The following is a 56,820-nucleotide window of genomic DNA, read 5'->3' on the forward strand; positions in this document are numbered from 1 at the left end:
AGGGCGGCATGGCGGAGCCATGGCAACCGACGACAACGCGGCGAGGCGCGGTGCCAGGCGCCGGGAGCCCGGCATGATCGACGAGACGCCCCCTAGGGCCGCGGCACGTTGCGCAGGTTGGAGCGGGCCATCTGGAGCATGCGGCCGACACCGCCGTCGAGCACGATCTTGGAGGCGGAGAGCGCGAATCCGGTCACCATCTCGGCCTTGATCTTCGGTGGGATGGAGAGCGCGTTGGGGTCGGTGACGACGTCGACCAGAGCCGGCCCTTTGTGCCGGAAGGCGTCCTTGAGAGCGCCGGCGAGCTGCTTGGGCTTCTCGACCCGGACGCCGTAGGCGCCGCAGGCACGGGCGACGGCGGCGAAGTCGGGGTTGCTGTTGGTGGTGCCGTAGGAGGGCAGTCCGGCGACCAGCATCTCCAGTTCCACCATGCCCAGCGAGGAGTTGTCGAAGAGCACGACCTTCACCGGCAGGTCGTACTGGACGAGCGTGAGGAAGTCGCCCATCAGCATGGAGAATCCGCCGTCGCCGGACATCGACACCACCTGGCGGCGGCGGTCGGTGAACTGGGCGCCGATCGCCATCGGCAGGGCGTTCGCCATCGAGCCGTGCGAGAAGGAACCGATGACGCGGCGGCGGCCGTTGGGTGAGATGTAGCGGGCCGCCCAGACGTTGCACATACCGGTGTCGACGGTGAAGACCGCGTCGTCGGCGGCGACCTCGTCGAGGACGGCGGCCACGTACTCGGGGTGGATCGGGACGTGTTTGTCGACCTTGCGGGTGTACGCCTTGACGACGCCCTCCAGCGCGTCCGCGTGCTTCTTGAGCATCTTGTCGAGGAAGCGGCGATCGGTCTTCGTCCTCACGCGCGGGATGACACAGCGCAGCGTCTCCCTCACATCGCCCCACACGGCGAGGTCCAGCCGGGACCGGCGGCCGAGGTGCTCGGGGCGTACGTCGACCTGGGCGATGGCGACGTCGTCCGGCAGGAAGGCGTTGTACGGGAAGTCGGTGCCGAGCAGGAGCAGCAGGTCGCACTCGTGGGTGGCCTCGTAGGCGGCGCCGTAGCCGAGCAGCCCGCTCATCCCGACGTCGAACGGATTGTCGTACTGGATGTGTTCCTTGCCGCGCAGGGCGTGTCCCACCGGGGACTTGATCTTCTCCGCGAACTCCATCACCTCGGCGTGCGCGCCCGCGGTGCCGCTGCCGCAGAACAGGGTGACCTTGTCGGCCGCGTCGATCAGCCGGACCAGCCGGTCGATCTCCTCGTCGCCGGGGCGGACCGTCGGCCGGGCGGTGACCAGGGCGGTCCCGGCGGTCTGGGTGGGGGCCGGTTCGGCGGCGATGTCTCCGGGCAGCGAGACGACGCTGACGCCGGAGCGGCCGACCGCGTTCTGGATGGCGGTGTGCAGCAGCCGGGGCATCTGCCGCGGGCTGGAGATCAGCTCGCAGTAGTGGCTGCACTCCTGGAACAGCCGGTCCGGGTGGGTCTCCTGGAAGTAGCCGAGGCCGATCTCGCTGGACGGGATCTGCGAGGCGAGGGCGAGGACCGGGGCCATGGAGCGGTGGGCGTCGTACAGGCCGTTGATCAGATGCAGGTTGCCGGGGCCGCAGGAGCCCGCGCAGGCCGTCAGCTTCCCGGTGATCTGTGCCTCGGCCCCGGCGGCGAAGGCGGCGGTCTCCTCGTGCCGGACGTGGATCCAGTCGATGGCGGAGTTGCGGCGGACGGCGTCGACGACGGGGTTGAGGCTGTCCCCCACGACGCCGTACATCCGTTTCACTCCGGCACGGGCGAGGATGTCGACGAACTGCTCGGCGACGTTCTGCTTGGCCATGGACCCTGCGCCCCTTCGCTCGACGGCACCGCTGGTGCGGCTGGTGCGGCTCCTTGGTCCATGAATCCACAAGGTGCGCGGTTACGCCTCCCAAACGGCCGCCGCCGTACGGTCGTCGGCGTACCCCTTCACCCGTACCTGGACGTCGGCGAGGAACGCGGCCAGGCCCGGTGGTTCCGGGTGTGACCACCGCTCGGTCAGATGGGCCGGGAACTCCGGTTCGCCGCGCAGTGGCTCGGCCAGACCGGCGGTGCACATCAGCAGGACGTCACCCGGTCGGGCGATGGAGGCCCGGAAGCGGAAGGGTTCGCGGGGCGGCTCGGGCGGCGGCTCGTAGGGGCTCGGCGGTGTGGGGATGCCCAGGTCCATGGTGAGCCGGTCGCCCTCCGGCGTCTCGGCGGGCGGTGAGCCGAAGCCGACGACGGGCTCGCCGGTGGCGTCGGTGACCTTCGGTTCGATGTCGTGCCAGGCGCCGTCGCGCAGCCGCAGCAGCCCGCCCGTGCCGACGCCGAAGAAGATCCGCGTACGGCAGGCGGGGTCGGCGGGGAGGAGGAGACAGCGCAGGGTGGCCGCGTACTCCTCGGGTCGCAGGCCCTGTTCGGCGGCGCCCGCGCGGAGTCCGCCGAGGCTGCGGTCGGTGAGGCGGTGCAGGCCGGACTTCAGATCGCCGCGGCGGCCGGCGCGGATGTCCTCGACCAGCCGCGGATGGCTGCGGCCCACGGCCCTGCCGATCCACCGGCACAGCTCGGCGGCGGCCAGATGCGCGCCCGGCGTGGCCCGTGCGCCGGTGGCCATCGCCACCAGCACCAGCGCCTGCTCGCCGCTGCCGAACCGGGCGGTGAGCAACGAGTCCCGGCGCGGCTCACCCCGGTACCGCGCGGAGTCGCCACGCAACGACACCGCGCGCAGGGTGCAGGTGCCGTAGCGGGCGCCGTCGAGAACGGTGTCCGGGACGAGCTCGCCGAGCGCCTCCGGATCCGCGACGGGCAGGGCGGTCGGCTCCGGATCGTAGGTCGGCGGACCGGACCCGACATGGACGAGCGAGGGCGCCGGCACGGCCCCGCCCCACCGGCCGGACCCCGCCTCCCCGGGCGCCCCCTCCGGCACCAGCGGCACACCACGCCCCGTGACCGACACGGTGGGCCCGTGGGGCGCGCCGGGAAGCGGCGGGGTGGCGGGCTGCGGCTGGGGTCCGGAGGGAGGTTCGGCGGGGATCGGCGGTGGGCCGGGCGGAGGGGGCACGGGGCCCGGCGGCGCGCCGATCGGAGCGGGTACGGGGCCCGACCGCGGGTCGGCCGGAGCCACGCCGGGAAGCGGCGGCGGGCCGGGCGGAGGGGCCGCGGCGCCTGGCGTCCCCGGGTCGGGACGGGCCGCGGCGAACTCCGGCGGGAGCGAACTGGGCGGAGGCGCGGCGGGCGGCACGTCCGGGGGGCCAGGGGGTGCCGCGACGGGCGGCACGTCCGGGGGGCCAGGGGGTACCGCGACGGGCGGCACGTCCGGAGGTCCGACCGGCCCCGCGCCCGGCGATGCGTCGGCGGATCCGGTCGGCGCCGGCGCAGGTGGCCGGGCGGGAGGTTCCGGCGGCCTCGCGCCGGGCGGCACTTCACCCACAGTCCGCTCCCTCGGGTCGGCTGGACGGACCGGCGATCCCGGCGACGGCGGGACGGCGGGCTCCGGGGGCGGGGACACGGGCGGGGGCGCGGCGGCTGCCTGTGGTCCGGGCACCGGGGGCTCCGAAGGGCCGGTGCGGGGAGCCGTGCCGGTGCCGGGAGCCTGCCCGTTCGGGGCTGTCGGCGTCCCGGCCTCCGTAACCGGCCGGCCCGTAGCCAACCGGTCCGTGCCCGACCGGTCCGTGCCCGGCCGGTCCGTGCCCGGTGGTGGTGTCGCCCGGCGTTCCGGCTCGGGGGATGTAGACGGGGGCCGGGGCTCTTGGTCTCGCGGCTCTCGTGGGGTGAAGCCGCTCCGGGGGGCCGGTACACGAGGTGGCGGTGAGGGCGGCCCGTCGGTGACCGCTCCGGACGCGGAGGCGAACCGGTCGTCCACCGAGTCGGGCGTGAGCGTGGGCCCCGTGTCCTCGGTGGAGTCGTCGTACAACTGCCCCCACCAGTCGTCGGAGTGACCGGTGGGCCTTCCCCCCTGCTGACTCATGCCCTTCATTGTCCACCGCGCGGGCCGGAGGAAAACGGGGCATCGGGAAAATCCCGTACGCGATCACACCTCGAACAGCGGTACGAGCACGGGGAGATGGTGGTCGCCGGACGACTCCACCCCCCGCGGGAGAGCCGCCCGGCGACAGCATGTGACCCGGGCCCGTCGGCGCCGGTGACCCCACCTTGGCAGAGGCTGTGGGCGTACGGCGATGATGTCCGGCGGCGGGTTTGCGCCGTGGCCGCTTTCCGCCACACGCGGACACCGCGGGACCGATCGTCGGGGAGGGGCAGGCCGGTGCTGGCAGCGATAGGGCTGGACGAGACGCACGAGTCGGCGTACCGCGCGCTGGTCGCGGTGGGCGCCGCCGACGTGCCCGACCTGGCGCGGCGGCTGACGCTCGGCGAGCAGGAGACCGAGCGGGCGCTGCGCCGGCTGGAGCGGCACGGCCTCGCCGCCCAGTCCTCGGCCCGCCCCGGCCGCTGGGTGGCCGCCCCGCCGGGGGTCGCGCTCGGCGCGCTGCTCACCCAGCAGCGGCACGAGCTGGAGAAGGCGGAGCTGGCGGCGGCGCTGCTGGCGGAGGAGTACCGGGCGGCGGCCTCCGAACCGGCCGTGCACGACCTGGTCGAGGTGGTGATCGGCGCGGCCGCGGTCACCCAGCGGTTCCTCCAGTTGCAGCTGGGGGCGAGCGAGGAGGTGTGCGCGCTGGTCACCGGCGACCCGGTGGCGGTGACCGGCATGGACAACGACGCGGAGGAGCAGGCGTCCGCCCGCGGGGTGCGCTACCGCGTGGTGGTCGAGCGGGCCGTGCTCGACCAGCCGCACGGCATCACCGAGCTGACCGCCGCACTGGGCCGGGACGAGCAGGTGCGGGTGGTGGACCAGGTGCCGACGAAGCTGGTCGTCGCCGACGGCTCGCTGGCGCTGGTGCCGCTCACCCATCCCACCGCCGAACCGGCCGCGCTCGTGGTGCACGCCAGCGGGCTGCTGGAGCTGCTGTCCGGCCTGTTCGAGGCGGTGTGGCGGGACGCGCTGCCGCTGCGGCTCGGTGCGTCCGGGGTGTCCGAGCAGGGCGCGGACGGCCCCGACGGCACGGATCTGGAGATCATTTCGCTGCTGCTGGCCGGGCTGACGGACGCGAGCGTCGCCAAGCAGCTGGACCTGGGCCTGCGGACCGTGCAGCGGCGGGTGAAGCGGCTGATGGAGCTGACGAAGGTGACCACCCGGCTCCAGCTGGGCTGGCACGCCTACGAGCGGGGCTGGGTGGCGCGCGAGCGGCCGTGACCTTGTGGGACTGCGCGTCGGCGCGTGCTCCGGCACCCTGGGCTCATGGGAGTGTGGGAGCTCCTGCTCGTCGGCCTGGTCATGCTGCTCGGGCTGTGCGGAGTGCTGCTGCCCGGAGTGCCGGGATCGTGGCTGGTGTGGGCCGCGGTGATGTGGTGGGCGTTTCAGGATCCGCAGCCGGTCGCCTGGTGGGTGCTGGTGGGCGCCACGGTCACACTGCTTCTCTCCCAGATGGTGCGCTGGGCGCTGCCGCCGCGTCGGCTCCAGGCGAGCGGGGCCACGCCCCGGATGGCGGCGTACGCCGGAACGGGCGCGCTGCTCGGGTTCTTCCTGTTGCCGGTGCTGGGCGCGATCCCCGGTTTCATGGGCGGCGTCTATCTGTGCGAGCGGCTGCGTCTGGGCCGGGCGGGCGAGGCGCGGGCGGCGTTGCGCACGGCGATGCGGTCGGGCGGGTGGAGCGTGCTGGCGGAGCTGTTCGCCTGCCTGCTGATCATGGGCGCGTGGCTGGGCGCGGTGTTCTGGGGCTGACCGACTGACCCGTCCGACCCGGCCGACGACCCATCCGCCCGGCCGACGACCCGGCCGACGACCCGTCCGACCTGGTACGCGGCTGGGTCCGTCCGGCCCGTCACGCCGCTGGGTCCGTCCGGCCCGTCACGCCGCTGGGTCCGTCCGGCCCGGCGGCGCCGCCCCCGACGTGTCCCGTACTCCTTGCGGCCTAGGGGGTGCCTCGTCGATCAGGCCGGATCAGCGAGCGGCGTCCGGTGCCGTGCATCGCAAGGCGGAGGAGGGCGGCATGGCGGAGCCATGGCAACCGACGACAACGCGGCGAGGCGCGGTGCCAGACGCCGGGAGCCCGGCATGATCGGCGAGACGCCCCCTAAAGCGCGAAGCCGATGTGCCGGGCACGGTGGCGTGCTTGGCTGATCGGCATGACCGAATTCAGCGAGGCGGAGCGGGCGTATCTGAAGGAACAGCGGCTGGGGCGGCTGGCCACCGTCGACGCCCGGGGCCAGCCGCAGGCGAACCCCGTCGGCTACTTCCCGCAGGACGACGGCACGATCCTGATCGGCGGCTATGCGATGGGCCGCACGAAGAAGTGGCGCAACCTCGGGGTCAACCCGCGCCTGTCCCTGGTCGTGGACGACATCGTGAGCGTCCGGCCGTGGAAGGTGCGCGGCATCGAGATCCGCGGCGAGGCCGAGCTGCTCACCGGCCCGCACGACCTCGGCCCCCACTTCAGCGAGGAGCTGATCCGCATCCACCCGCGCTGGATCCACAGCTGGGGGCTGGAGGACGCCTAGCGCACGGCCCCGGCCTCGACGAGCGCCCCTTCCAGGGTGAGCAGCCGGACCTTGCGGTCGAGTCCGCCCGCGTACCCGGTGAGTGAGCCGTCCGCGCCGATCACCCGGTGGCAGGGGCGGACGATGAGCAGCGGGTTGGCGCCGATCGCGCCGCCGACGGCTCGTACGGCCGCGCGGGACGCGCCGATCCGCGCGGCGATCTCGCCGTAGGTCGTCACCACCCCGTAGGGGACGCCATGGAGGGCCGCCCAGACCCGCTCGCGGAACTCGGTGCCGTGCGACCGCAGCGGCAGGTCGAACTCCTCGAGGTCACCGGCGAAGTACGCGGCGAGCTGCGCGGCCGCCTCCCGGAACGGCGCGGGATCCCGCCGCCAGTCCTCCTGGACCGTGCGGCCGCCCTTCTGCTCCGGCACGGAGAGCGAGGTCAGCGCACCACTCGGGTCGGCGGTCAGCAGAAGCCGGCCGACGGGGCTGTCGAGGTGCGTCCAGTACGTGCTCACGTGCTACTCCCACTCCCCTGCTGCGCGCAGGTGTTGTACGGCGTACGAGCGCCAGGGGCGCCAGGTGTCGGGGGTGTCCGCGCCGGGCGGGGCGACGTCCGGGTCGCCGAGGGCGCGGGTGCGGATGACGGCGACGGTCGCGGCGTCCAGGCCGGGCAGCGCGCGCAGCCCGGCCTGCGCGTCGTCGCGGTCCACGCCGGGGTCGAGGCGTACGGCGCCGTCGGCGAGGGCGGCGGCGAGCGCGCCCAGCGGGCCGCCGGGTTCGGCCTCCGCGAGGACGGCCGGTTCGGGAAAGAGGTGGGTGAGGGTGCCGCAGGGCGCGTCGAGCGCCTTGCCGTACCGGCGGACCAGGTCCTCGGCCGCCGGGCCCACGAGGGCGCGCACCGCCAGTTCCTCCGGGTCGGCGGCACCCGGCGACCGCAGTCCCGGGCGGGCCGCGACCAGCGGACCCAGCCGGTCGTCGGCGCCGAGCCGCTCGTCGACGGCGTACGGGTCGGCGTCGAGGTCGAACAGCCGGCGCAGCCGCTGCACGGCGGTGGTCAGATCGCGGGGGTCGGTGAGGTGCAGCCGGGCGTCGAGCCAGCCGCCGGGGTGGGCGACGCCGGTGCCCGGCCGCCCGCTGTCCTGCCGCTCCTCGACGGCCACGATCCCCGTCCCGTACGGCAGCCGGAGCGTACGGCGGTAGACGCGGTCGCCGGCCGGTCCGGTCACCTCCTCGACGCCCGCCACGGCCTCCCGCTGGAGGAGGTCGAAGACGGGACCGGCCTGGTAGGGGCCGCGGTGGGCGAGGCGGAGCGGGATGCCGGCGGCGGGGGTGCCCTGGGTGCGGGCGGTACGGCCGCCGGGGCGGGGCGCGGCGGCGCGCAGGGCGCTCGGCGTCATGGCGTACACCGCGCGGATCGTGTCGTTGAACTGCCGCACGCTGGCGAAGCCGGACGCGAACGCGATCTGCGTGACCGGCAGGCCGGTGGTCTGGAGCAGCACGCGCGCGGTGTGCGCCCGCTGCGCCCGGGCCAGCGCGACCGGGCCGGCGCCGACCTCGGCGGTGAGCTGCCGCTGGACCTGCCGGGGGCTGTATCCGAGCCGCGCGGCGAGTCCGGCGACGCCCTCCCGGTCGACCACGCCGTCGCCGATCAGCCGCATGGCCCGCCCTACGACGTCGGCCCGGGCGTTCCAGTCCGCCGAGCCCGGCACGGCGTCCGGCCGGCACCGCCGGCAGGCCCGGAACCCGGAGCCCTGTGCGGCGGCGGCCGTCGCGAAGAACCGTACGTTGCGCCGCTTGGGCGTCACCGCCGGGCAGCTCGGCCGGCAGTAGATACCGGTGGTCTCGACGGCGAAGAAGAACGCCCCGTCGAACCGGGCGTCCCGGCTGCGCACGGCCTCGTACCTGCTGTCGTCGTCCCTCACACAGTCCAGTCTCCGCCACGCCGCACAGCCCGGCTGGCGGAAATCAGACACGAAACCCGAACCGGCCCACGCCCGTACCCGAACCCGGCCCGTCCCCGGCTCCCGGCTCCCGGCTCCCGGCTCCCGGCTCCCGGCTCCCGGCTCCCGGCTCCCGGCTCCCGGCTCCCGGCTCCCGGCTCCCGGCTCCCGGCGTCCGAACCGCCGGCCGTCGAACGAGTCACCCGGCCACCCGGCCACCCGGCCACCGGCCGAACGGTCGAGTCGACCCATCGCCGGACGGCCGGCCGCCGACCCGAGCCCGTGGCCCGGCGCCGGTACCGGCACCAGCACCGGTTCCGGCGCCCGAATAACCAGCCGCCGAACGCGTCACCGACCACACGACCGGGCCGATGGGCTGAACGGTCGAGTCAGCCCGGCGCCGGACAGCCGGCACTGACCGTCCTCCAGGTCACCAGGCAGGCGACCAGGCCACCGGCCGAGCGCCGCGCCGACCCACCAACCGGGCCGACCACCGCCAGGACGGCCGCTTCACCGGCCGGACGGCCGGACGGCGAGGCCACCGGCCGGCCACCGACCAGGCAGCCACGCCAGCCACGCCGGCCACCGGGCAACCCGGCCCGCACCGAACACCCGAGCGCCCACCGGGCACCCGGACATCCCGGCCCCCGGACGGCCGACAGCCCGGCCCCGCACACTCAGCGAGTGGCGGGGCCGGGGTGCCCGAGTGGGCGGTGGCGGCTAGCGCCAGCCCTTTCGCTTCGCCTCCATCGCCGCGCGGCCCTCCGCGCCCTTGCGCTTCCAGTCCTTGCGGATCTCCGCTCGGAGCCGCGCGTCGGTCTTGGCGACGATCCACTGGTTCTCGCGCTTGAGCTTGCGGTAGCTCTCCAGGCGCCGGACCGGCAGTTCACCGGAGTCGACGGCGGCGAGCACCGCGCAGCCGGGTTCGGCCTCGTGGGCGCAGTCGTGGAACCGGCACCGCGCGCCCAGTTCCTCGATCTCGGTGAACACCTGTCCGACGCCGGCCTCGGCGTCGTAGAGGCCGACGCCGCGCAGGCCGGGGGTGTCGATCAGTACGCCGCCGGCCGGCAGGGCGAGGAGGTTGCGGGTGGTGGTGGTGTGCCGGCCCTTGCCGTCGACGTCCCGGGCGGCCTGCACGGTCATGACGTCCTCGCCCTTGAGCGCGTTGGCGAGGGTGGACTTGCCCGCGCCGGACTGGCCGAGCAGGACGGACGTGCCGTTGCCGAGGACGGCGGTGAGCACGTCGAGCCCGTCCCTGTCGAGCGCGCTGACGGTGAGCACGGGCACGCCGGGCGCGGTGGTCTCCACGTCCTGGACGAGGTGTCCGAGCGTGGCCGGGTCGGGGACGAGGTCCGCCTTGGTGAGCACGACCACCGGCTGCGCCCCGGACTCCCAGGCGAGCGCCAGGAAGCGTTCGATACGGCCGAGGTCCAGCTCGACGGCGAGCGACACCGCGACGATCGCGTGGTCGACGTTGGCCGCGAGGATCTGCCCCTCGGACCGCTTGGAGGAGGTGGACCGTACGAACGCGGTCCGGCGCGGCAGGTAGGCGCGGACGTAGCGCGGGTTGCCGCCCTCGGGGTCGACGGCGACCCAGTCGCCGGTGCACACGACCCGCATCGGGTCGTGCGGGGTGACGAACGCGGTGTCCGCGCGGATCACGCCGTCGGCGGTGACCACGTCGCACTGGCCGCGGTCGACCCGTACGACCCGGCCGGGCTGCAGCCCTTCGGAGGCGTACGGGGTGAAGTCGTCCGCCCAGGCGTCGTCCCAGCCGTAGGGAGCGAGGGCGGAGGAAAGCGAGGTGGAGGTCAAGGGAGAGGCCCTTCGAAGGGCGGTCCCGGCACGGAAGGAAGAAGTGGTGTGAGGTCAGCCGGTGACCGCGGAGGTGGACTTGATGAACTGCTGGATGCGGGCAACGCCCATCGCAATGACAGCCATCGGTCGACACCTCCTCGTCACACACTCGAATCCGTGGGCGGTGGCAGTTCGGCCACCGCGGAACGCCGCAACTGTAGCCCGGCCCCCGGGGCCACGGTCAACGCTTTTTTCACCAGGCGTTTCGTGAGGGCGTACGGCCGTCAGTTCCGGTGGCAGGGACGGCCGTCGAGGGTGAAGTCGTACGCCGGTGCGTTGCGGCCCTGCCAGGAGGCGAGGAAGCCGAAGGCCAGGGTGCCGTCGGCGGGGACGCGCCGGTTGTAGTCGGCGGCGCGGGCGGTGACGCGGGAGCCGTCCTGGGTGTGGCCCGCGTCCCACATCTGGGTGACGCGCTGGCCGTCGGGGAAGGTCCAGCCGACGGTCCAGCCGTCCAGCGCGCGGTCGGTGTGGACGGTGACGGTGGCCTGGAAGCCGTCGGGCCACTGGCCGGCCAGGGCGTAGTCGACGCGGCAGGACGGGGACCCGGCGGCGGGGTCCGGTGTGCCGCCGGGGGGTGCGCCTGCGGTGGCGGTGCCCTGGGGTTCGGGGGCCGGGTCGGGTGTGGGGCTCACCGCGCGGTCGCCGCGGTCGGGCCGGTCCGACGCCGTGTGGCCGGTCGCGCCGCGGGGCGCGGTCGGGGTGGTGGCGCCCGTCGCCGGGTCCGTGGGGCGGGCGGCGGTCGCGGCCGGGGTGGACGGGTTCGGGTCGGCGACCGGTACCGGCCGGCGGTCGGAGGAGTCGCCGGAGGCGGCGGTGCGGTCGCCGGTGCCGTCGAGGGGCATCAGGGTGACGGCGAGCGCCAGCGCCGAGACCAGCACGGCGGTGACGAGCAGCCCGCCCCGCACCACGCCCGCCCTGGACGCGCCGTCCTCGCGCGGGTCGTGCTCCGGGTCGTGGGCCGCGAGGTCGGGGCGGCCTGCGGCAAGCCGGGCCTCCGCGGCGCGGCGGCGGCGCTCCAGGTAGGCGAGGCCGCCCCAGCCGAGCACCCCGCCGGCGAGCGCGGCGGGCAGACCGCCGCGGTGCAGCCGCAGGCAGGCGGCGGCCTCGGCGCAGCCGACGCAGCGGGCGAGATGCGCTGACAGGTCCTCGGGGGTCTCGGTGACCGGGGTGCGGGTGACCGCGTCGAGGAGGCGGGCGTAGCTGCGGCAGGGCGCGTCCAGCGGGCTGTCGAGGTGGTCGCGCAGACAGCGGTCGCGGAACAGGCGGCGTACTTCGGTGAGTTCGGCGGCGGCGTCGGCCGGGTCGAGGCCGAGCCGGCGGGCCGCGGCGGGCAGGGGCAGCGCCTCGGCCTCGACCAGCCAGAGCAGCGCCGCGTCGGGTTCCTGCATGTCGCGCAGGGCGCGCAGGGCGAGGGGGCGGCGGGCCGCGGGGCCGGTGTGGCGGCCGGCCTGGTCGGAGGTGAGCCACAGCCGCAGCTCGGGGTCGAGGAGGTGCCCTTCGCCCGCGGTCTCCCAGGCGGCGGCCGTGGTGCGGACGGCGGTCAGCAGCAGCGGGATGCGGGGCAGCCGGGCGGGGCGGCGGCCGGTGGTGCGCGCGGCGGCGGACTCGGCGGCGCGGGCCTCGCGGACCCCTCGGTCGAAGGCCTCCCGGGCCAGCCGGGTCGCCGCCGCGGAGCCGGAGGTGCACAGGTCGGCGTAGGAGAGGACGGGGTCCCAGCACTCGGTGAACAGCGCCGCCTCGGTGGCGTCCTGAGGGGTCGGCAGGTCGGGCATGAGTCTCCTGCGGGCGCGTGCGAGGTCAACTCGCCACAGGAGAGGGGGGAGTTGTGGGGAACCTCGGGGGCGGGGACGACCCTTTCACGGCTCCCCCACAACTGACAAGCGCCCTTCTCAGACGGTGGTCGCGGCGGCGGCCTTCTCCTCGGCGGGCAGGCTGTCCATGAAGGAGCTGACGGAGAAGACGGCGCGGCCGGGGCCGGGCGGGCCGTAGCCGGGCGGGGAGGTCAGGCCGAACTCCTCCATGGTGGCGCGGTAGGCCTCCAGCAGCCGGATGTGGTACTCCAGCGGCGCGCCCTGCGGGTTGGCCTTGCCGAGCGGGGTCGTCGGCTCGGGGCACCAGGTGGTGAAGCGCGGGGTGATGCCCTGCGACATGAAGAAGCGCAGGCCCTCGGTGGTGGAGGCGATGGCCTCGTCGACGGTGGTGAAGCCGAAGGGCTCGGCCATCTCCACGCCGGCCACGAAGTTCGGGATGACGTTGCGGGCGCCGAAGATCTCCGCCGAGTCGAGGATGCGCTTGTGCCACTCGTCGCGGCCGACGTAGCGCTCCTTGCCGGGGCAGTACATCTTGAACAGGTACTCGTCCCACACCTCGTAGTTGGGGTGGTAGATCTGCACGCCGTAGTCCTTGAAGCGCTGGACGTCGGCCTTGGGCAGCGCCTGGGCGACGACCTTGCCGATCCAGCGGCCGGGGAAGCGCTCCTCGATGGCCTTGGCGTAGTGGCCGTAGAAGTCGGCCTCGTCGCGGCCGGAGACGGTCTTGGTGATGGCGCCGCCGGTGAGGGTGTAGGCGGTGGAGGCCTTCTGGGTGTCGTACCGGTCGATGATCTCCAGGGCTTCGAGGACCTCTTCGACGTCCTTCACGCCGGTGTAGGGGCGGCCGGCGGCCTTGTGCTGGCGCCAGTTGTGGTTGATGTCGCAGTACTGGCACTCCTCCTTGGCGCCGAAGTACTGGCAGACCCGGAAGACGGTGAGGTAGATCAGGTAGCCCCACTGGATGGTCGGGGCCACCTCCATCACGGACTTCCCGTTGGAGAGCTTGTGCCGGTAGTACTCGGGCATCGGCGGGACGCCGACGTCGGCGATCCGCTTGCCGTCGAGGTAGAGGCCGAGCACGCCTTCCTCGTCGGCGGCGACCCGGTACGGCGAGGCGGGGTTCACCCGCACCGAGACGACCGTGCGGCGCAGGTCGTACGGGCCGCCGGTGAGGATGATCTCCTCCGGCGGGCGGCGCAGTGCGGCCTCGCCCAGCTCGGGGAGGGTGCCGTGGTCGAAGGAGAAGATGAAGTACGACTTCGGCTTGACCTCGCCGCCCTCGTTGTCGCTGAGCGCGGACGGGTCGAAGGCCACACCTCCGCGCAGCAGGTCCTCCTTGAAGACCGCTTCCCGCGGCACGTGCGGGAAGCGCTCCATCAGATCCTCGACGAGCCCGGTGCGGCTGCCCATCCTGTGTCTCCTCCCTGCGCCGTTTCCTTGTGCGGCGTTCGACTCCTCACGGTATGCCCCATGCATGCGCGGGTGTGCAGCCGGGTCCTCCGCGACCTTGACGTTTCTGACAGTTTTCGTCAGAGTCGTCAGAATGAGCAAGCGGGACGAGATCGTGTCGGCGGCCGTCGACGTGTTCGGCCGGCACGGTTTCCGGCAGACGACGATGGACCTGGTGGCCCAGGCAGCGGGGGTCTCGCGCCCGGCGCTCTACCAGTACTTCCGCAACAAGCAGGATGTGTTCGCGGCGGTCGCCGAGCAGGTCACCGACCAGCTCGTGCGGTCCGCGCGGCGGGCCCGCGACGCCGAGGGGACGCTCGCGGACCGGGTGTACGGGGTGCTGGCGGTGCGGCTGGACGCGGCGGCCGGGCTCGCGGAGGCCCGCTACCGGGAGGAGCTGGTCGCCCAGGCGCAGGCGATGGGCCTGAGTCCGGCGGACGACCAGTTGGTCTACCTCCTGGCCCAGCTGCTCGCCGACACCCCCGAGCCGCTGGAGACGGCCTCCACCCTGCTCGCCGCGGCGGCGGGCATCGGCCGCTCGGAGGGCGGCCCCGACACCCTGCGCCGCCGCCTGCGCCGCTTGGTCGACCTGGTGGTGGCGGGGCTGAGGGCGGGGTGATCCTGCGGGGTGGGCTTGCGGGGCGCGGGCACGTGGGGTGCGGGTCTGGGGGCGCGGGTCTACGGGGCGCGGGGTGGCTCGGGGCAGGGGGCCGGCCGGGGGCGAGTGGTCGGCTGGGTGTACGGGGCGGCGAGGCAGTAGGCCGGCCGGAGCAGCAAGACGGCCGGGGGTACCGGACCGACCGGGTCACCGCACGCACCGGGACGCCGGGCCGAACCGGGACGACGGACCGACCGGGTCACCGGACCGGCCGTCACAGTCGTGCAGCAAGCGTTTCCTATCGGACCGTTACACTGCCTCGTTCCGTGACACCGGGGAGGGCCGCCGCATGACCGACACCGCTGCCGTGACCAACTGGGCGGGCAACATCACGTACGCCGCCAAGGAACTCCACCGCCCGCGCTCGCTCGACGCGCTGCGCGCGCTGGTCGCGGACAGTACGCGGGTGCGGGTGCTCGGCAGCGGGCACTCGTTCAACGAGATCGCCGAGCCGGGCCCCGACGGGGTGCTGCTGTCGCTGGCCGATCTGCCGCCCACGATCGAGGTCGACACCGCGGCCCGTACGGTACGGGTCTCCGGCGGCGTCCGGTACGCGGAGCTGGCGCGGGTGGTGCACCGGCACGGACTGGCGCTGCCCAACATGGCCTCGCTGCCGCACATCTCGGTGGCCGGTTCGGTGGCGACCGGCACGCACGGCTCCGGCGTCGGGAACGGGCCGCTGTCCACCGCGGTGCGCGAGGTGGAGCTGGTCGTCGCCGACGGGACGAGCATGCGGATACGCCGCGGCGAGGAGCGGTTCGGCGGCGCGGTGACCGCGCTGGGAGCGCTCGGCGTGGTCACCGCGCTGACTCTCGATCTGGAGCCGGCGTTCGAGGTGGAGCAGCGGGTGTTCACCGAGCTGCCGCTCACCGGGCTGGACCTCGACGCGTTCGAGGCGGTGATGGGGGCGGCGTACAGCGTCAGCCTGTTCACCGACTGGCGTGCGCCGGGTTTTCGGCAGGTGTGGGTCAAGCGGCGCGCCGACCAGCCGCTCGCCGCGTTCTCCTGGGCCGCGCCCGCGACCGAGGCGATGCATCCGGTGCCGGGGATGCCGGCCGTGAACTGCACGGAGCAGTTCGGGGTGCCGGGGCCGTGGCACGAGCGGCTGCCGCACTTCCGGGCGCAGTTCACGCCGAGCAGCGGCGAGGAGTTGCAGTCGGAGTATCTGCTGCCGCGGTCGTCGGCGGTCGATGCGCTGTATGCGATCGACGGGATCCGGGATGCCGTCGCCCCCGTACTGCAGACCTGTGAGATCCGTACCGTCGCCGCCGACGAGCAGTGGCTGAGCCCCTCCTACGGCCAGGACTCGGTGGCCCTGCACTTCACCTGGATCGCGGACACCGCGGCCGTCCTCCCGGCGGTCGGGCAGGTGGAGCGGGCGCTGGACGGGTTCGGGGCCCGGCCGCACTGGGGCAAGGTCTTCACCGTGCCGCCGGAGGTGGTGCGGGAGCGGTATCCGCGGCTGGGCGACTTCCGTAGGCTCGCCGGGCAGCTGGACGCGGAGGGCAAGTTCGCCAACGCCTTCGTGCGGAACGTTCTCGGCGACTGACGGCGGCGCACTCGCCCAGCACTTCCTCCACCCCCTTTCCGAACCCCTTGTCGAAAGTCCCCCGCTCGCCATAGCCTGGCCGCGCGCCGGTGCCCCGTGCCCGGCCGCAGCAGCCGAAAGGACGGGGGCACACCCGGTGAAGCGCACATCACGTGACATCCGCACCGCGAACCGCTACGAGGTGCTGCGCCAGATCATCGCCGAATCCCCCACCTCCCGGCAGGAGTTGGCGTCCGCCACCGGGCTGAGCCTCGCCACGGTCGCCACCCTCGTCGGTGAACTGCTCGACCTCGGCATGATCACCGAGGTCGGGTTCGAGGACTCGGCGGGCGGCCGCCCCCGGGGCCTGGTCGCCGTCAACGCGTCGGGGGGCGCGTTGATCGGCGTGGACATCGCGGAGACGTACGTCCATGTGGAGCTGTTCGACCTGGCGCTGAACGTGCTGGCCCGCGCCGAGGAGGACATGCGCCCCGGCGAGAGCCGCCCCGAGCAGGTGGTCGGCCATGTCGCCGCGGCCGTGGGCTCGGTGGTCGCGCAGGCCGGGGTGGAGGGCGCCCGGGTGCTGGGCGTCGGGGTGAGCGTGCCGGGGCAGGTGGACCGCGGCACCGGTGTCGCGGAGTACGCGCCCAACTGGGACTGGCACGACGTACCGCTGCTCGATCTGCTCAGCGAGCACATCGCCTACCCCCTCCATCTGGACAATCCGCTGCGCGCCTGCGCGGTCGCCGAGCTGTGGTTCGGGGCGGCGCGTGGGCGCGGGGACACCGTGGTGGTCAATCTCGGCACCGGTGTGGGCGCCGGTCTGGTACTGGGCGGTGGCCTGCACCGGGGTGTCAGCAACAGTGCCGGCGAGTGGGGGCACACCACGCTCGTGCTGGACGGGCGGCTGTGCCACTGCGGCAACCACGGCTGCGTGGAGACGTATGTCGGCGCGCCCGGCATCATGCTGAACCTGCGGGAGCTGAGCCCCGGCAGCACCTTGCTGCACCCGGAGGACCAGACCGCCACCATCGACGCGCTGGCGCGGGGCGTCGCCGCGGACGACCCGGTGGCCGTGAAGGTGGTCCGGGACACCGCCCGCTATCTCGGCGCCGGTATCGCCGACCTGGTGAACCTGCTCAACCCCGAAGTGGTCGTGCTCAGCAGCTGGGTCGCGGCCACGCTCGGTGAGCCGCTGCTCGCCGAGGTGCGCGAGGCCGTCGCCCGGCACGCGCTGCGGCGACCGCTGGCCGCCACCGAGATCGTCCTCTCCCCCATCCCCACCGACCCGGTCTGCCTGGGCGCGGCGACGTTCGCGCTGGAGGGCGCGCTGCAATCGGCCGGGCAGCGGGCAGTCGCCCGGCGCGCGACCCCTGCGCGGAGCCGTATCGCACCGCCCGCGTGACCGCGTAAGGGGCCCGCGCCACCCGTCGGCGGACCGCTTCCCGGGACCCTGTACCAGGGGCCAGGGACCAGGGACCAGGGACCGTCGCGGCCCCCGGCCGCCCGTCGGCGTGCGTTTCCAGCGGGCCGGCGGACCACCACGCCACCGCTCCCCAAGGCCCGGCCGACACTCCCCCGCCCACGGCGCCGCACCGCCACTCCCGCCCCCCGAGCACCGCTCCGCCGGGCCCCGCCGCCACCCCCACCCGTCCGGAATCCCGAACCCCGCGCAACGCTTCGAACAGGCTTCGTCCAACCCCTTGCCGAAGCCTTAGCCGAAGGTTAACGTCCGGCACCGCAAGGCCGTTTGAGACATCCGAGCCGCAGCCGCACTCAGAGACAAGGACGTCACCATGCCGGCATTCAGCAACACCCCCCGGGACCGCCGATCCGTACTGCGGGCCGCCATGGGCCTCGCCGCCGCCGGCGGGCTGGCCGCGTGCGGCGGCAACACCGGCCGCGGCGGCGGCTCGGGGTCGGGGACGAACCTGACGCAGTACTTCCACGCGTACGGCGAGGCCGGCACCGAACAGGCGATCAAGCGCTACGCGAAGGCCTACGGCAAGGCGAACGTCAGCACGCAGTGGATCACCGGGTCGAACTTCGAGAGCAAGCTGTTCTCCGCGCTGCTCACCGACAACGCACCGGACGTCTTCGAGTTCCACCCGCAGATCCAGCTGGTGCGCAGCGGCCAGGTGGCCGACCTGACCGATCTCGTGAACCCGGTCAAGGACGACTTCAACCAGGCCGACATCGCCTCGCACACCATCGACGGGAAGATATGGGGCGTCCGCATGATCGACGACCCGCAGTTCTTCTACTACCGCAAGTCGATGCTGGAGGACGCGGGCGTCGAGCCGCCGGCCACCCTGGACGAGCTGGTCGAGGCGGCCGCGAAACTGACCACCGACAAGGTCAAGGGCGTCTTCCTCGGCAACTCCGTCGTTCCGGTGATGAACCCGCTGATCTGGTCCGCCGGCGCCGACACGCTCGACGACAAGAACCAGATCGCCTACCACACGGACGCGGTCGCGGCCGGTCTCGGCAAGCTGCGCACCATGTTCGCGGACGGCCATCTGCTGCTGGACGCGCCCGCCGACTGGTGGGACCCGTCGGCGCTCACCCAGGGGCTGGTCGCGATGCAGTGGTGCGGCATGTGGGCGATGCCGGTGATCCAGAAGGCGCTCGGCGACGACGTCGGCATCATCCCGTTCCCGTCCTCGGCCGACGGCGGCAAGCCGGCCGTGGTCAACGGCGGCTGGTCGATGTTCGTCAACGCCAAGTCGGCCCACGTCGACGCGGCGAAGGAGTACGTGAAGTGGCTGTGGATCGACCAGAAGGAGCACCAGGAGGACTGGGCGCTGTCCTACGGCTTCCACATCCCGCCGCGCACCTCGCTCGCCGAGTCCGCCGACAAGCTGAAGTCCGGTCTGGCCGCGGAGGGCGTGCGGCTGTTCAACGAGTTCGGGCACTTCGACAACCCGGCCTGGACGCAAGCCATGATCGTCGCCCTGGAGGGCGTCGTCGCCGACTCCGTGCGCAAGGGCGGCAGCCCGGAGGCCGCTCTCGACAAGGCCGACAAGACCGTGAACCGCGAGCTGAAGAAGCTCTTCGGATAGGCCGGCGGGCGGACCACGACATGTCGACCACCACCACGCCCGGAACGACCGGGAGCCCCGCCACCGCCGAGGCGCCCGCGCTGCCGACACGGCGCGGGGTCCGCGGCCGGACCCTCGCCTTCTGGCTGTTCACCGGCCCGTTCCTGATCGGGCTGGCGATCTTCGTCTACATCCCGATCGGCTGGAGCGCCTACCTCTCCTTCTTCGAGGCCCGCTACACCGTCACACCGAGCACGTTCGTCGGCTTCGACAACTACACGTACATGCTGACGAACGAGAAGTTCACCGACTCCCTCGTCACCTTCACCGTCTTCGCCGCCATCGTCGTACCCATCACCTGGGCGCTCTCGCTGGGCCTGGCGCTGCTGGTGCACCGGATCCGCTTCTGCCAGGCGTTCTTCCGCTCGGTGTTCTTCCTGCCGACGGCCGTCAGCTTCGTCGCCGCCTCGCTGATCTGGAAGATGTCCATCTTCAGCGGCGTCCGCTTCGGGCTGATGAACACCGTGCTCGGCTGGTTCGGCGTCGACGACATCGCCTGGCTGGCCAACCCCGATCCGCCGTGGTACTGGCTGGTCATCCTGACCGTGCGGCTGTGGCTCCAGGCGGGCTTCTACATGATCCTTTTCCTGGCGGCGCTCCAGAACATCCCACGGGAGCTGTACGAGGCGGCCGCGATCGACGGCGCCAGGCCGGGCTGGCAGACCTTCCGGTTCGTCACCCTGCCGCAACTGCGCGCCACCTCGACGGCCGTGATCCTGCTGCTGCTGGTCGCCGCCTACCAGGCCTTCGACGAGTTCTTCAATCTGCTCAGCAAGACCACCTGGGGCCGGCCCCCGCTGGTGGAGCTGTACTACACCGCCCTCGGCGAGAACCAGGACTACGGCGCCGGCAGCGCGGGCGCGATGGTCCTCACCCTGCTGATCTGCGTCGTCACCCTGCTCCAGGGCCGGATCATGGGCTTCGGACGCGGGGAGGAGTCGAAGTGACCAAGCGCTCCCGCTCGGCCGGTTCCGCCGGCCTGTACGCGGCGACCGGCCTCGCCGCCTTCCTCTTCCTGGTCCCCTTCTATCTGATCGTCCGCAACGCGCTGTCCACGGACGCGGAGATCACCGGCGAGAACTGGAAGTTCTTCCCGACCGACATCCAGTGGGGCAACCTCGGCGAGCTGTTCGACGATCCGACGGTGCCGTTCGCGCAGTCGCTGTGGAACTCGACGGTCGTCGGCGTACTGCATACGGTCGGCACCCTGCTGGTCTGCTCGCTCGCCGGCTACGGCCTGGCCCGCATCCCGTACCGCCACGCCGACAGGATCTTCTACGCGGTGCTGGTGACGCTCATGGTGCCGACCGCCGTCACCTTCGTGCCCAGCTTCGTGCTGGTGTCGTCCCTCGGCTGGGTGTCGAGCCTGCGCGGTCTGGTCGTGCCGGGCCTCTTCAGCGGTTTCACCTGCTTCCTGTTCCGGCAGTACTTCCTGGGGTTCCCCAGGGAGTTGGAGGAGGCGGCGCGCGTGGACGGGCTCGGCTACTGGGGCGCGTACTGGCGGATCGTCGTACCGAACTCGCTGAACTTCTTCGCGGCCATCGCGACCATCACCTTCATCAGCGGCTGGAACGCCTTCCTGTGGCCGCTGGTCATCGGCCAGGACCAGGAGGCGTGGACGGTCCAGGTCGCGCTCTCCTCGTACATGACCAATCAGACCGTCAACTTCCATCTGATCTTCATGGCCACCGCCATTTCCATCCTGCCCCTGGTGTTCGTGTTCCTGTTCCTCCAGCGCTGGCTGGTCCAGGGCGTCGCGCAGACCGGCATCAAGGGCTGAGCTAGGAGACCGATGTCTTTCCGCACCTCCCCCTCCCCCGTCGCCTACGTCGAGGACGTCTCCCCCGGTCGCGGCAGCCTCCCGCCACGCGCCCGGTACACGACCGGCGACGCGAAGTCGCTTTCGCTGAACGGCCGTTGGCGGTTCCGGTTGTCCGCGACGGCGGACGCCGAGGACGAGGCGTTCGCCGAGCCCGGGTACGACGCCGGGGGCTGGGCGGAGGTCACGGTCCCGGGCCACTGGGTCCTGGAGGGCCACGGCGCACCGATCTACACCAACCACCTCTACCCCTTCCCGGTCGACCCTCCGCACGTCCCGACCGAGAATCCCACCGGCGACCATCTGCGCCTCTTCGACCTGCCGGCCGACTGGCCCGCCGACGGCGACGCGGTGCTGCGCTTCGACGGCGTGGAGTCCTGCGCCCGCGTCTGGCTGAACGGCACGGAACTGGGCGAGTTCAAGGGCTCGCGGCTGCCGCACGAGTTCGCGGTCGGCCGTCTGCTGAAGACGGTCGACAATGTACTGGCGGTCCGTGTCCACCAGTGGTCGGCCGGCTCCTACCTGGAGGACCAGGACCAGTGGTGGCTGCCGGGCATCTTCCGGGACGTCACCCTGCTGCACCGCCCGGCGGGCGCGGCCGGCGACTTCTTCGTGCACGCCTCCTACGACCACCTGAGCGGCGAGGGCACCCTGCGCGTCGACTCCGAGATCCCCGGCCGCATCACCGTCCCGGAGCTGGGCGTCGACATCGCGGCCGGCGAGCCGGTGACGGTCGCCGTCGAGCCGTGGACGGCGGAGACGCCCCGGCTGTACGACGGGGTGCTGGCCACGGCGGGCGAGCGGGTGCCGCTGCGGATCGGCTTCCGGAGCGTCGCGGTCGAGGACGGCCTGATCAAGGTCAACGGCGTCCCGCTGCTCCTCAAGGGCGTCAACCGCCACGAGTGGCATCCCGAGCGGGGACGCGCGCTCGACCCGGAGACCATGCGCGAGGACGTGCTGCTGATGAAGCGGCACAACATCAACGCCGTGCGCACCGCGCACTACCCGCCGCACCCCGCCTTCCTCGACCTGTGCGACGAGTACGGGCTGTGGGTGATCGACGAGTGCGACCTGGAGACGCACGGTTTCGTCGAGCAGTCCTGGCGGGACAACCCGGTCGACGACGACCGCTGGACCCCGGCCCTGCTGGACCGCGCGGCCCGCATGGTGGAGCGGGACAAGAACCACCCGTCGGTGATCGTCTGGTCGCTCGGCAACGAGGCCGGCACCGGACGCGGGCTCACCGCCATGGCGGAGTGGATCCGCGGCCGGGACGGCTCACGGCTGCTGCACTACGAGGGCGACCCCGACTGCCGTGACACCGACGTGTACTCGCGCATGTACGCCTTCCACGACGAGGTCGAGAGGATCGGCCGCGGCCTGGACGGCGGCCCGCTCAAGCGCCGCGCGCTGCCGTTCATCCTGTGCGAGTACGCGCACGCCATGGGCAACGGCCCCGGTGGACTCGCCGAGTACCAGCGGCTGTTCGAGTCGTACGACCGGCTCCAGGGCGGTTTCGTCTGGGAGTGGATCGACCACGGGCTGAGGCACCCGCGGCTCGGCTACGCCTACGGCGGTGACTTCGGCGAGGAGCTGCACGACGGCAACTTCGTCTGCGACGGACTGCTCTTCCCCGACCGGACGCCGTCGCCGGGCCTGGTCGAGTACAAGAAGGTGATCGAGCCGGTCCGCATCGAGGGCGACGGCGCGGACGGCACCGTACGGGTGACCAACCGGTACGACTTCAGGGACCTGTCCGGGCTCGCCTTCACCTGGTCGTTCCAGGTCGACGGAGAGACGGTCGGGTCGGGCCCGCTGTCCGTGCCGTCGCTCGCGCCGGGCGAGTCGGCGGAGGTGAAGCTGCCCGAGCCGCCCGTGGACCGGCCGGGCGGTGCGGAGACGCGGTGGACCGTACGGGCGCAGCTCGCCGGGGACACCGCGTGGGCGCCGAGGGATCACGTGGTGGCGTGGGGCCAGGTCCCGGTGTCGCCGCGCCCGGTGCCGCGATTCGTCGCCTCCGAGGCGCCGGTCCACGAGGAGGGGCTGATCACGCTGGGCCCGGCCGTCTTCGACGCCCGCACCGGCGCGCCGCGCACGATCGGCGGGGTCCAGGTGAGCGGCCTGCGGCTGGACGTGTGGCGGGCGCCCACCGACAACGACAACGGGGCGTCCTGGCAGCCGGACCCGCGCTACGGCCGGCTGTGGCGGGGGCTCGGCCTGCACCGGATGCGGCACCGTCTCGACGGGGTGGAGGCGTCCGGCGCGGCGCTGACGGTGCGTACCCGGGTGGCGCCCGCCGCCTACGACCTCGGCCTGGCCACGGTGTACCGCTGGACGTCCGACGGCAGCCGGCTGAAGCTCACCGTCTCGGTGACCCCCGAGGGCGACTGGTCCGTCCCGCTGCCCCGGCTCGGCATCCGGTTCGCGCTGGCCGCCGCCGACGAGGTCACCTGGTTCGGCGGCGGTCCCGGTGAGGGCTACCCGGACACCAAGGCGGCGTCGATGGTCGGCCGTTGGCAGTCCACGGTCGACGGTATGCAGACGCCGTACGTCCGTCCGCAGGAGAACGGCGCCCGACCCGATGTCCGCTGGGCGGAGCTGGGCGGGCTGCGCGTCGAGGGCGACCCGGTGTTCTCGCTCGGCGCCCGGCGCTGGACGACCGAACAGCTGGACGCCGCCGAGCACCTGACCGACCTCGTCGCCGGCGACAGCGTGTGGGTGAACCTCGACCACGGCCACATGGGGATCGGCTCGCAGTCCTGCGGCCCGGGTCCCCTGCCCCGGTACCACCTGCGGGCCGAGCCGGCGGAGTTCTCGTTCGTGTTCTCGGCCGCATCGCAGGCCTGAGACCGGCTCTTCCTCGCCCCCGCCCTTCCGCCCCAACGCCCCCTTCCGCCCTGATGCTCCTCCGTCCCGGACACCGCCGGGGCGGAGGAGCCCGCGGGAACTCAGTGGTCGGCGCAGCAGGGGGTGGGCTCCGGCACCTCGAACGGGACGAGCCGGCCGCCGGCCGCCGGCATGGCGGTCAGCACCAGCTCGCCGTCCCGCCAGTGCGGCCGTACGTGGTCGCGGGTCATCAGCGGCGTGTCCGGTGCCGGGTCTCCCGCCGCGCCGAGCACCGTCACCCGGTCGACGGCGCTGCGGGACAGCAGCTCCGCGACCGTCAGCGTGCCGGTGAGGCGCGCGACGCCCGGATAGAGCACGGCGCGGCCCACCGCGTCGGGCACGCCGTCCGTCACCCGGTGGCCCCGCGCGGCCAGCAGGTCCCGGCAGCCCGCCTCGGACGTGGTGAAGGAGAGGGCCACGCGCGGCCGGCCGTCCCGCAGCAGATGGGTGCAGCCGAACGTGTCCTCGGGCAGGGCGAGTTCGGCGGCCAGTGCCAGCAGCAGACGGTCGGCCGCGCGCAGGTCCTTCAGGCCCGCGTCCACGGTGAGGACGTACGGCGTGGTCACGACGGCAGGACCCAGATCGGGTTGGAGTAGAACCACAGGTCGCGCCACGGGTCGGCGTCGCCGACGACGTCGAGGGCCGGGCCCGCCGGGTCGACGGCCGCGCCCATCGCGCCCACGGCGGAGCGGTTGCCGTCGGTGCCGCGCAGGCGGACGTAGACCGGGCGGTCGACCTGGCCGAGGTCGTAGGAGAGCCGGACGGTGCCGGTCGACTTGTCGACCTCGTACGACTTCACGACCTTGGCGGTCGGTGCGGTGAAGGTGTCCTTGTCCTTCACCTCCCCGGTCACGTCACCCTGGATGACGTCGACCCGGGCCAGCGAGGGCGTGAAGCCCGCCCAGTTGGGGCCGCCGGCCAGGGCCACGTCGACGGTCAGCGTGACGCGCGTGCCCTTCTTGACGTGCAGGGCGCCGCCGAGCGTGGCCCAGCGCCCGCCGCCCGCGACCCGGGCGTCGAGGCCGCTGATCAGCTGACCGTGGTCGACCCAGATGCGGCCGGCGCGGATGCCGTCCATGACGGCGGCGTAGGAGAAGCCGTCGGCGCCGACGTGGGTGCGGCTGTACTGGCCGGGCCAGTAGTCGCCCTGGGTGAGGTCGATGCCGCCGGCGTAGACGGGGTCGTCGTAGCGGCCGTTGGCGTTGAAGTCGCCGCCGCCGCGGGCGGCGGTGTCGCCGTAGACCTGGTGGGAGTCGGAGTTGGCGGTGATCCACCAGGGCTTGCCCTCGGCGAGCAGGCTGTCCCACAGGCCGCCGACCGTGGCGGTCATCCAGTCGAAGCCGCCCCAGGTGCGGTAGCTCTCCGGCGGGTAGCCGGCGAAGGAGTTGGCGCCGGGGCTGTTGTCGTAGATGCCGCGGGCGCGGGCCATGCCGAGCGGGGCCGGCAGTCCGGCGGCCTGGTGGCCGGGGGCGCCTTCGAAGCCGACGGCGATCCGGTGCTCGGCCGGGGTGGCGTCGCGCCAGGCGCGGATCTCGTGCGGGGAGTCGACGCCGCGCCGCGCGGGGTGGTTGGCGAGCATCAGCGCGTCCTTGACCTTGCGGCGGCGGACCTGCTCGCCGAGGAAGGCGAGACCGGCGACGGCGAGGGCCTCGTTGGCGGGCGTCGAGTCGGAGGCACCCTTGACGCTGCCGTCGTAGTCGGTCTCGAACTGCTTGAGGACGGCGACCTCGTTCCGGCCGGGGTGCACGAAGACGGTGCCGTGCTCGGCGGCCGGGATGTTCCACTCCAGGCCCTGGAAGACGAGGGTGTCCTCGTGGGCGGCGCGGGCCTCCTTGATGTCGGGGTTGACCTTCTCCACGCCGATCCTGGCGTGGGTGGCGCTGCCGTGATCGGTGATGACGAGCCAGTCCATGCCGTGCCGGGCGCCCTGGCGGACCTGGTCGACGACGCGGTACTTGCCGTCGCTGCTGTACTGGGTGTGGATGTGGTGGTCGCCCGCGAGCCACAGGAAGCCACCGGTCCGGCCGCCGCTGCCGCGCGTGCCGGACGCGGCGTGGGCGGGGGCCTGCGGGGTGAGGACGCTCGCGGCGGCGAGGCCCGCGCCGAGCAGTCCGGCGCGGCGCAGCAGCGAGCGGCGGGAGCGCTGTTCGGGGCTCAGCGCCTGGTCGGGGACGGAGGTGTCGAAGGCGGCGGGCAGGGCCGTGTGCGGGTGCTCGTGGTCATGGTCATGGTCGTGGTGGTGGTGGTGATGCCCGTGACCGTGGGGGTGGGCGTGGCCCATGGTGTGCCTCCTCGATGCCGCTGCCTGCTGCGGCCGCCTTCTCGGGCGCTGCTGCGCCGCGTGAGGAGAATCGATGCGGAAGATGAATGTTGAACGACTCGGGGGTGAGCGGCACACGTCCCGGACACGGCCGATCGTCCCGCCGTCCACAGCTTTCCCAACCGCCTTTGTGCGGAGACGCGTTCGGCGAAGGCCCTGGCCGGCGCTCCGCCCCGGCTCCCCGGCCCGCCGTGCTCGACTAGGCTCGTTCCCGCACACCCCAGGTCGGAGTCAGGAAGGCCATCCCATGCCCCGCGCCGGTCTCACCGCGGACCGTCTCGTCGCGGCCGCCGTGGAACTCGCCGACGAGGCCGGGTTCGAGAACGTGACCCTCTCCGGGCTGGCGCGGCGGTTCGGTGTGAAGGACGCGAGTCTGTACTCGCACGTCAAGAACCTCCAGGACCTGCGCACCCGGATGGCCCTCCTGGCCGGCGAGGAGCTGATCGACCGCATCGCGGCGGCCGTCGCCGGGCGCTCCGGGAAGGAGGCGCTGACCGCGTTCGCGGGGGCCTACCGGGCCTACGCGCTGGAGCACCCGGGCCGCTACGCGGCCACCCAGGCACGCGTCGACCGCTCCGCCCTCGCCGACTCCTCCGCCCTGCGCCGCACCGCCGAGCTCACCTACGGCCTGCTGCGCGGCTACGGCCTCGACGAACCCGACCTCACCGACGCCGTCCGCCTGCTGCGCGCGACCTTCCACGGCTACTGTGTCCTGGAGTCCGGCGGCGGCTTCGGCGCCCCCCGCGACGTACAGCATTCCTGGGACCGGGCCGTGGACGCCCTGCACACCGCGCTGACCCACTGGCCCCGCGGCTGAGCGACCGCACGACGGTGGCGGCGGGCCGACCGGCCGATGACCGCACCTCGTCCTACGACGGCGTGCGGTCGGCCGGAGACCGCATGCCGTCCTGCGACGGCGCGCGGCCGGCCAGTGACCGCACCTCCTCGTACGTGGGCGCCGGTCCCGCCGGTGTGCGGCCCGCGCGGATCCCGGTGAGCGCGTCCACCGCGGCGCCCAGCGCCCGCCGGTAGAGCAGCGAGCCGAGGCTGATACGGCTCACGCCCAGGTCCGCGAGTTCGGCGACCGTGGGGCCCGCCGGGGAGTACAGGACGTTGAGGGGCGTGCCGTCCAGGTCGCGGACCAGGGCGGCGATCGCGGCGGGCTCGGTCAGTCCGGGGACGAACACTCCGTCGGCGCCCGCCTCCAGATAGGCGTCCAGGCGTCGCGCCGTCCCCGTGCCGTCGCCGCACCAGTAGGTGTCCGTGCGGGCGTTGACGAAGAGGCCGGGCGCCGCCGCCTTCACCGCCGCCATCTTCTCGGCGTGCCGGGCGGGCGACCCCAGGCCGTCTTCCAGATTGACGCCCACCGCGCCGGCGACCGCCAGCTCCCGCGCGAACTCGCCCACCGTCCGCGGGTCCTCGCCGAACCCGCCCTCCGCGTCGACCGACAGCAGGAACGGCTCCGCCCCGAGCGCGAGGGCGAGGCGCAGGGTCTCGTCGCGGGTGGCCGCCGTACCGTCCGGCAGTCCGGCGGCCGCCGCGACTCCGAGGCTCGTGGTGCCGATCGCGGGAAAGCCCTGGGCGGCGAGCAGCCGGGCCGAGGCGTGGTCCCAGGCGTTGGGCAGCAACAGCGGGTCGCCGGGACGGTGAAGTCCGGCGAAGGCGGTCGCGGCGGAACTCGGCGCGGTCGCGGCGGAACTCGGGGCGGTCGTGGTGGTACGCGGGGCGGTCATGGCGGAACCGTAGGCCCGGATCGGTTCGGCACCCGCCGAACAGTCCACGCCGCCCCGTCCACGCCGCCCCGTCCACCCGACCACCACCACCGCCACCGCTGGCACGCTGCCTCCGCCGCCGCTGCCCGCCGCCGCTCAGCCGACCGGGCGGACGTCCACCCCGTCGGCGTCCAGACGCACCCGCAGCACGGGCCCCTCGCTCCAGCGAACCTCCAGTTCCCCTTCGCCGCCGGCCGGCGCCACGGTCACCGATCCGGCGAGCGGTGCGGGGTCCGGTTCGCCGGTGAGGCGGGCCAGGGCGACGAGGAGGGTGGCGGTGCCGGAGGTGATCCCGGTCAGCGAGTCGGACAGGCCGAGCAGCGGCAGCAGTTCGGCGCGCACGCCGTCCCGCTCCGCCCATCCGGTGATCCGCACCGGCGTGCCGGGCGCCGCACCCGTCACCAGGTGGGCCCGCAGCTCCGCCGCGCCGTGCGCCAGCACCAGGCTGGTCACCCGTGCTCCGCCGGCCGCCGCGTGCCGCGACGCGGCCCAGCCGTCGCCCACCCCGAGCGGCACGATCTCCGTACGGCTCGCGTCCTCGCCGACGATCACGCTGTTGTCGTACGACGGTGCCGGCGTCGTCGCCGTGGAGTAGGCGAGGCGGGTGTAGTACGGGTCGTAGCGGACGTCCTCGCTGCCGTGGTTGTGCAGGCGGACCACGCCGTCCGCGCGGGTCGACTGGAGCAGCCAGTTGGGCGGGCCGAGCGGGGTGACGGCGTCCTCGCGCTCCGCCGGGGCCGGTTCCTCGGCGGCCGTCCACACCTCGTGACCGGGCGGGAGGAGCAGACCGAGGAAGCCCTTGCTCGCCCAGTACGGGGAGGCCGGGCCGGAGTAGTTCTGCAGGACGGCCTCGTCGGGGCCGTGCCAGCCGAGGCTCAGCAGGCCGCGCTCGTCGACCGCGCCGTGGTCGAGGAAGTGCCTCAGCGTCCCGGACGCCAGCCGCCGGGTCTCACCGGGCGGCAGCGGCGTGTGGCCCGTCAGCGCGCCGAGCCAGAGCGGGGCGGCGGTGGCGAAGCGGTAGGTGAGGGAGCGGCCCTGGTGCAGCGGGGCGCCGTCGGCGCCGAACATCCGGGCGTAGTCGGCAAGGTACGCGGACAACCGTTCACCGTATACGGTCAGCAGCTCACTGTCGTCGGCCAGCCAGGCGTGCAGCACCGGATACAGGTGCATGGCCCAGCCGTTGTAGTAGTCGAACTTCCGGCCGTCGCCGTCCGTGTACCAGCCGTCGCCGAGGTACCAGCGCTCGATCCGTTCCAGTCCGCGCTCGATCGCCTTGCGCGAGGCCTCGGGCTCGTGGCCGATCTCCTCGAGGAAGCCGCCCACCGTCACCGGGAACAGCTCCCAGTTGCAGGGCCAGGCCTCGGCGGTGAGCGCGTCGCCGAGCCAGTCCGCCGTCCGCTGCCGGACGGTGTCGTCCAGCCGGTCCCACAGCAGCGGCCGGGTCAGCCGCAGGGCGAGCGCCACCGACGCCGCCTCGACCAGGGGCTGGCTGCGGTGCTCGATCCGGGGCCAGACGCCGCGGGGGCCGGCGGCGAGTCCGTCGGCGTACCGTTCCAGCACGGCCGCGTCCTTGCGGAAGGCGGCCAGCAGCAGGGTGCGGGCGTACCCCTCCAGGCCGTCGGAGAGGCGGCCGGACCAGCTCTGCCGGGCGCCGGGCAGGTGGTAGAGGGCGAAGTCCTCGGTGGCGTACGGCTCCACGGCGGCGAGCAGGCCGTCGGCGGCGGCCTCCCAGTGGGCGCGGGTGTAACCGGTGCGGGGGCTCGGGGTGCGGTCTTCGGGGGGCAGGGCGAGGGGCATCGGTGGCTGCTTCCTTCCGGCTGGCCGGCCAGGGGCGCCCGGTTCCGGTCGGGGCGCCCCAGGGGGTTCATCCCACCCGCACCAGGCCCGCGGGCACCAGACCCTGGGCGAGGAGTTCGTCGCGGACCAGTTCGGCGTAGGCAGTGGCGCCCCGCACCGAGGTGTGGGTGTTGTCCCGCTTCTCGTTGTAGAGGTACAGCGCCTTGGAGCCCTCCACGCCCAGCGACTCCACGAGCGCCTTGGTCCGGGCGGTGAGGTCGACGAGCGGCACGTCCTGGGCGGCGGCGACCTCGCGCGTGACGGCCGGGTGGTCGACGCCGAGGCCGTTGACCAGCAGGGCGGTGTTGTTGTTCAGGGTGCCGTCGGGGTTGAACCAGCGGCGCACGATCGGGGTGACCAGGACGGGCCGGCCGCCCTTCTCGCGGGCGCCCGCCACCAGGGTTTCGAGGTTGGCCCGGTAGGTGGCCTCGTCGGTGGTCTTGTCGTTGTGGGCGAGCTGGATCAGGACGAGGTCGCCGCGCCGGATCTGCGGCTGGACGGTGGCCCACAGCTGTGGGTTCTGGAGGAAGGTGACCGTGCTCTCGCCGGAGTCGGCGTAGTTGGCGACGGACACGCCCTTGCGCAGGTACTGCGGCAGCCGCTGGCCCCAGCCGGCGTACGGGTCGCCGGGCTGGTCGCAGACGGTGGAGTCGCCGACCAGGAAGATCTGCCGGGCGTGCCGGGCCGGGGTGACACGGATGCCGGCGAGGGCGGGGGCCGCGCCGTCGATGGTCAGGGCGAGGCCCGCGGTGCCGTCCGGTCCGGTGGGCTCGCCCTCGGGGGTGCGGACGTTCACCGTGAAGGCGCGGGCGACACGCTCGCCGGCCGGTGCGGCGGTCTCGGGCAGCAGCGCGCGCCGGGTCTCGCCGCCGATCCGGGTGCTGGAGGCGGTGTCGCCGCCCAGCAGGACCTTGACGTCGTAGGTGCCGGGCGGGACGTCGAAGTGGCAGGCGGTGGCGGTGCAGTTCTCGATGCCCAGCGGTGCGGCAGGGGGCGCGGCGGGTGCCGCGTGGGCGGGCACGGCGGTCAGCGCGGTGCCCAGTCCGGCCGCCACCAGCGCGGCGACACTGAAACGTCTCATTCCCGGCTCCTCGATCACGACGACGTGGTCTGGCCGTGGACCGTACCGCGCCTGGCAAGCGCTTTCTAGCCCTCGAGCAGTTTTTGCTCCGCCCTCAACCTTGGCGTCGCGAAAGCCCTTTCGCGAAATCGATTCAACTGTCACCCTGCCAGACACCCGCACCCCCGTCCCTCCCGAAGGAGGCACCCCCATGCCCGGCACCCCCACGTCCGGATCCGCGCACCGACCGGTCGGACGCCGCGCCCTCATGCTCGGCGGCGCGGCCGTCGCCGGCGCGGCGGCGCTCGGCGGCCCCCTGGCCGGGTCCGCGTCCGCGGCGGCCTTCGGCTGGAGCGACGACGGCGCCCACTACGTCGTCGACACCGGCGCCCAGCTCGTCTTCAAGGTCAGCAAGTCCAACGGCGACCTCACCTCGCTGGTCTACCGCGGCACGGAGTACCAGGGCTACGGCGGCAAGAACTCGCACATCGAGTCCGGCCTCGGCGCCTCCACCGTGACGATTCTGCGGTCCGGCTCGACCATCCTCGTCTCCGTCGCCCACGGCACCCTGCGCCACCACTACGCCGCCCGCAGCGGCGAGAACAACGTCTACCTGTGGACCGAGAAGGCCGACGACTCGGTCTCGGCGACCCGCTTCATCCTGCGGGTGAAGGCGGGCCTGTTCCCCAACGACGAACCCGACTCCTACACCTACGCGCCGACCACCATCGAGGCCTCGGACGTGTTCGCCAGGCCCGACGGACAGACCCGCTCCAAGCACTTCTCCCGGCTGCGCGTCTCGGACTACGACTACGTCGGCTGGAGCTCCGGCGGCGTCGGGCTGTGGATCGTCCGCAGCAACCACGAGAAGGCGTCCGGCGGCCCGTTCTACCGCTCGCTGCTGCGCCACCAGAGCGCCGACGGCGGCGGCCTCTACGAGATCCTGTACTACGGCCAGAACCAGACCGAGGCCCAGCGCTTCGGCCTCCAGGGCCCCTACGTCATCGCCTTCACCGACGGCGGCGCGCCCTCCTCCGCGCTGTTCGCGGGCACGCTCACCACCCCGTGGGCGGACTCGCTCGGCATCCCGGGCTACGTGGGCGCGAGCGGGCGGGGACGGGTGGCCGGGGTCGGGATCAGCGGCCGGAACACGGCCTACTCCTACACCGTGGGGCTGGCCGCCGCGGCCGCGCAGTACTGGGCGCCGGCGCGCGCCTCGGACGGCTACTTCTCGATCGCGGGGGTGCTGCCGGGGACGTACACGCTGACCGTCTACAAGGAAGAGTTGGCTGTATACAGTACGCAGGTGACGGTGTCCGCCGGATCGACGACCACCCTCAACACCCTCGCCGTCCCGGCCTCGAACGACCCGGGCAACGCGAGCGCGATCTGGCGGATCGGCGAGTGGACCGGCTCACCGCGGGGCTTCAAGAACGCGGAGCTGATGACGTACGCGCATCCGTCCGACGTCCGGGCCGCCGCCTGGACCGGCGATGTCGTCATCGGCAGCGGCACCGAGACCTCCGCCTTCCCCTGCTACCTCTGGAAGGACGTCAACAGCGGGATCGTCGTCCACTTCAAGCTCACCGCCGCCCAGGCCGCCGCCGCGCACATCCTGCGCATCGGCGTGACCACCGCCTACGCCAACGGCCGGCCGCAGGTGGTCGTCAACGACACCTGGACGTCGGCGATCCCCGCACCGCCCACCCAGCCGAGCACGCGGTCGCTGACCAACGGCTCCTACCGGGGGAACAACCACACGTTCACCTACAGCGTCCCGGCGAGCGCCTGGCTCACGGACACGAGCCGGTACAACACCCTGAGGATCAACGTGGTGAGCGGTTCGGGGACCACCTCCTATCTGAGCGCGGGCACGGCGATCGACGCGATCGACCTGCTCGCCTGACCGGCCCGGGCGGCCCGCCGGAACTGAGGGTTCGTCACGTGCCGCGCGTCCACTGCTGGTTCGTGCCTCCGTTGCAGGTGTACGTGATGATCGCCGCGGAGTTGGCGGTGGACGCGCCGTTCACGTCCAGGCACTCGCCGGTCGCGCGGGACCGCACGGTGACGTAGGAACCGGTGGTGGTCAGCGTCCACTGCTGGGCGGTGGCCGAGCCGTCGCAGGTCTCCTGCGTGACCGTGTTCGCGTTCTCCTGCACGCACAGCGAGCTGTGCCGGGCCACCAGCTGGTGGTGGCCGCCGCCGACGGACCTGAACCAGTACCGCTGGTTGCCGCCGCCGTTGCAGTCGTACTGCTTGAGCTGCGCGCCCGCCCACTGCGACTGGCTGGTGACGTCCACGCACCTGCCGGAGTGCCGGGCGACGAGGGTGTTGTACGTGGCGCTCGTGCCGGTGACCGTGCCGGTGGCCGTGTCGACGGTGACCTCCGGGGTCCAGGACATGGACATCGAGGTGGCGGTGGGGAAGGTCAGCGGCAGCCAGACATAGCGGGAGTCGCCGACCGTGCCGCCGAAGGAGTTGCCCCAGCGGTCGCCGAGGTAGAGGTAGGAGGTGGCCGAGGATCCCTGCACCGGGAGAACGTATGCGGTCTGCGATCCGTAGGCGGTCGTGTCCCCCACGTTGGCCATCGACGACCAGGGGCCGGCGAGGTTCGTCGCCGTGGCGTACTGCTGCTGGTTGGGGCTCCAGCCGGTCGCGCCGGACGTCAGCATGAAGTAGACGCCGTTCCGCTTGAAGAGGGCGGGCGCCTCACGGTGGCCGCCCGGCCACGGATTGGCGACCAGGTTCGCGACGCCGGTGTAGTCGGCGGTCAGCCGGTAGAGGTGCAGGTCGTAGTTCTCGCGGGCGGCGGAGACCATGTAGCCGGTGCCGTCCGTGTCCACGAAGACCGTGATGTCGCGGGACATGTGCTGGCCGAGCGGCCGGAAGCTGCCCTGCCAGGTGTAGTCGCCGTCGACGGTGTCGGAGACCGCCACGGCCGCCCGGGCCTCGCCGTAGTCGGAGCCGTTCTCCTTGTGCATCCACATCACGAACTTGCCGGTGGACGCGTTGTACATCACCTTCGGCCGCTCGATGTTGGCGACGGCCAGCTCCGGGTGGCTGGCCTGCGTCAGGACGTGGTTCCTGAACTCCCAGTTCTTCAGGTCGGTGGAGCGGTAGGCGTCGACGTAGCGGAAGGTGTTGTCGGCGTTGCGGTGCTCGCCGAACCAGTAGTAATAGGAGCCGGCCTTGATGATCCCGCCGCCGTGCGCGTGCACGGGGCTGCCCGAAGTGTCCTTGAACTGCGTGCCGTTGGCGATCGTCTGCGGTGCGGCCTGAGCGGGACCGGCTACGGCGAGCGCGCCGAGCAGGGCCAGGCAGAAGGCGAGCAGGAGCGCGTACGCACGTCTCATCTCATGCCTCCACGGGGACGCTGTCGGCGACCGGGATGCCGAAGTCGGGGGTGCCGTCCGGCTTCCAGCCGAAACTCTGGACGCGGGTGTGGCGGTTGGGATCGTTCAGCGGATCCCCGGTGATCTCCTTGTACTGGCGGGCGTGGTAGACGAGGACGTCGGTACGGCCGTCCTCGGCGACGGTGAAGCAGTTGTGGCCCGGACCGTACTGCCGGGTGGCGTCGCTGCTGGTGAAGACCGGTGTCGGTGACTTCGACCAGCTGGCGGGATCCATCAGGTCGCTGTCGGCGTCGGCGGTCAGCAGACCGAGGCAGTAGTGGTGGTCGGTGGCACTGGCGGAGTAGGTCATGAAGACCCGGCCGTCGCGCTGGAGGACGTACGCGCCCTCGTTGACCTTGTAGCCGACGCACTCCCAGTCGTACTCCGGAGTGGTGAGACGCATCTGCGGGCCGGTCAGGGTCCACGGGTTCGCCATCCTCGACAGCCACAGGGCGGTGTTGTTGTCCATGCCGGGTTCGTGCTGGGCCCAGGCGAGGTAGCGGGTGCCGCGGTGGGTGAAGGTGGTGGCGTCCAGGGAGAAGGTCTCCCAGGCGGTCTTGATCTGCCCCTTCTCCACCCAGGTGCCGCGGAACGGGTTCGGGTGCGCGTTCTCCAGGACCCAGATGCGGATCCGCCAGACGTCCTCCTTGGGCGCGGCGGCGAAGTAGATGTACCACTTGCCGTCGACGTGGTGCAGCTCCGGCGCCCAGATGTGCGCGCCCATGTCACCGGAGGCGTGCGCCCGCCAGACGACGGACTCCGCGGCGGTGGACAGGCCGTTCAGCGTCCTGGAGCGGCGCAGGACGATCCGGTCGTACTCGGGGGCGGTGGCGGTGAAGTAGTAGGAGCCGTCGGTGTGCCGGTTGATGTGCGGGTCGGCGCGGTTGAGGACCAGGGGGTTCACGTACGGGGCTGCTTTCGGGGAGGGGGTGGCGGTTGCCGAGGCGTCGGCGGATGTCTTGGCGGACACGTCGGCGGATGTCTCGGGCGAGGTCTTGGGGGGTGCCTCGGCGGCTGCGGATGCGGATGCGGATGCCTTGCCGGGCGCGGCGGCCAGGGTGCCGGCGGCCAGGGCGGCGCCCTTCAGGACGAGTCGGCGTCGGGGGGTGGGTGGACGATCGGCGGCGCGGCTCATGCAGACTGCCTCTCGATTCCTCGTTTCGAAATTTCGGACACCATCTGCTATTCCGAACGCGCACAACGTAGAGGGAGGCCTGGGGGAGGTCAACGGGTCGGGATGGTTCGGAGGGGGCGGGAGGGGAGGGGCGGCGGGGGCTCTGCTGGAGGGGGGCGGCGAGGCCCGAGGCCCTGTTGGGGAGGAGTGGGGGTCTGGACGGGTGAGGGTCTGGACGGGTGGGGGTCTGGACGGGTGGGGGTCTTGGGTGACGGGGCCGTGGGGTGACGGGGACCGTGGAGTAGCGTCGTGACATGAACGGCGACATCCACGCGGCCCCGCTCTCCCCCGCGCCCGACTCCACGCCCGTCTCCGCCTCCGCCCCACCGCTGGCCGACGCCCTCGCCGCCGGGACGGTCGTGCTCGACGGCGGGATGTCCAACCAGCTGGAGTCCGCAGGGCACGACCTCAGTGACGAGTTGTGGTCGGCGCGGCTGCTCGCCGAGCGCCCCGAGGCGATCACCGAGGCGCACCTCGCCTACTTCGAGGCGGGCGCACAGGTGGCCATCACCGCCAGCTACCAGGCCACCTTCGAGGGCTTCGCACACCGCGGCATCGACCGGGCACGGGCGGCCGAACTCCTCACTCTGAGCGTCGAACTGGCCCGGGAGGCGGCCCGCGAGGCGACCCGGTCGGCGGCCCGGCGGGCGCCGTCCGGCGACATCGCCCGGCCGCTGTGGGTGGCCGCGTCGGTCGGCCCGTACGGGGCGATGCTGGCGGACGGGTCGGAGTACCGGGGCCGCTACGGGCTCTCGGTGGACGAGCTGGAACGTTTCCACCGCCCGCGCCTGGAGGTACTGGCCGCCGCCGCACCCGACGTGCTGGCGCTGGAGACGGTGCCGGACACCGACGAGGCGGCGGCGCTGCTGCGGGCGGTGCGGGGACTCGGGGTGCCGGCCTGGATCTCGTACACCGTCGACGGTGGACGGACGCGTGCCGACCAGCCGCTGGAGGACGCTTTCGCGCTCGCCGCCGAGGTGGACGAGGTGATCGCCGTCGGCGTCAACTGCTGCGCGCCGGCGGACGTCGACGCGGCGGTGGCGACGGCGGCCCGGGTGACCGGCAAGCCCGTGGTGGTCTACCCGAACAGCGGGGAGACCTGGGACGCCGAGGCACGCGCCTGGAACGGCCGCACCACCTTCACCGCCGAGCAGGTCGAGGGCTGGCGAGCGGCCGGGGCCCGGCTGATCGGCGGCTGCTGCCGGGTCGGCCCGCAAGCCATCGTCTCCCTGGCGGACACCCTGCGCACGGCGTGAGCCGCGCCGACGCTCTCCGGCCCTGCCCCTGACCCGCCGCCTCCGACGAGCATGTGCTGCTGGGCACGCATGTGGTGGTGCGGAGACTGCGGGGTCGGGTTTTCGCGATCAGGGCCGACGGACGCCGCCAGGGCGACGGAACAGGCGTACCACCGACCGCGGCTGCGCACTCCGCGCGGGTGATCCGCCGCCCGGGGCCGGTGCGGATGCGGACGTGTCCGTGGGGGTGGATGCGGGGGCGGGGGTGGGGCTGGGGGTGGCTTCCGGAGGCGTAGCAGTGCCACCGGCGATGGGGGCCGGGGTGGCCGCCCAAAGAGCGAGTTCGGCATCGCGCGGACCGTATGCGGTATACGGTTCACCGTCGCCGAAGATCCGTACGGGGTGGGCGGGATCCCAGGGTTCCCAGCCGGGGTCGCCGTCGACCGCGAACCGCACCCAGGCCGAGTGCATCGCGTCGGCCAGTTCCTGCGGGGCGCCCTCACCGGCCAGCTTGGCCGACTCCGGCCGGTCACCGCTGTCGAAGACGAAACCCAGCTCCAGGGCGTGGCAGGCACCGAGGCCGGGCCGCCGCGAGGGCCAGGCGAACTCGTAGACGTACGACGATCCGGGACGGGCGTCGGCCAGGCGGTGCAGGGGCAGCCGCAGCAGGTGGTCGGTGACCATCTGGCCGACGATCTCGGCGGTACCGGCCTCGGGGCGCAGGGCTCGGTAGCCGCGGGGCACCTCATGACCGGCGCGACAGCGGGCCATGGCCCCGGCGAGGGCGACCGGGCCGAGCCGGTCGACGCGCTCCAGCAGCCCGCCGGGAACCAGCCAGAGCCGGTACTCGTCCCGCGTCCAGCCCATCAGCAGGTCGGCGCCGGCCGCGGCGTCGCCCTCGACCAGCGCCTCCAGCGGGTCGCGGGGCACCAGGTCGCCGTCGACGACGATCCCGAAGGCGGGCCCGCCGAGCACCGGGCTGCTGAGCCGGCCGACCTCCGCCTGGGCGCGCAGCAGCAGCTCCCGGTCCACGGCGGCGAAGGCCTCGGCGGTGGCGGGAACCTTCAGCCGGGCCGCCATCCGGCGCACCATCCGCCGCACCTTGTCCCGGTTGGAGGCCTCCGGAGGACCGCTCTGCAGCACGGCGCGCCGGAACAGCCCCTGGGCCTGCGGGGCCGCGATCAGGGCACCGCTGCTGATCCCGCCGGCGGACTGACCCGCCAGAGTGACCCGGTCGGGGTCACCGCCGAACGCCGCGATCGCCTCGTGCACCCAGCGCAGAGCGGCCAGCTGGTCACGCAGACCGGGGTTGGCGGGGGCGTCGGGAAACAGTCCGTAGCCCTCGACACCCAGTCGGTAGTTGATCGACACCAGCACCACGCCGTCGCGGGCGAACGTACTCCCGTCGTACACCGGCACCCCGGAGGATCCCCTGGTCAGCGCCCCGCCGTGCAGCCACACGAGAACCGGGAGCCGGGCCCCGGGGCCCGGCTCAGGCGTCCACACGTTGAGGTTGAGACAGTCGTCGCCCGGCACGATCGGGTCGGACAGATACTGCGCGAAGGCCTCGGAGTACGGCGGCTGCGGCGCGGTCGGCCCGAACGCACCGGCGTCCCGGACCCCGTCCCAGGGGTCGGGCGGCACGGGCGGCCGGAAGCGGTTCGGGCCGAAGGGAGGCGCGGCGTACGGGATCCCGCGGAACACCGCGATGTCCTGCTCGTATCTGCCGCGTACGGCCCCGTACGGCGTGTGGACCACGGGATCTGTTCGATCTGCTGCCGCCATCCGCCACCAGCTCCTCGCAGCGCTCGTGCACGTTCTTGTCAGAGCATCGCACCGGGCGGATGTATTCCGATGCATTCCGGTGGCGGGCGGCAGTGGGCGGTATACCGTATGCCGCCAACAGCAGACATACCTCACCACACCGCACACCGCACACCGCACACCGCACACCGCACACTGCACACTGCACACCGCGAACTGCATACCGCGTACGGCACACCGCCCACCGCACACAGAACGCAGCACACGGAACGCAGCACACAGCCCACCGCCTACGATCCCCGACCGGCGGCAGACCCGCACAGCCGCGCACCCGCACACCCCCCTACCCCCACCTCCCGCCGATCCCCACCTCCACCCCCACCACCCCAATTGACCCTCCGTCAACTTCCCACCTACCGTAGAACGCGCTTTCCGGAAACGTTTCCTCATCCCGCCGCCCCGCCAGGAGGGTCCATGCCCAGCGCCCAGCCGCCCAGGGCCGTGTTCGCCATGGATCCGGTGCACCTGCCGTTGCTCTTTCCCGAGCCCCTCATGGCGCGGCTGCGGCGGACCGCCGACATCGACGTCACGCTCGTCGTGCGGGACTTCGCCGACCCGGCCGCCGCCGAGGCCCTGGCGCGCGCGGACACGCTGATCACCGGCTGGGGCTGCCCGCGACTCGACGAGGGCGTCCTGGCCGCCGCTCCCGGCCTGCGGGCCGTGCTGCACGCGGCCGGTTCGGTGCGGTCGCTGGTCGGGGACGCGCTGTGGGAGCGCGGGGTGACCGTGTCCAGCGCGGTCGCAGGCAACGCGGTGCCGGTAGCCGAGTACACGCTCGCGATGATCCTGCTGGCCGGCAAGGACGCCTTCGCGCACCGCGACCGCTACCGCGCCACGCACTCCTTCCCGACGCCCGCCGAGACCGCCGCGACCGGCAACCTGGGCCGCCGGGTCGGTGTCGTCGGCGCGTCGCGGGTGGGCCGCAGGCTGCTGGAGCTGCTGCGTCCGTTCGACTTCGAGGTCCTGCTCCACGACCCCTATGTGGACGTCACCGAGGCGGCCGCGCTCGGCGCTCGCCCGGTGTCGCTGGAGGAGCTGCTGCGCGGCAGTGACATCGTCACGCTGCACGCGCCCGACATTCCCGAGACCCGTCACATGCTGGACCGGGCCGGCCTCGCCCTGATCCGGGACGGCGGCGTGCTCATCAACACCGCGCGGGGTGTCCTGGTCGAACAGGGCGCGCTGACCGATGAGTTGGTCGCGGGCCGGCTGAGCGCGGTGCTCGACGTCACGGAGCCCGAGCCGCTGCCCTCCGGCCACCCTCTCCACACGCTGCCCAACGTCATCCTCACTCCGCACATCGCCGGGTCCCTCGGCAATGAGCTGGGACGGCTCGGGCTGATCGTCGTGGAGGAACTGGAGCGTCTGGCGGACGGCCGCCCTGCGGCCCACGAGGTGCGGCACGCCGACCTCACCCGGATCGCCTGAGGCCGAGGCCCCGGCGGGGGCCCAGGCTCCGCACACCTCCGGCGTTTCCGGAGTTCGAGCAGCCGTCCTCCGGTGATCCCCGTGTCTTCACGCCGCCTTCTCGCACGCCTAGGGTAGGAAGCGCTTTCTATCCGGTCGTCGCAGCGACGCGGAGCAGTGCGCTGGTCGCAACTTTCGATGGCCCTCCGGCGGGCCGGAGGGGTGGTTCCGATGAGCCGAACGGCACGTGTGAGCACGACGGCCGGTCCCACGCTGGCGGTGGTGGCCCGCGAGGCGGGCGTGTCCGTGCCGACCGCGTCCAAGGTGGTCAACGGCCGCGAGGACGTGGCGCCCGAGACCCGGCGACGGGTCACGGAGGCCCTGGACCGCCTCGGTTACGTACGCCGCCCGCGCTTCGACGTGACGAAGACGCCCCGCATGGTCGACCTCGTCGTGCACTCGCTGGACAGTTCCTGGTCGGGCGCGGTGCTGCACGGGGTGGAGGAGGCGGCGTACGACGCGGGGCTGGACGTCGTGGTCTCCGCCGCGCTCGCCCGCAGTCGGGCGGGCCGTCCCGAGCGCGGCTGGCTGGACAAGCTCGCCGTGCGCGGCTCGGCCGGGGTGCTGTTCAACCTGGCCGAGCTGACCGACAGTCAGTACACGTGGCTGGAGCAGCACCGGATCCCGTTCGTGATGATCGACCCGGTGCTCGAACCACCGCCGGGTGTGGTGTCGGTGGGCGCCGCGAACTGGCAGGGCGGGGTGACGGCGACCGAGCATCTGCTCTCCCTCGGCCATGAGCGGATCGCCGTGCTCACCGGCCGTCGGCGCACGCTGTGCAGCGGGGCGCGGCTGGCCGGCTACCGCTCGGCGCTGGCCTCGGCCGGGTTGCCGCATCGGCCGGAGTACGTCCGCCACGCCGGGTTCGACGAGGCCGTGGCGCGCCTGTGCATGCTGGAACTGCTCGACCTGCCCCAGCCGCCGACGGCCGTCTTCGTCTGCTCGGACCGGATGGCGCTCGGCGTGTACGACGCGCTGGCCGAGCGAGGGCTGGCCGTCCCGGACGACATCAGCGTCGTCGGCTTCGACGATCTCCCCGAGGCCCGCTGGGCGGCCCCCGCGCTGACCACGGTCCGCCAGCCGCTGGCGGAGATGGCGGCGACGGCGCTGCGGCTGCTGGTGCGCATGATGGACGGCGAGCGCCCGGAGAGCACCCGTACGGAACTCTCCACCCGCCTCGTGGTGCGGGCGAGCACGGCGCCGCCCCGCGCATGACCTCCCCAGCGGTCATCTCATCGAACGAGCCCCGCCGCCCAGCCGATGCCGCCGCGCAGGTGTTGCCGGAAGTCCGGGTCGGCGTACGCCTCCTCGGCGTGGCCGAGGGCGGTGTAGAAGACCCGGCCTTCGCCCTGCTCACGGCACCACGCCAAGGGGTGGTCGGCGCCCATCGTGCCACCTTCGTACGTGGACTCGTCGGCGCACAGCAGAACGCGGGCGGTGCCGCGCGGGTTGGTGCGGAAGTCGTACCACTCGTCGGTGAAGTCCCAGACGGCGGGCAGATGGCGGGTGGCGGGATGCGTACGGTCCTCGACGAGCGCTCTGCCCGGTTGGTAGGCGGGGTGCCGGTCGAACCAGGCGCCCAGCAGCTCCCCGTAGTACGGCCACTCGTACTCGGTGCAGGCGGCGGCGTGGACGCCGGCGAAACCGCCGCCCGCGGCCATGTAGGCGGCGAGCCGTGTCCGCCCGGCCGGGGTCAGCACCTCGCCGCTGGTGGAGAGGAAGACCACGGCGGCGTAGGCGTCCAGCGGCTCTTCGAGTGCCGCCGGGTCCTCGGTGTGCTCCACCGTGAACTCCCCGAGCGCGCGCACGGCGGCGACGGCGGCGGGGATGGAGTCGTGGCGGTAGTCGGTGGTGCGGGTGTAGACGAGCAGTCGGGCCATGCGGACGACCCTAGAGGGGAGAGCGGGGTGCGCCCCAGGGATGCGGCCGGGGCGAAATTTTCGCCCCGGCCTGCGGGGTCGTCCGCCGGCCCTCTGCCGGTCATCCGCCGCTCATCCCCCGACTCCCACCTCGTTGTCGGGCGCCCCGTCGCCCTCCGGCGGCAGGTCGCCGCGCTCGACGGGCTCGGAGCCGTCGCCGCCGGCCTCCGGCAGCAGGGTGTCGAGCTCCTCGGTGGTGGGCTGGTGCGCGTCGAGGGCGGCCTCGCGCAGGACGTCACGGCCGACACCGGGCCCGCCGCTGACGCGGACGACATGGCCGTCCTTGGGGACGGCGTACTCGCGCTGGTCGCCGCTGCTGCGGTACCAGGCGTCGCCGTCCCGCTCGCACTCCGTGGTGCCGCCCGAGGTGTCGCCGACCGGCTGCTCGGGACAGGTCGAGGCGGTCATCTCGGTCCGGTCGACACGGAGTTGGATCTGAGCGCCGGCGGACTGCGAGACGTAGACGGCGGAGAAGCCGTCGCCGCCGTGGACGCCGACGGACTGCTGGGCGACGGTGAAGCCGTCGGCCGCGATCGTGTAGACGTGTTCGGGTGCGATGCCCAACGCCTGGGCCCGGGAGGCGATCTCGGCCGGATCGGCGGCCTTGCCCTCCTCGCCACAGCCGGTGAGGAGCACGGCGGGAAGCAACAGAGCGGCGTAGGGCAGTGCACGCGGCAGACGGGTCATACGGCCATCCTCCCGCACAGGTGTTCCACAGCGGGGAAGGGGTTGGCGTAGCCTCGGCGGCGATGAACGCGATCCCGGCACACCTGGACCACCTCGTCCTCGCGACACCCGATCTCGCGGCGGCGGTCGCGGAGTTCGCCCGGCGGACCGGGGTCGCCCCGGCCGTCGGAGGGGCCCATGTCGGCCTCGGTACCCGCAACTTCCTGGTCGGCCTGGGCGGGAGGGCCTATCTGGAGATCATCGGTCCGGACCCGGAGCAGCCCGATCCGTCGGGCCCGCGCCCCTTCGGCGTGGACGCGCTGTCCGGCCCCCGCACGGTGACCTGGGCGATCAGCACGACGGACCTGGACGCGGCGATCGCCTCGGCCCGGGCTCGCGGTCACGACCCGGGGCCCGCCCACGCGATGAGCCGCCGTACCCCGGACGGCACCCTGCTGGAGTGGCGCCTGACGAACGGTGCCGCCGCCCATCCGTCGGGCCTGGTCCCGTTCCTCATCGACTGGGGCGCGTCCCGTCACCCCACCGCCACGGACCTGCCCGTCACTCCCCTGCTCCGGCTGACGGCCACGGCCCCGGACCCCGAGTCGCTACGGCCTTCGCTGTCCGCCCTGGACACGGAACTGGTCCTGACCGAGGGTCCGGTGGGCCTGTCCTTCACCGTGGACGCCCCACGGGGACCGGTCACCTTCGACTGAATCGCCCGGCCATCCGACCGACCGTCCACAGGCACCCCCTCTGCGGGCACACCCCCCTTTGCAGGCACACCCCACACTTGGGCGCCGGGCGACCCATGGGGTACGATTGATCTTGCCTGGTCGCCGGAACAACCGGTCGACGGTCACGCGTTGGTGGTCCAAGGAAAGACGCCCCGCTTCCTGCGGGGAAATGCAGGTGCAAGGCCTGCCCGGCGCTCCGATCCCGAGCCCCGCTCCTCCTGCCGGAGGGGCGGGGCTCGGTCGTGCTTCCCGCCTCCCGCCCGTTCCCTCCGGCTTCCCCTCCGGGCCCGACGCCCGTCCGATTTCTTCAAGACCCGGCGGCCGAGCCGTGCCTACCGTGGCCGCATGAGTCCACGATTCGATGCCATCGGTCTGGTCGTCTCCGACATGGCCGCCTCCGTCGCCTTCTACCGCCGCCTCGGGTTCGCCTTCGCCGAGGGCGCCGAGGCGCTGCCGCACGCGGAGGCCGAACTCCCCGGCGGGCTGCGGCTGATGCTGGACGGCGAGGAGACCGTCCGCTCCTTCCACCCCGAGTGGCAGCCGCCCGCCGAGGGAGGCGGCCGGGCCTCGCTCGCACTGCGCTGCGCCGGGCCGCGGGAGGTCGACACGGTCTACGAGGAGCTGGTCGCCGCCGGTCATCACGGCGAGCTGAAGCCGTGGGACGCGTTCTGGGGACAGCGGTACGCCGTCGTGCACGACCCGGACGGCAACGGCGTCGACCTGTTCGCGCCGCTACCCGCCCAGTAGCCGCCCCAGCGGCACCCCCGCCAGGTCCTTGACGTCCCGCGCGAGGTGGGCCTGGTCGGCGTAGCCGGCCCGCGCCGCGGTCTCCGCGTACGGCACTCCGGCGCGGGCCAGCGCGAGGGCGCGTTGCAGCCGCAGGACGCGGGCGAGCGTCTTGGGGCCGTAGCCGAAGGCGGTCAGTGAGCGGCGGTGCAACCGGCGTGCTCCGAGACCGAGTCGATCGGCGGTCGCGGCGACCGGCTGCCCCGCGTCCAGGGCCGCGACCAGACGGCGCAGCAGCGGGTCCGGCGGGTCGGCGTCCGCGGCGAGCTCCGCCGCCACCGCCTCCAGGCCGGTCGCCGGGTCCGCCGCCGCCTCCACCCGGGCGCGCAGCCGCCGCACCTCCGCCGCCGGGCGCAGCTCGGTCAGCTCCACCCGCCGGTCGCGCAGCTCGTGCGCCGGTACGCCGAGCAGGGCGGGCGCCACTCCGGGCGGGAAGCGGACGCCCGCCCAGGGCTGGGGCGGGCCGCCGGGGATGTGGGCGCGGGTGTCGGGTCCGGCGACCAGCAGGCGGCCCGCGTTCCACAGCAGGTCCATGCAGCCGTCCGGGAGGACCCGTCCGAGGCCGGAACCGGTCGGGGTGTTGGTCCACACCGTCGCCGCCGTGAGCGACGACGTCCGTTCCGTGTACACGGATGCCAGGCTACGCCGCCGGGGACCGGTCCCGGTGGCCCTGCGGGCTGACTCCGTAGACCCGTTTGAAGGCGCTGGACAGGGCGAAGGCGCTGCCGTAGCCGACCTGGCGGGCGATGGCCTCCAGGGTGTCGTCGGTGTCGCGGAGCCGGTCGGCGGCGAGGGCGAGGCGCCAGCCGGTGAGGTAGGTCATCGGTGGTTCGCCGACCAGGTCGGTGAAGCGGCGGGCGAGGGCCGCGCGCGAGACGCCGGTCTCGGCGGCGAGTGCCGCCACCGTCCAGGGGTGCGCCGGGTCGTCCTGCACCAGGCGCAGCGCCCGGCCGACGACCGGGTCGGCCATCGCCCGGTACCAGCCGGGCGCCTCCGCGTCCGGGCGGGCGAACCAGGCCCGCAGCGCGGCGATGACCAGCAGGTCGAGGAGCCGGTCCAGGACGACCTCCTGGGCGGGTGCGTCACGCACGATCTCCTCGGCCAGCAGCCCGGTGAGCGGGCTGTCCCAGACGTCGGCGGTCAGGGTGAGCAGCGGCGGCAGCGCGTCCAGCAGCCGGCCGCTGACCTCGCCCGGCCACAGGTAGGTGCCGATCAGCATGACCGCCGCCCCGTCGGGCCGGTCGCCCCAGGTGCGGACGCCCAGGTCCATGGAACCGTTGAGGGGGCGGCCGTCCGGGTAGGAGCAGGCACCGCCGGGCAGCACGAGCGCCTGCGGGGCCGTCTCGGGGTCGTCCCCGCAGGTGTACGGTGCCGGGCCGCGGGCGATGGCCAGGTCACCGGCGCCCAGCCGCACCGGCTGTCCGGTCTCCGGCGTGACCCAGGCGTGGCCGCGGGCCATGACCATCACCGTGAGCGGCGCCCGGTCCGCCACCCGGACTCCCCAGGGCGGGTCGAAGCAGGCCCGGATCAGGAAGGCGCCGCGTGCGCGGGGACCCGCGAGCAGTGCTCCGAGTGCGTCCATGCGGTCAGCGTAGACGCGCGCTTATGGGGATGAGCCGTTCGGCGATGGGACCGTGCGGCGGAGGGCAGTTGACTTGGGGACATGACGGAGAAGACAGCACAGCGCACGGCGACCGGCATGACCCTCGTGGTGACCGGCGCCTCGGGCCGTACCGGACGCCGGGTGGCCGAGGCGGCGCGGGCCGCCGGACTGACCGTACGGCCCGCCTCGCGCGCCCACGGCTTCGACTGGGACTCCCCCGGCACCTGGGCCGGCACCCTGCGCGGCGCGGACGCCGCCTACCTCGTGCACCCCGCGGACGTGGGCGCCCCGTCGGCCACCGCGGCGGTGGGCCGGCTCGCCCGGGAGGCGGTCGCGCTGGGCGTACGGAGGCTCGTGCTGCTGTCGGCGCGCGGCGAGGACCAGGCGCTGCCCACCGAGGCGGCGCTGCGGGAGTCCGGCGCCGACTGGACGGTCGTACGGGCCGCCTGGTTCGCGCAGAACTTCAGCGAGGGGCCGCTGGTGGAGGGGTTGCGGCAGAGCGGGGAGCTGGTGTTTCCGGGGGGTGGGGTGGTCGAGCCGTTCGTCGATCTGCGCGATGTCGCGGACGTGGTGGTGGCCGCGCTGACCGCCGGTGACCGGTACGCGGGTCAGGTGATCGAGGTGTCCGGGCCGCGGCTGCTGACCTTCGCGGAGGCGGTGGCGGAGGCCGGGAAGGCGGCGGGGCGGGAGCTGTCGTACCGGGCGGTGCCGGCGCGGGCGTACGGCGAGCGGCTGGCCGGGTTCGGGCTGCCTCCCGAGGAGGTGGCGTTCCTGGTGGACGTGTTCGAGACGCTGCTCGACGGGCGCAACGCGCATCTCTCGGACGGTGCGCGCCGGGTGCTGGGCCGTGAGCCGCGCGATTTCGCGGACTTCGCGGCGGAGGCCGCGGCGGCGGGGGCCTGGCGGCAGTGAGCGGCGGGGCCTTTGCCCCCGCGACAGCAGGCCTGGCCGGTGCGTCCGCCGCCCCGAGCCCAGCCCAGCCCAGTCCGGCCCAGGCCAGTCGCCGAGAGAGCAGGCCTACCCCTCCCCCGACTGCTCCCCCGTCCCTCCCTTGTGCGTGCTCTTCGCATGGGTGCGCAGGCGGGCCGTGACGTCCTCCGGCGGGAGGAAGCGGGACCAGCGTTCGGGGAACTCGGAGGGCATGTCGGGGTCGTCCGGGTCGTCGGGGTCGACCTCGCGGGCCGCGGCGGCGCGGGCGACGTACTCGGCGACCTGGGCCTCGCGCATCCGCTCGTTGGCCTCGCGGGCGGCGGCGGTGGCGGCGGCCGGCCAGACCCGGTCGATGGCGGCGTTCATGGCGGCGCCGACGAGCACGGCGAAGGCGGACACCCCGATCCACAGCAGGACGGCGACGGCGGCGGCCAGGGAGCCGTAGATCGTCGCGCCCTCGATGGTGCTCGTCAGGTAGATGCGGAGCAGGAAGCTGCCGAGCACCCACATGCCGAGGGCGACCAGGGCGCCGGGCACGTCCTCGATCCACGGGGAGCGGACGGGGACGGAGACGTGGTAGAGCGTCGTCAGGAAGGCGATGGACAGGACGATCACCACGGGCCAGTACAGGACCTGCACGACCGTCGTCGACCAGGGCAGGATGCGCACCACGGCGTCGGGCCCGGCCACCATCAGCGGCAGCGCCACCGAGCCGATCAGCAGCGCGACGAGGAACAGCAGGAACGCCATCAGGCGGGTCTTGACGATGCCGCGCACCCCGTCGAGGCCGTACATCACGGTGATGGTGTCGATGAAGACGTTCACCGCGCGGGAGCCCGACCACAGGGCGAAGAGGAAACCTATGGAGATGACGTCGGGGCGCCCGCCGTTCATCACGTCGTCCAGGATGGGCTGGGCGATCTGGGTCACGCCCTTGTCGGACAGGACCGTCCGGGAGGCCTCCAGGAGGTTGGTCTCCAGGCTGGTGATGGTGTCGGTGCCGGTCCAGTCGTCGACGTAGCCGAGCAGGCCGATGAGGCTGAGCAGCAGCGGTGGCACGGACAGCAGGGTGAAGAACGCGGCCTCGGCGGCGAGGCCGAGGATGCGGTACTCGATGCAGCTGTTGACGGTGTCCTTGATCAGCAGCCAGGCGGTCCTGCGCTTGGAGACGTTCCGGTAGAGGGCACGCGCCCGGTGGAGGCGGCCGGAGGGCCTCTCGGGGGTTTCACTTGCTGGCTGCACGACCCAAAGGTATCCGTCGCGGGAGGCCCGGCTCACCCAGGTGCGCCGGTGCGGTCCGGTCCGGGTCGTGTAGGCGGGTGACCCGGCGCGTGCGCGGGGTAGGTTCCCAGTCATGGCACGCAGCACCCACACCGTGACCAATCAGGTTCCGCCGCTGACCGGCTACGACGTCTACTCGGCCGACCGGGCGCTGGTGGCGGCGGTCGAGCGGCATCTCGATCCGGAGCTGCTGGAGGAGGCGCGCTCGGAGCTGTCCGGGCTCGGCCGGACCTCCGGTTCGGTCCAGGTGCAGGAGTGGGGGGTGCTGGCGAACGAGCATCCGCCGCGGCTGCACACGCACGACCGCTACGGGCACCGGATCGACGAGGTGGAGTTCCATCCGTCCTGGCACCGGCTGCTCGGCAAGGGTGTCTCGGCGGGGCTGACCGCGGCGTGGGACCGTCCCGGCGGGCATGTGCGGCGGGCGGCCGGGTTCCTGGTGTGGACGCAGGTGGAGGCGGGCAACGGCTGCCCGCTGTCGATGACGCACGCGGCGGTGCCCGCGCTGCGCGTCGATCCGGCGCTGGCCGCCGAGTGGGAGCCGCGGCTGACGTCCAGGGTGTACGACCGTGATCTGCGGCCGGCCGCGCGGAAGGCGGGCGCGCTGTTCGGCATGGCGATGACCGAGAAGCAGGGTGGCAGCGACGTCCGGGCGAACACGACGGTGGCGACGCCGCTCGCGGAGGCGGGGACGTACGAGCTGACCGGGCACAAGTGGTTCTGTTCGGCGCCGATGTCGGACGGGTTCCTGGTGCTGGCGCAGGTCCGCTCCGCCGGCGGCGAGGGGGGTCTGACCTGCTTCCTGGTGCCGCGGGTGCTGGCGGACGGCACGCGGAACGTGTTCCGGATCCAGCGGCTGAAGGACAAGCTGGGCAACCGGTCGAACGCGTCGGCGGAGGTCGAGTTCGACGGCACCTGGGCGCGCCGGGTGGGCGAGGAGGGGCTGGGGGTGCGGACCATCATCGAGATGGTCGCGGCGACCCGGCTGGACTGTGTGCTGGGCTCGGCGGGGCTGATGCGGCAGGCCGTCGCCCAGGCGGTGCACCACTGCGAGCATCGCGAGGCGTTCGGCGGGCGGCTGCTCGACAAGCCGCTGATGCGCAATGTTCTGGCCGATCTCGCGCTGGAGTCGGAGGCGGCGACGACGCTCGCGCTGCGGCTGGCCGCGGCCTACGACGACGGCGGTGAGCAGGAGCGTGCCTTTCTGCGGCTGGCGGTGCCGGCCGCGAAGTACTGGGTGACCAAGCGCTGCCCGGCGGTGGCGGTGGAGGCGGCCGAGTGCCTGGGCGGGAACGGGTACGTGGAGGAGTCCGGGCTGCCGCGGCTGGTGCGTGAGTCGCCGCTGAACTCGGTGTGGGAGGGCGCGGGCAACATCCAGGCGCTGGATGTGCTGCGGGCGCTGCGGCGGGAGCCGGCGGCGTTGAACGCGTGTCTGACGGAGATCGGGCGGGCGCGGGGCGCGGATCACCGGCTGGACGGGGCGATCAAGGGTCTGCTCACCGAGCTGGCCGATCTGGAGGGGGTCGAGGCGCGGGCCCGGCGGATCGTGGAGCGGCTGGCGCTGGTGCTGCAGGGCTCGCTGCTGGTGCGGTTCGCGCCGTCGGAGGTCGCGGACGCGTTCTGTGCCTCGCGGCTGGGCGGTGACTGGGGCGCGTCGTTCGGGACGCTGCCGCACACGCTGGATCTGGCCTCGGTGGTGGAGCGGGCCCGGCCCGTGGGCTGAGCGGTCCGGGCAGGTCAGCAGGGGTGGTGCTGCGCCGACACGGCACCACCCCCGCCGTTGCCGGCCCCTTGAGGCCATGAGCGCCGCACGGGCGACGTCGCTCAAGTTTCAATCACCGTAGGCGTGTTCACCAGGGTTGCAAGGGGTTGCAACTTGTTGGGTGCCGGTGACCGGAGTGTGCCCCTCCGTCCCGGGCTGGCGGCAGTATGGGACAACCATCAGTACGCGACCGGAAACCGTCGGCCGGAGGGGTTGACACCGGTTGCCCGAGAGGCAAAACCCCGGAGGACAACTGTGGCGAACTCGCCGATGAACGTGACGCGACTCGCCGCCACCGACGCGGCGCGGGCGGCGCGGGTGCTCAGCGAGGTGCGCGACGCCACCCTTTCCGGACAGCGCGCGCCCATCGCTCCTCGGCCGGTCATCGAGGAGTCCTGGGAGCGCATGCTGCGCAGCGGGGTCGATCCGGAGCACGATTTCCGGTCGGGTCTGCTCACCCCCGAGGAGGTGCGGCGGCGGCGGGAGGAGTCGCCGCTGCGGCATGTGCTGCCGGTGCTGCGGGAGGGACTGGTGTCGGTGGCGGACGCGGCGCGCCACATCATGGTGGTCGCCGACGCGGACGGCCGGGTGCTGTGGCGGGAGGGCAGTTCGGCGGTGCTGCGCCGGGCGGACGCGCTGGGGTTCCTGCTCGGTGCGGACTGGCGGGAGAGCGTGGTGGGCACCAACGGGGTGGGCACTCCGGCGGTGGTGCGGCGGCCCGTGCAGGTGTTCGCCTCCGAGCATTTCGTGCGTTCGCAGGCCAGTTGGACGTGTGCGGGAGCGCCGATCACGGATCCGCGGGACGGGCGGCTGCTCGGGGTGGTGGATGTGAGCGGTCCGTGGGAGACGATGCATCCGGCGACGCTGGCCTGGGTGGACTCGGTGGCGAAGCTGGCGGAGGCCCGGCTGCGGGAGCTGCATCTGACCGCGCTGGAGCGGTTGCGGGCGGTGGCGGCGCCGGCGCTGGCCCGGCTGGGCGGGCGGGCGCTGGTGGTGGACCGGGACGGCTGGACGGCGGCGGTGACGGGGATGCCGTACACGAGCCGGGTCGGGTTGCCCAAGTCGCTGTCCGCGGGCCGCCGGTGGTTGCCGGCGCTCGGGCGGTGTGTGGTGGAGCCGTTGGCGGAGGGCTGGCTGGTGCGGGTGGCGGAGGGGGAGGAGCCGTCGCCGCGGGACGCCAGCCGGATCGTGCTGGATCTGTCGCAGCCGCGTCGCTGGACGGTGGCGGTGTTCGGCGGCGCGGGGTCCTGGACGCACGAACTGAGCCCGCGGCACGCGGAGTTGCTGTATCTGCTGGCGCTGCATCGTTCGGGGCGTACGGCGGCGGGGCTGGCGGAGGACATGTTCGGCGACGCGGCGCGGACGGTGACGGTGCGGGCGGAGCTGTCGCGGGTGCGGCGGTACCTCGGGGGGTTCCTGGAGCACCGGCCGTATCGTTTCTGCGAGGGGGTGGACGTGACCGTGCTCCTGCCCGACGACCGGAGCGATCTGCTGCCGCACTCGACCGCGCCGGCGGTGATCGGGGCGCGCCGCGCGGCAGCGGTGCCGTGAACGGGGCCAGCGTAGGCACACCGGTGACCTCTTGGGATCAATTGCGGGGTCTTCGTCCCCGACCCCCGACCCCTGCCGTAGCATCCCCCTACGGGCCACCCCACCTGCTCCACGCTCAACGTGCGGAACGAGCGGCGCAGTTGGTCCCTCGGGAGGACTGATGAAGCATCGCGGCCGACATCGCAGGCGCAAGCGGGGCAAGGCGCTGCGCGCGACCCTGGCCGGTGCCGCGCTGGCGCTGACCGCGGCGGCCACCATGATCAGCGCCTCCCAGGCCACGGACGGGGCCCGCCCCGGTCCGCTGAAGCCGCTGACCTCGACGGCCGCCCTGCGGGAGCTGCGCCTGCACGAGGAGACGTATCCGTCGGCGCCGCAGCCGGCCGTCGGTGTCGCCGGCGTCCTCGCGGACGCCGACCGCGTGCTGCGTCCCGCCGCCGACTGCGGCTCCGCCGAGCGTGCCGCGCTGCCGGTGACGCCGGCGGCCACCCGCGCCTGGTGCTGGGACGAGGAGGACACCCGTAAGGCCCGGGCCGGCGCGGTCACCACGTCCGGGGACGCCGACGACGACGGCCGGTGGGGCCCGCGGCGGGTGGTGCTGTCCGGCTGGAGCGACGCGAGCGGCCGGGCCCGGATCGCCTTCGTGGACGCCGAGCGCATGACGTACACCTGGGTGCTCCCCCTGGTCCCGGCGGACGGTGGCCGCTCCCACCGGCCGCTGCGCTCGCGGCTGTCCGGTCTGGTCTGGTACCAGGACAAGCTGCTGGCCGCCGCGGACGACGGCCGGACGCTGTACGTGTACGACGTGGACCGGGTCCGGCGGGCCACCGCGCCCGGTTCCGGCGCGCCCTTCCTGCTGCCCGCCGCGGGCGCGTACCGGCTCACCGGCGACGCCCGGATCGGCACCCTCTCCCTGGACCGCAGCACCGCCCCGGACAGCCTGGCGGTGAGCGAGGCGGTGCCGGCGGACGCCGACGGGCCGGCCAGGCTGTGGCGCTACTCCCTCGCCGACGCCCTCAGCGCCGAGCCCGGGCTGCCCGCCCCGGACGCGGTGGAGGCGTACGAGACGGAGGCGGCCGGTGTGCACGGCGTGCTCGCCCACGGGTCCCGGTGGTACCTGGCGCGCGGCGCCGGCGCCTTCGACGGGCGCGGGACGCTGGTGCGGCTGGACGGCGACGGTGCCGGGACCGCGCAGTGCGGGCCGGACGGCACCTACCAGTGCTGGAGCGGACCGGCCGGGCCGCTGTCCTACTGGGAGGAGACCGGGGAGGTCTGGTCGCAGTCGGGGCGGATGCTGTTCTCGCTGGGACTGGACACGATCGACAGGTCGCTGGACTAGATGATTCCCTGACCGCATGACCAACATCCCCGTGACCACCTGGTCCCTGGAGCAGACCTCTCCGGCCGACCTGCTGCCGACCGCCGCGCCCGAGGGCGACGTCCGGATCGTCCGCGCCGAGGTGCCCTCCCCCGAGTTCAGCCGCTTCCTGTACGCGTCGGTGGGCGGGGACGTCCGCTGGACCGACCGGTTGAGCTGGAGCTACGCCCGGTGGCAGGAGGAGCTGGAGCGGCCGGGCGTGGAGACCTGGGTGGCGTACGACCGGGGCACACCCGCCGGGTACGTCCAGCTGGACCCGCAGGACGACGGGGTCGTGGAGATCCTCTACTTCGGTCTGATCCCGGCGTTCCGCGGCCGCCGGATCGGCGGCCACCTGCTGTCGTACGGCACCGCGCGCGCCTGGGACCTGGCCGAGCGCTGGCCGGGAAGGACGCCGACGAAGCGGGTGTGGCTGCACACGTGCAGCAAGGACGGCGAGTTCGCGATGGACAATTACCAGCGTCGGGGCTTCAAGCTGTTCGACACCAAGGTGGAGGAGGAGGCGGAGGTCGCCACGCCGGGCCCCTGGCCGGGCGCCTACCCTGCCTGACCTGCACCGACAAGGCCCTTGCGGCCGGTGTGACCCACAACACCCTTGTCTCGTCCAGCGAGACAAGGGTGTCCGCATATTGGACGAAGCTGGACTGTGTCCAGATCGCCGTGACACGCTTCCGTCATGTCTGGAACTGGAATCGCCTTGGTGAGTCGACGGCACGTCGACCTCGGCCGCATGTCCAGCGCCATCTGTCCGGCCCGCTGACCGCCCGCCAGCATCCCGGTTCCCCCCTTTTCTGTCTGCTCCTGCGCAATGACGCGCACGTATGCCTCCGAGTGCCCATACGCGCAGGTCAGATCCGCTTTCCGCCTGTCCCGAAGGACGTATCAACCATGGCCGCCACCCCGCAGAACCCTGCCGCCGCGACTCCCCGCCGCAAGGTGAGCCGTCACCGCGGTGAGGGTCAGTGGGCCGCGGGTCACTTCACCCCGCTCAACGGCAACGAGCAGTTCAAGAAGGACGACGACGGTCTCAATGTGCGGACACGCATTGAGACGATCTACTCGAAGCGCGGCTTCGACTCGATCGACCCCAACGACCTGCGCGGCCGGATGCGCTGGTGGGGCCTGTACACCCAGCGCAAGCCCGGCATCGACGGCGGCAAGACCGCGATCCTGGAGCCCGAGGAGCTGGACGACGAGTACTTCATGCTGCGCGTCCGCATCGACGGCGGCCGGCTCACCACCGCGCAGCTGCGGGTGATCGGCGAGATCTCGCAGGAGTTCGCGCGCGGCACCGCCGACATCACCGACCGGCAGAACATCCAGTACCACTGGATCCGGATCGAGGACGTGCCCGAGATCTGGAACCGCCTGGAGGCGGTCGGCCTGTCCACCACCGAGGCCTGCGGTGACACGCCCCGCGTGGTCATCGGCTCGCCGGTGGCCGGCATCGCCGAGGACGAGATCGTCGACGGCAGCCCGGCCATCGAGGAGATCCAGCGCCGGATCATCGGCAACAAGGCGTTCTCGAACCTGCCCCGCAAGTTCAAGTCCGCGATCTCCGGCTCGCCGCTGCTGGACGTGGCGCACGAGATCAACGACATCGCGTTCGTCGGCGTCGAGCACCCCGAGCACGGCCCCGGCTTCGACCTGTGGGTCGGCGGCGGTCTGTCCACCAACCCCAAGATCGGCGTCCGGCTCGGCGCCTGGGTGCCGCTGGACGAGGTCCCCGAGGTCTACGAGGGCGTCATCTCGATCTTCCGCGACTACGGCTACCGGCGGCTGCGCACCCGCGCCCGGCTGAAGTTCCTGGTCGCCGACTGGGGCGCGGAGAAGTTCCGGCAGGTGCTGGAGGACGAGTACCTCAAGCGCCCGCTGGTCGACGGCCCGGCCCCGGCGCAGCCCGTGGCGCGCTGGCGGGACCACGTCGGCGTGCACCGGCAGAATGACGGCCGCTACTACGTCGGGTTCGCCCCGCGCGTCGGCCGCGTCGACGGCACCACCCTGACGAAGATCGCCGACCTGGCGGAGGCGCACGGCTCGGGCCGGGTGCGCACCACGGTCGAGCAGAAGATGATCATCCTCGATGTCGAAGAGGGTCAGGTCGCCTCCCTCGTCGACGCGCTGGAGGCGCTGGACCTCACGGCCAGGCCCTCCGCGTTCCGGCGCGGCACCATGGCCTGCACCGGCATCGAGTACTGCAAGCTCGCGATCGTCGAGACCAAGGCGCGCGGCGCCTCGCTCATCGACGAGCTGGAGCGCCGGATCCCGGAGTTCGACGAGCCGATCACCATCAACCTCAACGGCTGCCCGAACGCCTGCGCTCGTATCCAGGTGGCGGACATCGGTCTCAAGGGGCAGCTGGTCCTGAACGACCAGGGCGAGCAGGTCGAGGGCTACCAGGTCCACCTGGGCGGCGCACTCGGACTGGAGGCCGGTTTCGGCCGCAAGGTCCGCGGTCTGAGGGTCACGGCCGACGAGCTGCCCGACTACGTCGAGCGGGTCCTCAAGCGCTTCCAGGCGGAGCGCGAGGACGGCGAGCGGTTCGCGGCCTGGGCGGCCCGGGCCTCCGAGGAGGCGCTGTCGTGAGCGAGCGCGCCGCACCGTTCTACTGCCCTTACTGCGGCGACGAGGACCTGCGTCCGAGCGAGGAGGGCCACGGAGCGTGGGAATGCGCGGCCTGCAACCGCGCATTCCAGCTGAAGTTCCTCGGGCTGCTGGCCCGCGGGCTCCGGCAGGACACCACGGGAGGGGACGGGATATGACGACGGCTCAGCGAGAGCGGACCGCCGAGGAGTTGAAGGAACTCGCCGAGCAGGCGGGTCGCGACCTGGAGGACGCCTCCGCGCTGGAGATCCTCCAGTGGGCGGTCGCCACCTTCGGCAAGCGGTTCTGCGTGACCTCGTCGATGGAGGACGCGGTGGTCGCCCACCTCGCCTCCCGTGCCATGCCCGGCGTCGACGTGGTGTTCCTCGACACCGGCTACCACTTCGAGGAGACCATCGGCACCCGTGACGCGGTCGAGGCCGTGATGGACGTCAACGTCATCACCCTCACCCCGCGCCAGACGGTCGCCGAGCAGGACGCCGAGTACGGCCCGAAGCTGCACGACCGGGACCCCGACCGGTGCTGCTTCCTGCGCAAGGTCAAGCCGCTGGAGGAGGGCCTCACCCGCTACCAGGCCTGGGCGACCGGCCTGCGCCGCGACGAGTCCCCGACCCGGGCGAACACCCCGGTCGTCGGCTGGGACGAGAAGCGCCAGAAGGTGAAGATCTCCCCCATCGCCCGCTGGACCCAGGACGACGTGGACGCCTACGTCACCGAGCACGGCGTCCTCACCAACCCGCTGCTGATGGACGGCTACGCCTCCGTCGGCTGCGCGCCCTGCACCCGCCGCGTCCTGGAGGGCGAGGACGCCCGCGCCGGTCGCTGGGCGGGCCGCGCCAAGACCGAGTGCGGACTGCACGGATGACAGCGAATGCCTCTCAGGCGAACACCAAGGAGATCCACGTGACGACCGGAGCCACCGTCTGGCTCACGGGTCTGCCGAGCGCCGGCAAGACCACCATCGCGTACGAGCTGGCCGGCCGGCTGCGCGAGGAGGGCCACCGCGTCGAGGTGCTCGACGGCGACGAGATCCGCGAGTTCATCTCGGCGGGCCTCGGCTTCAGCCGCGAGGACCGGCACACCAACGTGCAGCGCATCGGATTCGTCGCCGAACTGCTCGCCCGCAACGGCGTCGTCGCCCTCGTCCCGGTGATCGCGCCGTACGCCGACAGCCGCGACGCCGTGCGCAAGCGGCACGAGGCGAACTCGACGCCGTACGTCGAGGTGCACGTGGCCACCCCGGTCGACGTCTGCTCGGTGCGCGATGTGAAGGGCCTGTACGCCAAGCAGGCGGCGGGCGAGCTGACCGGGCTGACCGGCGTCGACGACCCCTACGAGGAGCCCGAGTCGCCCGATCTGCGGATCGAGTCCCAGAACCAGACCGTGCAGGAGTCCGCGGCGTCGCTGTACGCGCTGCTCACCGAAAGGGGACTGGCATGACGACGACCGTCGCCACGATCGACGAGGGCACCACGACCCCGTACGCGCTGTCGCATCTGGACGCCCTGGAGTCCGAGGCCGTCCACATCTTCCGCGAGGTGGCGGGTGAGTTCGAGCGGCCGGTGATCCTGTTCTCCGGCGGCAAGGACTCCATCGTCATGCTGCATCTCGCGCTGAAGGCGTTCGCGCCCGCGCCGGTGCCGTTCTCGCTGCTGCACGTCGACACCGGACACAACTTCCCCGAGGTCATCGACTACCGCGACCGCGCGGTCGCGAAGCACAACCTGCGGCTGCACGTGGCCTCCGTCCAGGACTACATCGACCGCGGAGTGCTCAAGGAGCGCCCGGACGGCACCCGTAACCCGCTCCAGACGCTGCCGCTGACCGAGAAGATCCAGAGCGAGAGGTTCGACGCCGTCTTCGGCGGCGGCCGCCGCGACGAGGAGAAGGCCCGCGCCAAGGAGCGCGTGTTCTCCCTGCG

At 73.1% G+C, this 56,820-nt stretch carries 48 protein-coding genes; 28 read left to right on the forward strand and 20 right to left on the reverse strand.

The features are described 5' to 3' along the window. Positions 1-92: 92 nt before the first annotated feature. Positions 93-1,835, reverse strand: a complete 1,743-nt coding sequence (locus ABT232_RS33675; protein WP_351847319.1) for a pyruvate dehydrogenase — start codon at positions 1,833-1,835, stop codon at positions 93-95. 81 nt (positions 1,836-1,916) lie between these two features. Further along, the gene (locus ABT232_RS33680) at positions 1,917-3,329 is read right to left on the reverse strand and encodes a protein phosphatase 2C domain-containing protein (protein ID WP_450872137.1); all 1,413 of its coding nucleotides are present in this window, start codon (positions 3,327-3,329) and stop codon (positions 1,917-1,919) included. Positions 3,330-4,280: 951 nt separating this feature from the next. On the opposite strand from ABT232_RS33680, the gene ABT232_RS33685 reads away from it, so the two are divergent. The 3 genes from ABT232_RS33685 (at position 4,281) to ABT232_RS33695 (ending at position 6,571) form a co-directional block, all read left to right on the forward strand. After that, positions 4,281-5,267 carry a helix-turn-helix domain-containing protein gene (locus tag ABT232_RS33685; protein ID WP_351847324.1) on the forward strand — a complete coding sequence of 329 codons (987 nt, stop codon included), beginning with the start codon at positions 4,281-4,283 and terminating at the stop codon, positions 5,265-5,267. 45 nt (positions 5,268-5,312) lie between these two features. Continuing rightward, complete coding sequence (locus ABT232_RS33690; RefSeq protein ID WP_351847326.1) at positions 5,313-5,795, forward strand: DUF456 domain-containing protein; 483 nt, start codon at positions 5,313-5,315, stop codon at positions 5,793-5,795. 404 nt (positions 5,796-6,199) lie between these two features. Beyond that, positions 6,200-6,571: a PPOX class F420-dependent oxidoreductase gene (locus ABT232_RS33695; RefSeq protein WP_351847328.1), complete on the forward strand. Its 372-nt coding sequence runs from the start codon at positions 6,200-6,202 to the stop codon at positions 6,569-6,571. On the opposite strand, the gene ABT232_RS33700 is transcribed toward ABT232_RS33695, so the two are convergent. The 5 genes from ABT232_RS33700 to ABT232_RS33720 all read right to left on the reverse strand — a co-directional run bounded on the left by ABT232_RS33700 (position 6,568) and on the right by ABT232_RS33720 (position 13,574). Beyond that, a complete protein-coding gene (locus ABT232_RS33700) occupies positions 6,568-7,071 on the reverse strand; it encodes a methylated-DNA--[protein]-cysteine S-methyltransferase (protein WP_351847330.1) in 504 nt (167 codons plus the stop codon). The two genes, ABT232_RS33695 and ABT232_RS33700, sit on opposite strands and share 4 nt — an antisense overlap. A gap of 3 nt (positions 7,072-7,074) precedes the next feature. Beyond that, positions 7,075-8,478 carry a bifunctional transcriptional activator/DNA repair enzyme AdaA gene (locus ABT232_RS33705; RefSeq protein ID WP_351847333.1) on the reverse strand — a complete coding sequence of 468 codons (1,404 nt, stop codon included), beginning with the start codon at positions 8,476-8,478 and terminating at the stop codon, positions 7,075-7,077. A 738-nt stretch (positions 8,479-9,216) separates the two neighbouring features. Beyond that, positions 9,217-10,311, reverse strand: coding sequence for a ribosome small subunit-dependent GTPase A (gene rsgA / locus ABT232_RS33710; protein ID WP_351847335.1), 1,095 nt, complete (start codon positions 10,309-10,311; stop codon positions 9,217-9,219). A 266-nt stretch (positions 10,312-10,577) separates the two neighbouring features. Continuing rightward, positions 10,578-12,125: a cellulose binding domain-containing protein gene (locus ABT232_RS33715; RefSeq protein WP_351847338.1), complete on the reverse strand. Its 1,548-nt coding sequence runs from the start codon at positions 12,123-12,125 to the stop codon at positions 10,578-10,580. Between the two features lie 117 nt (positions 12,126-12,242). Next, positions 12,243-13,574 (reverse strand): radical SAM protein, encoded by a 1,332-nt coding sequence (locus ABT232_RS33720; protein WP_351847340.1) that lies wholly within the window; start codon positions 13,572-13,574, stop codon positions 12,243-12,245. Positions 13,575-13,707: 133 nt separating this feature from the next. On the opposite strand from ABT232_RS33720, the gene ABT232_RS33725 reads away from it, so the two are divergent. The 7 genes from ABT232_RS33725 (at position 13,708) to ABT232_RS33755 (ending at position 23,566) form a co-directional block, all read left to right on the forward strand. Continuing rightward, entirely contained in the window at positions 13,708-14,232 is a 525-nt protein-coding gene (locus ABT232_RS33725; protein WP_351847343.1) for a TetR/AcrR family transcriptional regulator, read from the forward strand. Positions 14,233-14,560: 328 nt separating this feature from the next. Beyond that, the gene (locus ABT232_RS33730) at positions 14,561-15,820 is read left to right on the forward strand and encodes an FAD-binding protein (protein ID WP_351847346.1); all 1,260 of its coding nucleotides are present in this window, start codon (positions 14,561-14,563) and stop codon (positions 15,818-15,820) included. A 136-nt stretch (positions 15,821-15,956) separates the two neighbouring features. After that, on the forward strand, positions 15,957-17,204 hold the full coding sequence (locus tag ABT232_RS33735; protein ID WP_351847349.1) for an ROK family transcriptional regulator: 1,248 nt from the start codon (positions 15,957-15,959) through the stop codon (positions 17,202-17,204). A gap of 391 nt (positions 17,205-17,595) precedes the next feature. Next, the gene (locus tag ABT232_RS33740) at positions 17,596-18,861 is read left to right on the forward strand and encodes an ABC transporter substrate-binding protein (RefSeq protein WP_351847352.1); all 1,266 of its coding nucleotides are present in this window, start codon (positions 17,596-17,598) and stop codon (positions 18,859-18,861) included. Positions 18,862-18,881: 20 nt separating this feature from the next. Then, entirely contained in the window at positions 18,882-19,847 is a 966-nt protein-coding gene (locus ABT232_RS33745; RefSeq protein WP_351847354.1) for a carbohydrate ABC transporter permease, read from the forward strand. Further along, positions 19,844-20,680 carry a carbohydrate ABC transporter permease gene (locus ABT232_RS33750; protein WP_351847355.1) on the forward strand — a complete coding sequence of 279 codons (837 nt, stop codon included), beginning with the start codon at positions 19,844-19,846 and terminating at the stop codon, positions 20,678-20,680. Before ABT232_RS33745 ends, ABT232_RS33750 begins: the two co-directional genes overlap by 4 nt. A gap of 12 nt (positions 20,681-20,692) precedes the next feature. Continuing rightward, positions 20,693-23,566: a glycoside hydrolase family 2 TIM barrel-domain containing protein gene (locus ABT232_RS33755; RefSeq protein WP_351847357.1), complete on the forward strand. Its 2,874-nt coding sequence runs from the start codon at positions 20,693-20,695 to the stop codon at positions 23,564-23,566. Between the two features lie 101 nt (positions 23,567-23,667). Here ABT232_RS33755 and ABT232_RS33760 read toward each other — a convergent pair whose 3' ends face one another. Together ABT232_RS33760 and ABT232_RS33765 are read right to left on the reverse strand one after the other, a co-directional pair. Further along, a complete protein-coding gene (locus ABT232_RS33760; protein ID WP_351847360.1) occupies positions 23,668-24,171 on the reverse strand; it encodes a hypothetical protein in 504 nt (167 codons plus the stop codon). Next, positions 24,168-25,886, reverse strand: a complete 1,719-nt coding sequence (locus ABT232_RS33765) for a PHP domain-containing protein (RefSeq protein WP_351847362.1) — start codon at positions 25,884-25,886, stop codon at positions 24,168-24,170. Before ABT232_RS33765 ends, ABT232_RS33760 begins: the two co-directional genes overlap by 4 nt. 286 nt (positions 25,887-26,172) lie before the next feature. On the opposite strand from ABT232_RS33765, the gene ABT232_RS33770 reads away from it, so the two are divergent. After that, positions 26,173-26,742 (forward strand): TetR/AcrR family transcriptional regulator, encoded by a 570-nt coding sequence (locus tag ABT232_RS33770; RefSeq protein ID WP_351847364.1) that lies wholly within the window; start codon positions 26,173-26,175, stop codon positions 26,740-26,742. Positions 26,743-26,794: 52 nt separating this feature from the next. Here the strand turns inward: ABT232_RS33770 and ABT232_RS33775 are convergent, their stop codons facing one another. From ABT232_RS33775 to ABT232_RS33785, 3 genes are all read right to left on the reverse strand, one after another. Beyond that, positions 26,795-27,658 (reverse strand): isocitrate lyase/PEP mutase family protein, encoded by an 864-nt coding sequence (locus ABT232_RS33775; protein ID WP_351847366.1) that lies wholly within the window; start codon positions 27,656-27,658, stop codon positions 26,795-26,797. Between the two features lie 135 nt (positions 27,659-27,793). Continuing rightward, positions 27,794-29,494, reverse strand: a complete 1,701-nt coding sequence (locus ABT232_RS33780; protein WP_351847368.1) for a DUF2264 domain-containing protein — start codon at positions 29,492-29,494, stop codon at positions 27,794-27,796. Positions 29,495-29,561: 67 nt separating this feature from the next. Continuing rightward, complete coding sequence (locus ABT232_RS33785) at positions 29,562-30,614, reverse strand: rhamnogalacturonan acetylesterase (RefSeq protein WP_351847370.1); 1,053 nt, start codon at positions 30,612-30,614, stop codon at positions 29,562-29,564. Between the two features lie 190 nt (positions 30,615-30,804). Here ABT232_RS33785 and ABT232_RS33790 point away from each other — a divergent pair, with 190 nt between their 5' ends. Continuing rightward, positions 30,805-32,499: a rhamnogalacturonan lyase B N-terminal domain-containing protein gene (locus ABT232_RS33790; protein ID WP_351847372.1), complete on the forward strand. Its 1,695-nt coding sequence runs from the start codon at positions 30,805-30,807 to the stop codon at positions 32,497-32,499. A 34-nt stretch (positions 32,500-32,533) separates the two neighbouring features. Here the strand turns inward: ABT232_RS33790 and ABT232_RS33795 are convergent, their stop codons facing one another. Further along, positions 32,534-33,946: an RICIN domain-containing protein gene (locus ABT232_RS33795; protein ID WP_351847373.1), complete on the reverse strand. Its 1,413-nt coding sequence runs from the start codon at positions 33,944-33,946 to the stop codon at positions 32,534-32,536. A gap of 1 nt (position 33,947) precedes the next feature. Next, positions 33,948-35,120, reverse strand: coding sequence for a glycoside hydrolase family 43 protein (locus ABT232_RS33800; RefSeq protein ID WP_351847376.1), 1,173 nt, complete (start codon positions 35,118-35,120; stop codon positions 33,948-33,950). Between the two features lie 293 nt (positions 35,121-35,413). Between ABT232_RS33800 and mmuM the strand changes: the two genes are divergently transcribed. Next, positions 35,414-36,415 (forward strand): homocysteine S-methyltransferase, encoded by a 1,002-nt coding sequence (gene mmuM, locus ABT232_RS33805; protein WP_351847377.1) that lies wholly within the window; start codon positions 35,414-35,416, stop codon positions 36,413-36,415. A gap of 108 nt (positions 36,416-36,523) precedes the next feature. Here mmuM and ABT232_RS33810 read toward each other — a convergent pair whose 3' ends face one another. Continuing rightward, entirely contained in the window at positions 36,524-38,179 is a 1,656-nt protein-coding gene (locus ABT232_RS33810; protein WP_351847380.1) for a carboxylesterase/lipase family protein, read from the reverse strand. Between the two features lie 453 nt (positions 38,180-38,632). On the opposite strand from ABT232_RS33810, the gene ABT232_RS33815 reads away from it, so the two are divergent. Continuing rightward, a complete protein-coding gene (locus tag ABT232_RS33815) occupies positions 38,633-39,646 on the forward strand; it encodes a hydroxyacid dehydrogenase (protein WP_351847383.1) in 1,014 nt (337 codons plus the stop codon). Positions 39,647-39,856: 210 nt separating this feature from the next. Then, positions 39,857-40,900, forward strand: coding sequence for a LacI family DNA-binding transcriptional regulator (locus tag ABT232_RS33820; protein ID WP_351847386.1), 1,044 nt, complete (start codon positions 39,857-39,859; stop codon positions 40,898-40,900). A 17-nt stretch (positions 40,901-40,917) separates the two neighbouring features. On the opposite strand, the gene ABT232_RS33825 is transcribed toward ABT232_RS33820, so the two are convergent. Both ABT232_RS33825 and ABT232_RS33830 read right to left on the reverse strand, forming a co-directional pair. Further along, complete coding sequence (locus tag ABT232_RS33825; protein WP_351847388.1) at positions 40,918-41,565, reverse strand: ThuA domain-containing protein; 648 nt, start codon at positions 41,563-41,565, stop codon at positions 40,918-40,920. A 111-nt stretch (positions 41,566-41,676) separates the two neighbouring features. Further along, positions 41,677-42,291 (reverse strand): hypothetical protein, encoded by a 615-nt coding sequence (locus tag ABT232_RS33830; RefSeq protein ID WP_351847390.1) that lies wholly within the window; start codon positions 42,289-42,291, stop codon positions 41,677-41,679. A 62-nt stretch (positions 42,292-42,353) separates the two neighbouring features. Between ABT232_RS33830 and ABT232_RS33835 the strand changes: the two genes are divergently transcribed. After that, positions 42,354-42,986 carry a VOC family protein gene (locus tag ABT232_RS33835; protein ID WP_351847393.1) on the forward strand — a complete coding sequence of 211 codons (633 nt, stop codon included), beginning with the start codon at positions 42,354-42,356 and terminating at the stop codon, positions 42,984-42,986. 366 nt (positions 42,987-43,352) lie between these two features. Beyond that, positions 43,353-43,754, forward strand: a complete 402-nt coding sequence (locus ABT232_RS33840) for a VOC family protein (protein ID WP_351847395.1) — start codon at positions 43,353-43,355, stop codon at positions 43,752-43,754. Here ABT232_RS33840 and ABT232_RS33845 read toward each other — a convergent pair. Next, positions 43,740-44,423 carry a helix-turn-helix domain-containing protein gene (locus ABT232_RS33845; protein WP_351847398.1) on the reverse strand — a complete coding sequence of 228 codons (684 nt, stop codon included), beginning with the start codon at positions 44,421-44,423 and terminating at the stop codon, positions 43,740-43,742. The two genes, ABT232_RS33840 and ABT232_RS33845, sit on opposite strands and share 15 nt — an antisense overlap. 10 nt (positions 44,424-44,433) lie before the next feature. Then, positions 44,434-45,375, reverse strand: a complete 942-nt coding sequence (locus ABT232_RS33850; protein ID WP_351847402.1) for an AraC family transcriptional regulator — start codon at positions 45,373-45,375, stop codon at positions 44,434-44,436. Between the two features lie 81 nt (positions 45,376-45,456). Between ABT232_RS33850 and ABT232_RS33855 the strand changes: the two genes are divergently transcribed. Beyond that, the gene (locus tag ABT232_RS33855; protein WP_351847404.1) at positions 45,457-46,308 is read left to right on the forward strand and encodes an NmrA family NAD(P)-binding protein; all 852 of its coding nucleotides are present in this window, start codon (positions 45,457-45,459) and stop codon (positions 46,306-46,308) included. Between the two features lie 105 nt (positions 46,309-46,413). Here the strand turns inward: ABT232_RS33855 and ABT232_RS33860 are convergent, their stop codons facing one another. Next, a complete protein-coding gene (locus ABT232_RS33860) occupies positions 46,414-47,568 on the reverse strand; it encodes a YihY/virulence factor BrkB family protein (protein WP_351847407.1) in 1,155 nt (384 codons plus the stop codon). A gap of 112 nt (positions 47,569-47,680) precedes the next feature. Between ABT232_RS33860 and ABT232_RS33865 the strand changes: the two genes are divergently transcribed. The 10 genes from ABT232_RS33865 to cysD all read left to right on the forward strand — a co-directional run. Further along, positions 47,681-49,330, forward strand: coding sequence for an acyl-CoA dehydrogenase family protein (locus tag ABT232_RS33865; RefSeq protein ID WP_351847410.1), 1,650 nt, complete (start codon positions 47,681-47,683; stop codon positions 49,328-49,330). Positions 49,331-49,639: 309 nt separating this feature from the next. After that, positions 49,640-50,920, forward strand: a complete 1,281-nt coding sequence (locus ABT232_RS33870) for a GAF domain-containing protein (protein WP_450871992.1) — start codon at positions 49,640-49,642, stop codon at positions 50,918-50,920. Between the two features lie 160 nt (positions 50,921-51,080). Beyond that, a complete protein-coding gene (locus tag ABT232_RS33875) occupies positions 51,081-52,256 on the forward strand; it encodes a hypothetical protein (protein ID WP_351847415.1) in 1,176 nt (391 codons plus the stop codon). A 16-nt stretch (positions 52,257-52,272) separates the two neighbouring features. Continuing rightward, complete coding sequence (locus ABT232_RS33880; protein WP_351847417.1) at positions 52,273-52,845, forward strand: GNAT family N-acetyltransferase; 573 nt, start codon at positions 52,273-52,275, stop codon at positions 52,843-52,845. Positions 52,846-52,971: 126 nt separating this feature from the next. Next, complete coding sequence (locus ABT232_RS33885; protein WP_310591794.1) at positions 52,972-53,055, forward strand: putative leader peptide; 84 nt, start codon at positions 52,972-52,974, stop codon at positions 53,053-53,055. A gap of 128 nt (positions 53,056-53,183) precedes the next feature. Continuing rightward, positions 53,184-54,881 carry a nitrite/sulfite reductase gene (locus ABT232_RS33890; protein ID WP_351847419.1) on the forward strand — a complete coding sequence of 566 codons (1,698 nt, stop codon included), beginning with the start codon at positions 53,184-53,186 and terminating at the stop codon, positions 54,879-54,881. Next, positions 54,878-55,057, forward strand: a complete 180-nt coding sequence (locus tag ABT232_RS33895; protein ID WP_351847422.1) for a hypothetical protein — start codon at positions 54,878-54,880, stop codon at positions 55,055-55,057. Before ABT232_RS33890 ends, ABT232_RS33895 begins: the two co-directional genes overlap by 4 nt. Beyond that, positions 55,054-55,764 carry a phosphoadenylyl-sulfate reductase gene (locus ABT232_RS33900; protein ID WP_351847423.1) on the forward strand — a complete coding sequence of 237 codons (711 nt, stop codon included), beginning with the start codon at positions 55,054-55,056 and terminating at the stop codon, positions 55,762-55,764. Before ABT232_RS33895 ends, ABT232_RS33900 begins: the two co-directional genes overlap by 4 nt. Then, complete coding sequence (cysC, locus tag ABT232_RS33905) at positions 55,761-56,339, forward strand: adenylyl-sulfate kinase (RefSeq protein WP_351847425.1); 579 nt, start codon at positions 55,761-55,763, stop codon at positions 56,337-56,339. Before ABT232_RS33900 ends, cysC begins: the two co-directional genes overlap by 4 nt. Next, positions 56,336-56,820, forward strand: a 485-nt coding sequence (gene cysD / locus ABT232_RS33910; protein WP_351847427.1) for a sulfate adenylyltransferase subunit CysD, incomplete at its 3' end; no start/stop codon positions are given. The genes cysC and cysD, both read left to right, overlap by 4 nt.

Origin of the sequence: Streptomyces sp. NPDC001532, assembly GCF_040298625.1 — a bacterium.
GTDB lineage: Bacteria > Actinomycetota > Actinomycetes > Streptomycetales > Streptomycetaceae > Streptomyces.

Coding starts and splice junctions, on each gene's coding strand:
- ABT232_RS33675 (WP_351847319.1), bottom strand. CDS start 1,835: ATGGCCAAGCAGAACGTCGCCGAGCAGTTCGTCGACATCCTCGCCCGT.
- ABT232_RS33690 (WP_351847326.1), top strand. CDS start 5,313: ATGGGAGTGTGGGAGCTCCTGCTCGTCGGCCTGGTCATGCTGCTCGGG.
- ABT232_RS33695 (WP_351847328.1), top strand. CDS start 6,200: ATGACCGAATTCAGCGAGGCGGAGCGGGCGTATCTGAAGGAACAGCGG.
- ABT232_RS33715 (WP_351847338.1), bottom strand. CDS start 12,125: ATGCCCGACCTGCCGACCCCTCAGGACGCCACCGAGGCGGCGCTGTTC.
- ABT232_RS33720 (WP_351847340.1), bottom strand. CDS start 13,574: ATGGGCAGCCGCACCGGGCTCGTCGAGGATCTGATGGAGCGCTTCCCG.
- ABT232_RS33725 (WP_351847343.1), top strand. CDS start 13,708: ATGAGCAAGCGGGACGAGATCGTGTCGGCGGCCGTCGACGTGTTCGGC.
- ABT232_RS33730 (WP_351847346.1), top strand. CDS start 14,561: ATGACCGACACCGCTGCCGTGACCAACTGGGCGGGCAACATCACGTAC.
- ABT232_RS33740 (WP_351847352.1), top strand. CDS start 17,596: ATGCCGGCATTCAGCAACACCCCCCGGGACCGCCGATCCGTACTGCGG.
- ABT232_RS33745 (WP_351847354.1), top strand. CDS start 18,882: ATGTCGACCACCACCACGCCCGGAACGACCGGGAGCCCCGCCACCGCC.
- ABT232_RS33755 (WP_351847357.1), top strand. CDS start 20,693: ATGTCTTTCCGCACCTCCCCCTCCCCCGTCGCCTACGTCGAGGACGTC.
- ABT232_RS33765 (WP_351847362.1), bottom strand. CDS start 25,886: ATGGGCCACGCCCACCCCCACGGTCACGGGCATCACCACCACCACCAC.
- ABT232_RS33770 (WP_351847364.1), top strand. CDS start 26,173: ATGCCCCGCGCCGGTCTCACCGCGGACCGTCTCGTCGCGGCCGCCGTG.
- ABT232_RS33775 (WP_351847366.1), bottom strand. CDS start 27,658: ATGACCGCCCCGCGTACCACCACGACCGCCCCGAGTTCCGCCGCGACC.
- ABT232_RS33780 (WP_351847368.1), bottom strand. CDS start 29,494: ATGCCCCTCGCCCTGCCCCCCGAAGACCGCACCCCGAGCCCCCGCACC.
- ABT232_RS33785 (WP_351847370.1), bottom strand. CDS start 30,614: ATGAGACGTTTCAGTGTCGCCGCGCTGGTGGCGGCCGGACTGGGCACC.
- ABT232_RS33790 (WP_351847372.1), top strand. CDS start 30,805: ATGCCCGGCACCCCCACGTCCGGATCCGCGCACCGACCGGTCGGACGC.
- ABT232_RS33795 (WP_351847373.1), bottom strand. CDS start 33,946: ATGAGACGTGCGTACGCGCTCCTGCTCGCCTTCTGCCTGGCCCTGCTC.
- ABT232_RS33800 (WP_351847376.1), bottom strand. CDS start 35,120: ATGAGCCGCGCCGCCGATCGTCCACCCACCCCCCGACGCCGACTCGTC.
- mmuM (WP_351847377.1), top strand. CDS start 35,414: ATGAACGGCGACATCCACGCGGCCCCGCTCTCCCCCGCGCCCGACTCC.
- ABT232_RS33810 (WP_351847380.1), bottom strand. CDS start 38,179: ATGGCGGCAGCAGATCGAACAGATCCCGTGGTCCACACGCCGTACGGG.
- ABT232_RS33815 (WP_351847383.1), top strand. CDS start 38,633: ATGCCCAGCGCCCAGCCGCCCAGGGCCGTGTTCGCCATGGATCCGGTG.
- ABT232_RS33820 (WP_351847386.1), top strand. CDS start 39,857: ATGAGCCGAACGGCACGTGTGAGCACGACGGCCGGTCCCACGCTGGCG.
- ABT232_RS33825 (WP_351847388.1), bottom strand. CDS start 41,565: ATGGCCCGACTGCTCGTCTACACCCGCACCACCGACTACCGCCACGAC.
- ABT232_RS33830 (WP_351847390.1), bottom strand. CDS start 42,291: ATGACCCGTCTGCCGCGTGCACTGCCCTACGCCGCTCTGTTGCTTCCC.
- ABT232_RS33835 (WP_351847393.1), top strand. CDS start 42,354: ATGAACGCGATCCCGGCACACCTGGACCACCTCGTCCTCGCGACACCC.
- ABT232_RS33840 (WP_351847395.1), top strand. CDS start 43,353: ATGAGTCCACGATTCGATGCCATCGGTCTGGTCGTCTCCGACATGGCC.
- ABT232_RS33850 (WP_351847402.1), bottom strand. CDS start 45,375: ATGGACGCACTCGGAGCACTGCTCGCGGGTCCCCGCGCACGCGGCGCC.
- ABT232_RS33855 (WP_351847404.1), top strand. CDS start 45,457: ATGACGGAGAAGACAGCACAGCGCACGGCGACCGGCATGACCCTCGTG.
- ABT232_RS33865 (WP_351847410.1), top strand. CDS start 47,681: ATGGCACGCAGCACCCACACCGTGACCAATCAGGTTCCGCCGCTGACC.
- ABT232_RS33870 (WP_450871992.1), top strand. CDS start 49,640: ATGAACGTGACGCGACTCGCCGCCACCGACGCGGCGCGGGCGGCGCGG.
- ABT232_RS33875 (WP_351847415.1), top strand. CDS start 51,081: ATGAAGCATCGCGGCCGACATCGCAGGCGCAAGCGGGGCAAGGCGCTG.
- ABT232_RS33880 (WP_351847417.1), top strand. CDS start 52,273: ATGACCAACATCCCCGTGACCACCTGGTCCCTGGAGCAGACCTCTCCG.
- ABT232_RS33885 (WP_310591794.1), top strand. CDS start 52,972: ATGTCTGGAACTGGAATCGCCTTGGTGAGTCGACGGCACGTCGACCTC.
- ABT232_RS33890 (WP_351847419.1), top strand. CDS start 53,184: ATGGCCGCCACCCCGCAGAACCCTGCCGCCGCGACTCCCCGCCGCAAG.
- ABT232_RS33900 (WP_351847423.1), top strand. CDS start 55,054: ATGACGACGGCTCAGCGAGAGCGGACCGCCGAGGAGTTGAAGGAACTC.
- cysC (WP_351847425.1), top strand. CDS start 55,761: ATGACAGCGAATGCCTCTCAGGCGAACACCAAGGAGATCCACGTGACG.